At 43.2% G+C, this 52,674-nt stretch carries 48 protein-coding genes and 26 tRNA genes; 53 read left to right on the plus strand and 21 right to left on the minus strand.

Translation table 11 applies throughout. The annotated features are described in order from the left end of the window. Positions 1–494: 494 nt before the first annotated feature. Both ABF638_RS04165 and ABF638_RS04170 read left to right on the plus strand, forming a co-directional pair. On the plus strand, positions 495–1,190 hold the full coding sequence (locus tag ABF638_RS04165; protein WP_435020531.1) for an esterase/lipase family protein: 696 nt from the start codon (positions 495–497) through the stop codon (positions 1,188–1,190). 98 nt (positions 1,191–1,288) lie between these two features. Next, complete coding sequence (locus ABF638_RS04170) at positions 1,289–1,900, plus strand: cytochrome b N-terminal domain-containing protein (RefSeq protein ID WP_435020533.1); 612 nt, start codon at positions 1,289–1,291, stop codon at positions 1,898–1,900. Positions 1,901–1,993: 93 nt separating this feature from the next. On the opposite strand, the gene ABF638_RS04175 is transcribed toward ABF638_RS04170, so the two are convergent. Continuing rightward, positions 1,994–3,913, minus strand: coding sequence for a cation:proton antiporter (locus ABF638_RS04175; RefSeq protein ID WP_435020535.1), 1,920 nt, complete (start codon positions 3,911–3,913; stop codon positions 1,994–1,996). Positions 3,914–4,238: 325 nt separating this feature from the next. Between ABF638_RS04175 and ABF638_RS04180 the strand changes: the two genes are divergently transcribed. Then, positions 4,239–4,311 (plus strand) — tRNA-Glu (locus tag ABF638_RS04180). Positions 4,312–4,392: 81 nt separating this feature from the next. Here ABF638_RS04180 and ABF638_RS04185 read toward each other — a convergent pair. The 4 genes from ABF638_RS04185 to ABF638_RS04200 all read right to left on the minus strand — a co-directional run bounded on the left by ABF638_RS04185 (position 4,393) and on the right by ABF638_RS04200 (position 7,889). Then, positions 4,393–5,001: an SRPBCC family protein gene (locus ABF638_RS04185; RefSeq protein ID WP_435020537.1), complete on the minus strand. Its 609-nt coding sequence runs from the start codon at positions 4,999–5,001 to the stop codon at positions 4,393–4,395. A gap of 8 nt (positions 5,002–5,009) precedes the next feature. Beyond that, positions 5,010–7,028, minus strand: a complete 2,019-nt coding sequence (locus ABF638_RS04190) for a GAF domain-containing sensor histidine kinase (protein ID WP_435020539.1) — start codon at positions 7,026–7,028, stop codon at positions 5,010–5,012. Next, positions 7,028–7,153 (minus strand): hypothetical protein, encoded by a 126-nt coding sequence (locus ABF638_RS04195; protein WP_435020541.1) that lies wholly within the window; start codon positions 7,151–7,153, stop codon positions 7,028–7,030. Before ABF638_RS04195 ends, ABF638_RS04190 begins: the two co-directional genes overlap by 1 nt. A gap of 400 nt (positions 7,154–7,553) precedes the next feature. Then, positions 7,554–7,889: a hypothetical protein gene (locus tag ABF638_RS04200; protein WP_069070862.1), complete on the minus strand. Its 336-nt coding sequence runs from the start codon at positions 7,887–7,889 to the stop codon at positions 7,554–7,556. A gap of 71 nt (positions 7,890–7,960) precedes the next feature. Here ABF638_RS04200 and ABF638_RS04205 point away from each other — a divergent pair, with 71 nt between their 5' ends. The 28 genes from ABF638_RS04205 to ABF638_RS04340 all read left to right on the plus strand — a co-directional run bounded on the left by ABF638_RS04205 (position 7,961) and on the right by ABF638_RS04340 (position 12,578). Continuing rightward, positions 7,961–8,212: a hypothetical protein gene (locus ABF638_RS04205; protein ID WP_069070861.1), complete on the plus strand. Its 252-nt coding sequence runs from the start codon at positions 7,961–7,963 to the stop codon at positions 8,210–8,212. Between the two features lie 114 nt (positions 8,213–8,326). Then, the gene (locus ABF638_RS04210; protein ID WP_435020609.1) at positions 8,327–8,833 is read left to right on the plus strand and encodes an HNH endonuclease; all 507 of its coding nucleotides are present in this window, start codon (positions 8,327–8,329) and stop codon (positions 8,831–8,833) included. Positions 8,834–8,849: 16 nt separating this feature from the next. Then, positions 8,850–9,242 (plus strand): alr0857 family protein, encoded by a 393-nt coding sequence (locus tag ABF638_RS04215; protein ID WP_181932141.1) that lies wholly within the window; start codon positions 8,850–8,852, stop codon positions 9,240–9,242. Positions 9,243–9,946: 704 nt separating this feature from the next. Continuing rightward, complete coding sequence (locus tag ABF638_RS04220) at positions 9,947–10,141, plus strand: hypothetical protein (RefSeq protein WP_181932139.1); 195 nt, start codon at positions 9,947–9,949, stop codon at positions 10,139–10,141. Between the two features lie 110 nt (positions 10,142–10,251). After that, positions 10,252–10,325 (plus strand) — tRNA-Asp (locus ABF638_RS04225). Positions 10,326–10,329: 4 nt separating this feature from the next. Next, positions 10,330–10,406, plus strand: a tRNA-Glu gene (locus tag ABF638_RS04230). Between the two features lie 3 nt (positions 10,407–10,409). Further along, positions 10,410–10,482, plus strand: a tRNA-Cys gene (locus ABF638_RS04235). Positions 10,483–10,486: 4 nt separating this feature from the next. Beyond that, positions 10,487–10,562 (plus strand) — tRNA-Met (locus tag ABF638_RS04240). Positions 10,563–10,565: 3 nt separating this feature from the next. After that, positions 10,566–10,637: transfer RNA gene (locus ABF638_RS04245), tRNA-Trp, on the plus strand. 64 nt (positions 10,638–10,701) lie between these two features. Continuing rightward, positions 10,702–10,772, plus strand: a tRNA-Glu gene (locus tag ABF638_RS04250). Between the two features lie 7 nt (positions 10,773–10,779). Then, positions 10,780–10,862 (plus strand) — tRNA-Tyr (locus ABF638_RS04255). Between the two features lie 4 nt (positions 10,863–10,866). After that, positions 10,867–10,956: transfer RNA gene (locus ABF638_RS04260), tRNA-Ser, on the plus strand. A 4-nt stretch (positions 10,957–10,960) separates the two neighbouring features. Then, positions 10,961–11,035: transfer RNA gene (locus ABF638_RS04265), tRNA-Arg, on the plus strand. A 21-nt stretch (positions 11,036–11,056) separates the two neighbouring features. Beyond that, a tRNA-Phe gene (locus tag ABF638_RS04270) sits at positions 11,057–11,131 on the plus strand. A 6-nt stretch (positions 11,132–11,137) separates the two neighbouring features. Beyond that, positions 11,138–11,212: transfer RNA gene (locus tag ABF638_RS04275), tRNA-Asn, on the plus strand. A 5-nt stretch (positions 11,213–11,217) separates the two neighbouring features. Continuing rightward, a tRNA-Gln gene (locus tag ABF638_RS04280) sits at positions 11,218–11,290 on the plus strand. A 3-nt stretch (positions 11,291–11,293) separates the two neighbouring features. After that, positions 11,294–11,369, plus strand: a tRNA-Gln gene (locus tag ABF638_RS04285). 6 nt (positions 11,370–11,375) lie between these two features. Further along, a tRNA-Leu gene (locus ABF638_RS04290) sits at positions 11,376–11,453 on the plus strand. Position 11,454: 1 nt separating this feature from the next. After that, a tRNA-Pro gene (locus ABF638_RS04295) sits at positions 11,455–11,527 on the plus strand. A 3-nt stretch (positions 11,528–11,530) separates the two neighbouring features. After that, positions 11,531–11,604: transfer RNA gene (locus tag ABF638_RS04300), tRNA-Leu, on the plus strand. Positions 11,605–11,608: 4 nt separating this feature from the next. Beyond that, positions 11,609–11,685: transfer RNA gene (locus tag ABF638_RS04305), tRNA-Leu, on the plus strand. A gap of 83 nt (positions 11,686–11,768) precedes the next feature. Further along, positions 11,769–11,841, plus strand: a tRNA-Leu gene (locus ABF638_RS04310). Positions 11,842–11,860: 19 nt separating this feature from the next. Next, positions 11,861–11,929, plus strand: a tRNA-Cys gene (locus tag ABF638_RS04315). Positions 11,930–11,935: 6 nt separating this feature from the next. Beyond that, positions 11,936–12,009 (plus strand) — tRNA-Arg (locus ABF638_RS04320). A gap of 97 nt (positions 12,010–12,106) precedes the next feature. Then, positions 12,107–12,180: transfer RNA gene (locus ABF638_RS04325), tRNA-Ala, on the plus strand. Positions 12,181–12,186: 6 nt separating this feature from the next. Further along, positions 12,187–12,260 (plus strand) — tRNA-His (locus tag ABF638_RS04330). A gap of 7 nt (positions 12,261–12,267) precedes the next feature. Further along, positions 12,268–12,350: transfer RNA gene (locus ABF638_RS04335), tRNA-OTHER, on the plus strand. A 157-nt stretch (positions 12,351–12,507) separates the two neighbouring features. Beyond that, positions 12,508–12,578 (plus strand) — tRNA-Lys (locus ABF638_RS04340). Positions 12,579–12,679: 101 nt separating this feature from the next. On the opposite strand, the gene nagZ is transcribed toward ABF638_RS04340, so the two are convergent. After that, positions 12,680–13,768 (minus strand): beta-N-acetylhexosaminidase, encoded by a 1,089-nt coding sequence (gene nagZ / locus ABF638_RS04345; RefSeq protein ID WP_435020545.1) that lies wholly within the window; start codon positions 13,766–13,768, stop codon positions 12,680–12,682. A gap of 842 nt (positions 13,769–14,610) precedes the next feature. Between nagZ and pds the strand changes: the two genes are divergently transcribed. From pds to ABF638_RS04365, 4 genes are all read left to right on the plus strand, one after another. Continuing rightward, positions 14,611–16,050: a 15-cis-phytoene desaturase gene (gene pds / locus ABF638_RS04350; protein WP_435020547.1), complete on the plus strand. Its 1,440-nt coding sequence runs from the start codon at positions 14,611–14,613 to the stop codon at positions 16,048–16,050. Then, on the plus strand, positions 16,034–16,966 hold the full coding sequence (gene crtB, locus ABF638_RS04355; protein ID WP_069070856.1) for a 15-cis-phytoene synthase CrtB: 933 nt from the start codon (positions 16,034–16,036) through the stop codon (positions 16,964–16,966). Before pds ends, crtB begins: the two co-directional genes overlap by 17 nt. A gap of 126 nt (positions 16,967–17,092) precedes the next feature. Beyond that, positions 17,093–17,184, plus strand: a tRNA-Ser gene (locus tag ABF638_RS04360). Positions 17,185–17,376: 192 nt separating this feature from the next. Then, positions 17,377–18,699 (plus strand): ABC transporter substrate-binding protein, encoded by a 1,323-nt coding sequence (locus ABF638_RS04365; protein ID WP_435020550.1) that lies wholly within the window; start codon positions 17,377–17,379, stop codon positions 18,697–18,699. Positions 18,700–18,776: 77 nt separating this feature from the next. Here the strand turns inward: ABF638_RS04365 and ABF638_RS04370 are convergent, their stop codons facing one another. After that, positions 18,777–19,619: a hypothetical protein gene (locus ABF638_RS04370; protein WP_435020552.1), complete on the minus strand. Its 843-nt coding sequence runs from the start codon at positions 19,617–19,619 to the stop codon at positions 18,777–18,779. 544 nt (positions 19,620–20,163) lie between these two features. Between ABF638_RS04370 and ABF638_RS04375 the strand changes: the two genes are divergently transcribed. The 3 genes from ABF638_RS04375 to ABF638_RS04385 all read left to right on the plus strand — a co-directional run bounded on the left by ABF638_RS04375 (position 20,164) and on the right by ABF638_RS04385 (position 22,691). After that, positions 20,164–20,481, plus strand: a complete 318-nt coding sequence (locus ABF638_RS04375) for a hypothetical protein (protein ID WP_435020554.1) — start codon at positions 20,164–20,166, stop codon at positions 20,479–20,481. A gap of 215 nt (positions 20,482–20,696) precedes the next feature. Continuing rightward, positions 20,697–22,424: a succinate dehydrogenase/fumarate reductase flavoprotein subunit gene (locus tag ABF638_RS04380; RefSeq protein ID WP_435020556.1), complete on the plus strand. Its 1,728-nt coding sequence runs from the start codon at positions 20,697–20,699 to the stop codon at positions 22,422–22,424. An 81-nt stretch (positions 22,425–22,505) separates the two neighbouring features. Then, the gene (locus tag ABF638_RS04385) at positions 22,506–22,691 is read left to right on the plus strand and encodes a transposase (RefSeq protein ID WP_181932133.1); all 186 of its coding nucleotides are present in this window, start codon (positions 22,506–22,508) and stop codon (positions 22,689–22,691) included. A 92-nt stretch (positions 22,692–22,783) separates the two neighbouring features. On the opposite strand, the gene ctpC is transcribed toward ABF638_RS04385, so the two are convergent. Then, positions 22,784–24,067 (minus strand): carboxyl-terminal processing protease CtpC, encoded by a 1,284-nt coding sequence (ctpC, locus tag ABF638_RS04390; protein WP_181932132.1) that lies wholly within the window; start codon positions 24,065–24,067, stop codon positions 22,784–22,786. Positions 24,068–24,790: 723 nt separating this feature from the next. Here ctpC and trxA point away from each other — a divergent pair. Continuing rightward, a complete protein-coding gene (trxA, locus tag ABF638_RS04395) occupies positions 24,791–25,114 on the plus strand; it encodes a thioredoxin (RefSeq protein WP_181932131.1) in 324 nt (107 codons plus the stop codon). A gap of 603 nt (positions 25,115–25,717) precedes the next feature. Further along, entirely contained in the window at positions 25,718–26,530 is an 813-nt protein-coding gene (locus ABF638_RS04400) for a carbon-nitrogen hydrolase family protein (RefSeq protein ID WP_069070845.1), read from the plus strand. Positions 26,531–26,714: 184 nt separating this feature from the next. Here the strand turns inward: ABF638_RS04400 and fba are convergent, their stop codons facing one another. Beyond that, a complete protein-coding gene (fba, locus tag ABF638_RS04405; protein ID WP_094348068.1) occupies positions 26,715–27,794 on the minus strand; it encodes a class II fructose-bisphosphate aldolase in 1,080 nt (359 codons plus the stop codon). Positions 27,795–27,951: 157 nt separating this feature from the next. Between fba and ABF638_RS04410 the strand changes: the two genes are divergently transcribed. Beyond that, positions 27,952–28,188 carry a hypothetical protein gene (locus tag ABF638_RS04410; protein WP_435020560.1) on the plus strand — a complete coding sequence of 79 codons (237 nt, stop codon included), beginning with the start codon at positions 27,952–27,954 and terminating at the stop codon, positions 28,186–28,188. On the opposite strand, the gene ABF638_RS04415 is transcribed toward ABF638_RS04410, so the two are convergent. Beyond that, complete coding sequence (locus tag ABF638_RS04415; protein ID WP_435020562.1) at positions 28,169–29,590, minus strand: NADP-dependent isocitrate dehydrogenase; 1,422 nt, start codon at positions 29,588–29,590, stop codon at positions 28,169–28,171. The two genes, ABF638_RS04410 and ABF638_RS04415, sit on opposite strands and share 20 nt — an antisense overlap. A 379-nt stretch (positions 29,591–29,969) precedes the next feature. Between ABF638_RS04415 and ABF638_RS04420 the strand changes: the two genes are divergently transcribed. Genes ABF638_RS04420 through ABF638_RS04440 form a run of 5 tightly spaced genes read left to right on the plus strand, consistent with a single transcriptional unit; the run spans position 29,970 to position 32,648 of the window. After that, complete coding sequence (locus ABF638_RS04420; RefSeq protein WP_435020564.1) at positions 29,970–30,698, plus strand: GUN4 N-terminal ARM-like repeat domain-containing protein; 729 nt, start codon at positions 29,970–29,972, stop codon at positions 30,696–30,698. A 25-nt stretch (positions 30,699–30,723) separates the two neighbouring features. Further along, on the plus strand, positions 30,724–30,942 hold the full coding sequence (locus ABF638_RS04425) for a type II toxin-antitoxin system HicB family antitoxin (protein ID WP_435020567.1): 219 nt from the start codon (positions 30,724–30,726) through the stop codon (positions 30,940–30,942). A 7-nt stretch (positions 30,943–30,949) separates the two neighbouring features. Continuing rightward, on the plus strand, positions 30,950–31,222 hold the full coding sequence (locus ABF638_RS04430; RefSeq protein ID WP_435020569.1) for a BrnT family toxin: 273 nt from the start codon (positions 30,950–30,952) through the stop codon (positions 31,220–31,222). 7 nt (positions 31,223–31,229) lie between these two features. Beyond that, a complete protein-coding gene (locus tag ABF638_RS04435) occupies positions 31,230–31,475 on the plus strand; it encodes a hypothetical protein (RefSeq protein WP_435020571.1) in 246 nt (81 codons plus the stop codon). Between the two features lie 51 nt (positions 31,476–31,526). Beyond that, positions 31,527–32,648 (plus strand): ABC transporter ATP-binding protein, encoded by a 1,122-nt coding sequence (locus ABF638_RS04440; protein WP_435020573.1) that lies wholly within the window; start codon positions 31,527–31,529, stop codon positions 32,646–32,648. A 126-nt stretch (positions 32,649–32,774) separates the two neighbouring features. Here the strand turns inward: ABF638_RS04440 and ABF638_RS04445 are convergent, their stop codons facing one another. Further along, positions 32,775–32,900, minus strand: coding sequence for a hypothetical protein (locus ABF638_RS04445; protein WP_435020575.1), 126 nt, complete (start codon positions 32,898–32,900; stop codon positions 32,775–32,777). An 82-nt stretch (positions 32,901–32,982) separates the two neighbouring features. On the opposite strand from ABF638_RS04445, the gene ABF638_RS04450 reads away from it, so the two are divergent. Both ABF638_RS04450 and ABF638_RS04455 read left to right on the plus strand, forming a co-directional pair. Continuing rightward, a complete protein-coding gene (locus tag ABF638_RS04450) occupies positions 32,983–33,606 on the plus strand; it encodes a Uma2 family endonuclease (protein ID WP_435020577.1) in 624 nt (207 codons plus the stop codon). Positions 33,607–33,919: 313 nt separating this feature from the next. Beyond that, positions 33,920–34,678, plus strand: a complete 759-nt coding sequence (locus ABF638_RS04455) for a superoxide dismutase (protein WP_435020579.1) — start codon at positions 33,920–33,922, stop codon at positions 34,676–34,678. A 28-nt stretch (positions 34,679–34,706) separates the two neighbouring features. Here ABF638_RS04455 and rsmG read toward each other — a convergent pair whose 3' ends face one another. Together rsmG and ABF638_RS04465 are read right to left on the minus strand one after the other, a co-directional pair. After that, positions 34,707–35,441: a 16S rRNA (guanine(527)-N(7))-methyltransferase RsmG gene (gene rsmG, locus ABF638_RS04460; RefSeq protein WP_435020581.1), complete on the minus strand. Its 735-nt coding sequence runs from the start codon at positions 35,439–35,441 to the stop codon at positions 34,707–34,709. 73 nt (positions 35,442–35,514) lie between these two features. After that, positions 35,515–36,189: an ABC transporter ATP-binding protein gene (locus tag ABF638_RS04465; RefSeq protein WP_069070835.1), complete on the minus strand. Its 675-nt coding sequence runs from the start codon at positions 36,187–36,189 to the stop codon at positions 35,515–35,517. A 430-nt stretch (positions 36,190–36,619) separates the two neighbouring features. On the opposite strand from ABF638_RS04465, the gene ABF638_RS04470 reads away from it, so the two are divergent. The 3 genes from ABF638_RS04470 to ABF638_RS04480 all read left to right on the plus strand — a co-directional run bounded on the left by ABF638_RS04470 (position 36,620) and on the right by ABF638_RS04480 (position 38,610). Continuing rightward, positions 36,620–37,552 carry a Sll0314/Alr1548 family TPR repeat-containing protein gene (locus ABF638_RS04470; RefSeq protein ID WP_435020584.1) on the plus strand — a complete coding sequence of 311 codons (933 nt, stop codon included), beginning with the start codon at positions 36,620–36,622 and terminating at the stop codon, positions 37,550–37,552. 165 nt (positions 37,553–37,717) lie between these two features. Further along, the gene (locus ABF638_RS04475) at positions 37,718–38,170 is read left to right on the plus strand and encodes a DUF3531 family protein (RefSeq protein WP_435020586.1); all 453 of its coding nucleotides are present in this window, start codon (positions 37,718–37,720) and stop codon (positions 38,168–38,170) included. A gap of 8 nt (positions 38,171–38,178) precedes the next feature. After that, positions 38,179–38,610, plus strand: coding sequence for an NUDIX hydrolase (locus ABF638_RS04480; protein ID WP_069070832.1), 432 nt, complete (start codon positions 38,179–38,181; stop codon positions 38,608–38,610). A gap of 219 nt (positions 38,611–38,829) precedes the next feature. On the opposite strand, the gene cobT is transcribed toward ABF638_RS04480, so the two are convergent. From cobT to ABF638_RS04495, 3 genes are all read right to left on the minus strand, one after another. After that, entirely contained in the window at positions 38,830–40,014 is a 1,185-nt protein-coding gene (cobT, locus tag ABF638_RS04485) for a nicotinate mononucleotide-dependent phosphoribosyltransferase CobT (RefSeq protein WP_435020588.1), read from the minus strand. Positions 40,015–40,098: 84 nt separating this feature from the next. Next, positions 40,099–40,839, minus strand: coding sequence for a DUF2232 domain-containing protein (locus ABF638_RS04490; RefSeq protein WP_069070830.1), 741 nt, complete (start codon positions 40,837–40,839; stop codon positions 40,099–40,101). Positions 40,840–41,055: 216 nt separating this feature from the next. Next, complete coding sequence (locus ABF638_RS04495; protein ID WP_012409873.1) at positions 41,056–41,757, minus strand: Crp/Fnr family transcriptional regulator; 702 nt, start codon at positions 41,755–41,757, stop codon at positions 41,056–41,058. Between the two features lie 556 nt (positions 41,758–42,313). On the opposite strand from ABF638_RS04495, the gene ABF638_RS04500 reads away from it, so the two are divergent. Together ABF638_RS04500 and ABF638_RS04505 are read left to right on the plus strand one after the other, a co-directional pair. After that, positions 42,314–46,348, plus strand: a complete 4,035-nt coding sequence (locus ABF638_RS04500; protein WP_435020591.1) for a hypothetical protein — start codon at positions 42,314–42,316, stop codon at positions 46,346–46,348. A gap of 352 nt (positions 46,349–46,700) precedes the next feature. Beyond that, on the plus strand, positions 46,701–47,354 hold the full coding sequence (locus ABF638_RS04505) for a sugar transferase (protein WP_435020593.1): 654 nt from the start codon (positions 46,701–46,703) through the stop codon (positions 47,352–47,354). A gap of 81 nt (positions 47,355–47,435) precedes the next feature. Here ABF638_RS04505 and ABF638_RS04510 read toward each other — a convergent pair whose 3' ends face one another. From ABF638_RS04510 to gmd, 5 genes are all read right to left on the minus strand, one after another. Beyond that, positions 47,436–48,272: a carbohydrate ABC transporter permease gene (locus ABF638_RS04510; protein WP_435020595.1), complete on the minus strand. Its 837-nt coding sequence runs from the start codon at positions 48,270–48,272 to the stop codon at positions 47,436–47,438. Between the two features lie 290 nt (positions 48,273–48,562). Continuing rightward, positions 48,563–49,573, minus strand: a complete 1,011-nt coding sequence (locus ABF638_RS04515) for a catalase family protein (protein WP_435020597.1) — start codon at positions 49,571–49,573, stop codon at positions 48,563–48,565. Positions 49,574–49,611: 38 nt separating this feature from the next. Next, the gene (locus ABF638_RS04520) at positions 49,612–50,187 is read right to left on the minus strand and encodes a 5-formyltetrahydrofolate cyclo-ligase (RefSeq protein ID WP_435020599.1); all 576 of its coding nucleotides are present in this window, start codon (positions 50,185–50,187) and stop codon (positions 49,612–49,614) included. 67 nt (positions 50,188–50,254) lie between these two features. Further along, positions 50,255–51,199, minus strand: coding sequence for a GDP-L-fucose synthase family protein (locus ABF638_RS04525; RefSeq protein WP_435020601.1), 945 nt, complete (start codon positions 51,197–51,199; stop codon positions 50,255–50,257). Positions 51,200–51,222: 23 nt separating this feature from the next. Next, positions 51,223–52,302 carry a GDP-mannose 4,6-dehydratase gene (gmd, locus tag ABF638_RS04530; protein ID WP_435020603.1) on the minus strand — a complete coding sequence of 360 codons (1,080 nt, stop codon included), beginning with the start codon at positions 52,300–52,302 and terminating at the stop codon, positions 51,223–51,225. Between the last annotated feature and the right edge of the window lie 372 nt (positions 52,303–52,674).

The following is a 52,674-nucleotide window of genomic DNA, read 5'->3' on the forward strand; positions in this document are numbered from 1 at the left end:
ATCAAAATCGCTAAAATTGCCATTTATTCAAATTTTTAATTGATCAATGACGGTGTATCATATTTTTCAATTCGATCTTGCTAATAGAGATATTTGAAAAATTACTACCTTTGATTTTTTTTATTGTTATGGCGCACACAATTAAAATTTATTTATATTTGGGATACTTATAAAGTTTAAGTGAACCCACAAGTCTGAGTACATTAAAACATTTGCTGAAGTTGCCTGGTTTTTTTACTCAACTACGCTCTTGTAATAGATGGCACACTTGCTTGTCCGAGACTAGTCCCTATGTGAAAATACTATCACATCAGCAGCCCCTAAAACTGTTGCAAACTCTACAATTTTATTGATATTCTCGCCCTAAACCCCACTAAAGCAATTTGGGTTTTTATCAAAGGAGTTAGTCAGACATCGCAATTCTAGCTTCTGAATCATGACGACTTCTTCATCAAAGAAGTTCAGACCCTCAATATTGCAATCCAAGATTTAAAATGCCGTTACCGACAGTTATTTTGCCTGGATATCTGGAAAGCGCGATCGCTTATCGTCAACTAGAACAATCTCTACAGCAGTTAGATTTTCCCACAACTACAGTTCCACTGCGACGGCGTGACTGGCTACCCACTATTGGAGGAAGACCTGTAACGCCAATTTTGCAACAACTAGATCGCACGATCAACAATACATTGCAGCAATATAATGCTACTCAAGTTAATTTGATTGGTCACTCAGCCGGAGGTTGGATATCCCGCATCTACATGGGAGGAAAGCCCTATTTAGCACGCGGCGATGTCAAGCCATTTCTTTGGGAAGCGCATCCCCTGGTTGCTACTCTCATCACCTTGGGTACACCCCACATTAGCCAAGAACGCTGGACGCGCTTCAATCTTGATTTTGTCACTCATAATTACCCAGGAGCCTTTCACAAAAACGTTCGTTACGTTTGTGTGGCTGGCAAAACTATCTTTGGAGAAAGACGACGCGGTAGTTGGTTAGCTTATAGTAGTTACCAATTAACCTGTGGTAAGGGTAACACTTGGGGAGATGGAATCACACCTATTGAAGCTGCTCATTTAGAAGGGGCAGAAAATCTGGTGATTGAAGGTGTGAGGCATTCTCCGAGAAGTCCTGGGATTTGGTATGGTTCACCAGAACCCTTAAAAGCTTGGGTGCAATATTTGATTTAAAAAACTCATCTTTTTATGAGAAATGCAACATTTATTAATATTTCTTAGTTAAAATATAATAAGAATAAATACCTAGTTAAGAACAGGAGGGGTGAGCTATGCAAAGCACCCAGTTCGATAGGATTTTGCGACGAGTAGCGACGATAATATCGGTCGTGATTCTGACTCTGTGCCTAATTTATATCTCTACCGGAGTTTTACTGTCTTTTTACTATGAACCGACAGCAGGCGGGGCTTATAACTCATTGAAGATGATTAATACACAACTGCCATACGGCTGGTTGTTTTGGAGAGCGCATGATATTGCTGGTAACGCGGTAATTGCGATCGCTCTCATTCAACTTGTGGTGATGTTTTTAGGTCGGCAATTTCGTAAGAGTTGGCTGGCTGCTTGGATTAGTGGGATTTTGTTGACCTTAAGTGCGATCGGGCTGAATTGGACAGCCATGATCCTAGATTGGACTCAGGAAGGATACTGGCGTTTTAGCATTGAGCTAGGAACCATCGAAGCCATTCCTTTTATTGGTGGCCAACTGCGCGACATCCTAACTGGCGGTGGAGCCATTAACACAATTACCGTCGAACACCTTTACACAATCCACAGTTATCTGATTTCGGTAGCGACGCTAATCCTTGCGATAGTGCATTTGTCTGCTTTACTCTGGCAGGAATCGCAAATGTATCAAGCTGAGTGGGAAGTTAGGAGTTAGGAGTCATTCAATTTTGGATTTTAGATTTTAGATTTTAGATTTTTCCTTCAATCTAAAATCCAAAATTCAAAATCTAAAATTACCCCCGCCATCTTATGCCCCAGGGGTGTCAGTAGTGAAAAGTTGAGATATTTTGGCGAGGGGGACTTCTTCAACTTCTGGTAACTTTTCTAAAGAGAGGCGAGTAGACTGGGTAGCACCAGATAAACGTTTTAAAAGCTTAGGTCTAGGATCATGCAAAAGGTAGATAATGCGATCGCCAACTTCCCAATCGTATTTTACTGGTACTACCTGTAAGCGTTCTTCTCGTTCTACTAATAGCGGTATCAACGCCCCAGTCCTAATCATTTCTTGGATATGCTCATTTTGACTAGAAAATTCTGACTCAGTTAGGGTAGTTGTTCCTAACTTGACTCGTCCATCATTCAAATATTCATTCCAAGTCTTAATTGCTAAGTCTGGGATAAAAGCTTGATTAACTTTATTACTAACAGAAGTACTCGCTTGCGGATTACGTGGGAAAACAGCTAAGACGCGCGGCGGATTGAATTCCTCAGATGCTCGTTGAGCCAAAACAAAATTCACCTCGCCATTACTTGTCATAGCCAAAAAAGTACCCATAGAGGCAAGTCCAGCCTCTTCCAGAACAGCGGCATCAAGCGCACTGCTGGCAATAACTCGAAGATTTTGCGCCTCAGCTTGAACAAGACATTGGGGGTCAGTATCAATCATGACCACATTCTCACCCCGTTCTTGAAAGAATCGGGCAATCAAAAGACTCAAGGGATTACAACCCACAATCACTGCCCCAGTTGCATCTTTGGAGGTGATTTGCAGCCATTTAGCAACCCAGCCAGCTGTTAGACCTTGGCAAACAACAGTCATGATAATTGTCAAGAATACCAGAGCTTTAATGGAATCACCGCCGTTAATGCCTCGCTGTGTCAGCGAAATCGCAAAAAAAGAAGCTACGGAGGCAGCAACAATTCCTCTAGGAGCAACCCAACTTAAAAATACTTTCTGTCGCCAGTTTAGGTCACTGTTCCAGGTACACAACAGAATATTAATCGGGCGAACGACAAACATTAATACCAAAACAGTGAATAAACTACCCCAACCCAAAGCAAAAACACTAGCAATGGATAAATCAGCAGCTAATAAGATAAATAGCACTGAAACGCTGAGAATTGTCAACTGACCCTTAAAGCTCCGTAACAGCCGTTCTTCCGGGACTGAGGAGTTAGCAAAGACTGCTCCTGCCACGACTGTTGTCATTACTCCCGATTCGCTACGGATCATTTGCGATAAGGTAAACAGGCTCCAAAGTATTGCCAACACCACTAAGTTTTTTAGCTCAAATGACAGAAAACTGGCGCGTTTGAAAATCAAACTCATCAGATAACCGCCAGCACCACCAATTGCCGCACCAACACCCAGGCGCATCAGCAAACCGGCGATCGCATTAATGGGGTCAGCATCGCCGTTCAAAATCGTATCGAGGACAACGAAGGCGAGGATAGCGCCTACAGGGTCAATTAAAACCCCTTCTCCTTCCAAAAGTGTTGCCACTTGCCGATCTACATTTATTTGTTTAAGTAAAGGGCCAACGACGGTTGGGCCTGTCACCACAACGATGGAGGCATAAAGAAAAGCTATATTCCAAGGAAATTCACCCAGCCAGTGAGCAGCCATACTCCCACCAAGCAGTGTGATCAGCGTTCCTAGGGTGACGAGCAATTGCAGGCTAACTGAAACTCTACCTAACTCTCGTAGATCCAAGTTAAGTCCGCCTTCAAACAAAATTATTGCCGTTGCTAGGGCAACAATAACTTCCAGCCCAGTGCCCAACGAATGGGGATGCAATAGCCCTATGCCATCTGAGCCAAAGAGGATGCCCAACAGCAATAACAAGACGATGCTGGGTATGCGAAAATATGCAGCCAGCACTTGGGCGCTAATGCCTGCAAAGACAGCGATCGCCATCTGTAGGGTGATATCAAAAGATGCTTCCATGTTGTAGATTTTGAGCGATTTATTTCAAAATCTTTTGTAAAAAACCGTAGATATTAACTTTACAGGGTACAACATCATACCTTTTGTCCATTGCTGAATTTAGCGTTTTTTCGATCTGTGTATCCCCCAAACTTCTGAGCACAGGATGCCTCAGCATCCTGTGGCTTACCGCAGAAGCTTCTACGGAATTTTTTGTGCGTCTCCATGTCTTTGTATCTTTTTGAAGCTTTTACTCCACCCAGTTTACCTGCCACAAACTTTTTTTGGCAAAACCTGTTGACAAAGGCAAGAAAATTGGTTAATTTATAAAAGGTCTGAGTCCGATGCCCCCATCGTCTAGAGGCCTAGGACACCTCCCTTTCACGGAGGTAACGGGGATTCGAATTCCCCTGGGGGTACTAATAAAAGTAGAAGTGTGTATTTCTACGAAGCTATAAACAAAAACGATCATCCAGAGTTACTCCTGAATGATCGTTTAGTTATACATACGGTTCTTTACTAGCTAACTCTTCTACACGTTGGTGAATAGCCAGAAGATTTAACCGAAGGTCTTTACTCAGGCGATTTTCAATAATTCCCACTGGCATAGTGAGTTTAGGCCAAACTTGAATTGTGTAGCAAAGATTTGTTCCTACATACTCACCGAGGGAATAAGGCTCTAAGCACCAGCTACCAGAAAAGCCTTTAAAATCTCCCTCTACCATCCGGAAATTAATTTCTTTGGGGAAGCATTCTTCCAAATCTAGAACCACCCGCGCAGAAAAATTGAAATTCAGTAAGCGCTGGGAGCCTACTTGCTCAAGTCTAATTCCACCATTAGGATGCTCGATTAGACGACTCTTGGCGAGGTTAGGGAGAAAGTCAGACAAGGCTTCATAATCTGTCAGAACCTTCCAGATTCGTTCCACTGGTTGGGGAATTTTAACTTTAGCGCTGATTTGCCGCTGTCGTTCTGCTATTTTCTCAATTTGGACTTCTACCTTAGCTGCCAAAGCGATTGTATCAGCAGTCAAATCCCCTTCGAGGTTGATGTCATCACTAGGAGACTGGAAATCAGGGTTCTCTGTTGTGTTCTGTTTTTTAGTCACTTTCAGAATTATGGTTTGCTTTCGTCAGAGAATTGGGGCAGAGTCAGGGTGAAGCAAATTTCGCTCTGTTCAGAATCCGAGATTGGGAGACTTTGAACAGCGATCGCTCCATTCAAATGCTGCACTAAAGACTTGACTAGAGCAAGTCCCAAGCCAGTCCCCGGGGTCCAACGCCCTTTCCCACGACGGAACTTGTCAAAAATATAGGTTGCTTCTTCTTCGGAGATAGCACGTCCTGTATTCGTCACCTTCATGATAACTTGATCAATTTGTTGATCAACTCGGTGAGCAGCTTGCAAATGGACGATAGTATCATGCTCTGAGTATTTACAGGCATTCGTTAACAATTCTTGCAGGATGCGGTCAAAACTCTCCAGTTCAGTTTGCAGTTTTAGCGATTCCTCTGGTAAATCTACAGAAATTTTTAATCCCTTCTCTGCAAGTTTTTTCTCAAAAGATGCTGCTATATCTAGGATTCTAGTATTTAAATCTATAGATTCTAATTGCGGGGCTTCATGAGGCGACTCTAGTTTTTGGAGTGTCAACAAGTCATTAATCAAGTTGATTTCCTTTGTACATTCCTGTTCTAGGATATCCAGGTATCTAACTTGACGCTCTGGTGCTATTCCTGGCAAACGCAAGTTACGAATTGACATCAGCATATTTGTCAGAGGATAGCGCAAGCGATCGCTCATGTTGCTCAAAAATTCATCTTTGAGTTCGTTCAGTTTCCGTAGCTGCTCGACATACTGCCGTGTTCTTTCATGCAATTTCGCTTGCAGTTCCAAACTACTCTGGAGTTTCGCTGTCCGCTCATCTACCAAAGTTTGCACTTGGCGTAATGTCTGTGACTGAATTATGGCGTTACTCACTTGAGCACAAACCATTTCCACTAGATTTAATTCTGCTGGTTGCCAACTCCGAATCACAGATTGCTGTAGCACTAAGAATCCTAAGATTTTACCTTGACTCTCTAACGGCATTAATAGCACCGCAGGAAATTCCTCGACTGCAAATAATGGAGCAGCTGTCGAAATATCGTTTTGATCTGTATAGTCATCGAAGATTACTGCTTTTCCAGAATCTATGAAGGCACGCTGGCATAAACTACAGTCTGAAAGCAAGAAAGACTGAGTTAAAGTATCTAGTTGACTAGTGCGAAGACTTTGTGTTTCCCTAGACCATTCACCGATCACAGTAGCTTTCGCTTTGGGAATTTGTTTTTTAGCTTGAGTCCTAAATAGTGGATCTGTATATTTTAGTGATATGAGCAAACCCCGATCTGCCTGAAGAGATTCGGCAGTAGAGGCGATAACTAACTGGAGCATTTGATTAAGCTCCAAGTTGCTGCGACTCAATATAGTTAATTGCTTGATCAAGCTTTGATACTGATTGCTCTTTTGCAGGTGCTGTTCTTGATAAGCAATTAGTTGAGCTTGTGCCACTCTAGAAAAAGCGATCGCGCAAGCCGACCCCACTTCTGTGAGTAATTGTTTTTCTGATTCACTCCATTCATAGGGTTGGAATTTAATCAGATTAATCACTCCATTATTATTGCCACCAAATCTGGTGGGAATTGCCAAAACAGTTTTTATTGGTAGTGGCAAATATTGACACCCAATTACCAGACTGTTCTGAATAATGGAAATGTCTTCAATAGTCAATGCTTGGGCAGCACATTGCAGCACTGGCGAGTGCATGAGCAACTGTTCCATCGAAAACATTTCTTCGGGATGTGGCAACCCTAAATACTCATCAGCACACCAATTAGTAGTAGTCGCTTCGGCGGATGTCTCACCCGTCACGGAAACCAAGCAGCAGCAATCTACTTGAAAAGCAACTCCTAGCAATTGGGCAATATCTTGCAGCATTAATGCCGTCGTTGAGCTATTGGCAATGATTTGGTTAATCTTTTGTACCAACTGGCGGGCAGGTTCTTCCTGATGCTGCATCAGCTTGACTTGGTAAGGTTGTAGTCGATCTATGTCATCTACGTAATGTGGCGGCGATGATAAAGGCTTTTTCATTATTGGCACGCCCTTGGATAATAACCCCGTTGTTCTTGCACCCAACTTCTTGGCATATTTTTCACCGTTAGTTGTGTTGCTACACCCTGATAATTGACAAATATTGTATGAATACTTTCTTTCACCTGTTATAGCCCTTTTCTATCTCAGATGGCCAAATTTCCACTGTATCAAGCAAATTGCTACATTGGTACATAAGTAAATAGAATACTTAAGATATCCTATAAATGCTTCAGTTAGCTTATTTTTAACTGCTTTATGTTGAAATAATTCACTAACTTTATCTTCTCTGTAAGTATACACAAACCGTAATTTCTCTGGAATTCTAGCAAAATTGCCCTTTGGCTCACGTAAAATTACTTAATTTAGTTTATAAATTTTTATTACAGTTTGTAAAAAGCTAGTAGGTTTAACAAGTTACTCTTTTATCTCCGTAACTCTCAGTAAAATATTAATGAAGCTAAATTTTGAATGCAGCCCAATTATTAGCAATAATAACTGGGCTGCATTCATTTGAATATAAGACTATCCAGCCAAACTCTCGACACTCAGAGGAACCATATCGCCATTCCTCGTCAGTCCTAACAACATCGGTTGTTGGGGTTGAATTAGTTGACCTGTAAGTACACAGCGTTCTTCCTGCTGAGCTGTGGCAGCGATGCTAGCTCGAATGTCCGCTCGCGAAAATCTCGGCTTCCACTCACCTGATTTTTGCTGGACATAATTCCAAAGGATATCTCGGATCAGAGCTTGATATCCCTGATTCCCAGCAATTTCTTTGAGTTTATCTTTGAGTTCCCGCTCTAGGCGGATGCTGGTAACTTCCATGTCGGTGGTTGGGGTGCGAGCGATCGTATGCATTAGTTTTTCTCCTTAAAGGTATAGACAGGATAGTAATACAAGTGTAGTATGTTTAAAGGAATGTTCAATAGGTGAAATTTTCTGTGAAATCCATTTACCCCATCTCTACTTCAATTTTGTGTGCCACCAATCGCCGAGCCGGTTGGGAATCCGCTGTTATGGAAGTGGAGTATTTATTTATGGGCGATGGTAGCCGAGATTATGGGCAAATCACAGAGGGTAATCATGATTTTAGACATCTCAGCATTAGTGCGCTGATTGCAAAACCAGAACTAGATGAACAAGGCGGGGGGTACAGACATAGAAATACTGTACCGATATGAGACCAGAAAATTTTCCGGTCAATTCTAACCCCCGCTTCACCGAAAACTTGAAGCGGGGGTTTTTTTATAAGGAGTTAAGCTGTGACGATATCTTCCATGCGCGGCGCGAACGCAATGCAAGTGTTAGAGCAATCTGTGGTGGTGTTTTCTCAAAATTACTTGCCACTATGTCGGATCAATATCAAGCGGGCAATTGTGCTGTTAGTAACCAACAAAGCCCAACCCCTTGGTTTTACCACAGAAGGCGGATGGCAAGTTCACTCACCCAGTTTGGTAATTGATGTACCAAAACACATTCGTTTGACAATCACTTCCAATGAGCGGATGTGGAAAGTTCCGCCAGTGAATCGGCGGGAAGTGTTGCGACGAGACCATCACAGTTGCCAATATTGTGGCAGCGGCAAACATCTAACGCTAGATCATGTGATGCCGCGTTCTAAAGGCGGTTCTCACACTTGGGATAACGTAGTCGCAGCTTGTGAAAGATGTAACTCCCGTAAAGGCGATCGCACCTTGTTTGAAGCTGGTATGCAACTGCATACCAAACCAAAAGCACCAATTCACCCCGCGATTTCTTTTGCTGAACAGTTTTGGATAGATATGCAAGCAAACCTGGAATAACAGGAGAGCATAAGGAATGCTGAAATTAACTTACACTGAAAGCAGTTTTGATTTGGAATGTGTCACTCTGTCGCTAGAAGAATGGGTAGCGCAGCGAGTGATTTTAGCCCTGCGAGTTGGGCAAGGTTTATGCATTGAACCCACTACCGCTTCCTTTTTGCTTCCTGTTGATTTGCCAGGAGTAGAAGTACTCAGGGCTGAGGTAAAAAGAGATGACAGAGAAATCATTGCCCTCTGTGCGTGCGATACCGAATACATGGAAGTCACCCTGCGGGGTTCTTGGCTATCAGATAGTTCTAAGGATGCTGTCGGTGTGTTTGTTACCACTCTGAGCGATCGCGCTGAGTTCTTTTTGCACAAACTTTGGCAGGAAGCTCAAGAAAGCAGTGCTTCTGTCATGAGCGAATAAACGAAATAGTAGGGTGAGTATAACTTCTCACCCTTTATTATCGAACAGAATTCAGGAGTCAGGATTCAGAATTCAGTTGGGTATTCTGACCGAAAAAGCGGGCCATCATCAATACAACCCAGCAATAACCTTTTCGTTGTTGCTGGGTTGCATCTGATCAAGCATTTTTCCTTGAAATTTAGCTGGGGCTGTAAAGGTAGGGTTTACTACTGGCGCATTAATTTGCCCTTTTGCTGGACAATCTTGAACTTGTGCAGTATAGATTTTGCTTATTAGCTGGTTCAACTCAATTGTGGGGAAGTGCCTGGAGCAATACTACAAACTGTAATCATAGTGGCGATCGCGACAACACTAATTATCTTTTGTCGGTTGAGGTAGTTATCTGTGACTTCAGGCTTTTAAATAGTCATCCAAGCATAACTGTAGTTTCAATACGGTTCGGTTAAGGCTTTTTGATGAAAATTTTAGATCACAAAGATTCGATAATTTATCACAAAGACGCGATGAATCGCGTCTTTTGCCTTAACCGAACCGTATTGACTGTAGTTTGACTTTTAAGAGGGCTTAATGAAGTTCAAATCTAAGTACAGAAGCTTTTCTAGACAATTTCAAAAAAACTTTCTAAAACCCCTTGACACCTCTTGTAGTATTTTGTAGTATATTTGTAGTGAGGCGAAAGACAAAGCTTCTCAAGAGTCAAAGTTATGTTCTACATACAACTAAAGGACAGGCGTTGGAATAAACCAGAGTCCCCAGTCAACAAAGCTGCTTTTACTTGCAAACCATCGGCAGTAGAGGCAATAAATGAAAAAAGTTCTAAATTTGCACTCATCAAAACCACTGAATACATCCGTAATACACAACAGGCTTGCTACCTAGAGTTTCGGTTGTTTTCCTAACAGTAAAAAGTCAATTATCTGAACCTTGAAAACTAAATAAGAAATGGGCAAGTTCACCAACAAAATCTGTGCCTAAAAACTTAAAAGTTTAGGCACAGATTCCAAAAAATCGGGGTGTAGCTCAACTGGCTAGAGCGTTCCGTTGTCTGCGGAAATGTTGCGGGTTCAAATCCCGTCACCCTGGTTGTAGTCCCGTAGGCGAATAGTTTAAGCCGTCAGCCTCTCAAGCTGAAAATTGCGAGTGCGAATCTCGTCGGGACTCCCAAATGGTCAGGTAGCCAAGTTGGTAAGGCGTTGGTCTGCAAAACCGATTAGCGCGGGTTCAAATCCCGCCTTGACCTCTGTCGCAGCGTAGCTTAACCAGCAAAGCCCCAGGTTCATACCCTGGTATATGCGGGTGCAAATCCCGCCGCTGCTACCAAATGCAGGGATGGTGTAACGGTAACACCTCGTGACTCCAAATCCGATGTTCTAGGTTCAAATCCTAGTCCCTGTGTCAGACAATTTTGGATTTTTAGATTAATAAATTTAATCCAAAATCTAAAATTCGGTAAATTATGCCCTCGTGGACTAATGGTTAAGTCAGTGTTCTTTCAAAGCACAGATGCGAGTTCAATTCTCGTCGAGGGAATGATTACGGGTCGGTGGCCGAGTCTGGCTGAAGGCGACAGTCTGTAAAACTGTTCTTTTTTGCACGCAGGTTCAAATCCTGCTCGACCCACTATGGAGAGGTGGCTGAGTGGCTGAAAGCGTCCTCCTGCTAAGAGGAAGCGGGTAGCTAATACCCGTCGCAGGTTCAAATCCTGTTCTCTCCGTTTTGAGAGTGTGGTGTAACTGGATAACATCTCAGTCTACGAAACTGAAGATTTGAGGGTTCAAGTCCCTCCACTCTCGTTACATGATCTCTTCTCCTATCCCCCGGTAGCTCAGTCGGTAGTTAGCGCCTGTTTGAAAAACAGGAGGTCGTCGGTTCGATTCCGACCTGGGGGGCTTCGTTGCCTCATAGCTCAATGGTAGAGCAAGCGGCTGTTAACCGCGCGGTTGTAGGTTCGAGTCCTACTGAGGCAGCCATTCATTGCCGGGTGGACGAATTGGTAAGTCGCATCGCTCTGAACGATGAGGTTGCAGGTTCAAACCCTGCCCTGGCAATAAAGCCCTGTGGTGTAATTGGCAACATAGCGCCCTTTGAAGGCGAAGATTCCAGGTTCGACTCCTGGTGGGGCTGCCAAACTCTGCTCCTGTAGCCCAATTGGAAGAGGTGGCAGACTTAAAATCTGTTTTGTTGTGGGTTCGACTCCCACCAGGAGTACCAACGGGATGTAATTCAGCGGCGAGAAGCCATGCTTTGGGAGCATGGAGTCGCAGGTTCGAGTCCTGCCATCCCGATATGCCCCTGTGACGGAACTGGCATACGTGCTGGAATCAGAGTCCAGATTTTGCAGGTTCAAATCCTGTCAGGGGTACTAAGCTCTCGTGGCGGAACGGAAGACGCACTAGACCGAGGATCTGGTTTTTTACAGGTTCAAATCCTGTCGGGAGTACCAAAATATCTGAGTGTGGCGATAGGTGGAAGCGCGGGAGTATTGGAAACTCCAGGTCGTAGGTTCATCCCTACCACTCAGACTTTGCCCTTGTAGCCCAACGGAAGAGGCGCTTCGCTTAGAACGAAGAGGTTACTGGTTCAAATCCAGTCAGGGGTATTGGTGAATATGCGGAGATGGAGCAACGGTGGCTCGTGGGGCTGCATAACCTGAACATCGGCAGGTTCAATTCCTGCCAGGACTACCAAATATTGGGAGTGTAGCTCAATGGAATAGAGCTTCGAGCTTCTACCTCGAAAGTTGTAGGTTCAAGTCCTACCACTCCCGCCTAAACAAGTTAAAAGTCAAAAGTCAAAAGTTAAAAGAATGAATTTAATATTTCTCTTTCTTTTTGTTTTTACTTTGCTCTTTTTACTTATTTGATGGGGTCATAGCTCAAATGGCTAGAGCGCCTGCCTTGCAAGCAGGAGGTTATGGGTTCAATTCCCATTGATTCCACTGATGGTGTCTGAAGCCAAAGTGGTCAAGGCGCTGGTTTGTGGAACCAGTCAGAGCGGGTTCAAGTCCCGTCAGACGCCCCTGAATGGAAGATGCCGCTGAATGGACGGCAACTGGTCTTGAAAACCAGGGTATGGGCAACTGTAGGGGTTCGATTCCTCCATCTTCCTCTTTTTCCACCTGAAGCCGAAAAGCGAGGCGCTGTGCTGATAACACAGAAATAGGAGGGGCAGTACCTCCCTGGTGGATTTATATCTAAATGTTGGTGTTAACAACGTTTGCAATGTAAGTATACGATCGCACTTGCTCATTTCTTTTTCTTAACTAGGGTGGTTAGCATACCGGCTGTGCAGCGGGCTTTTAACCCGCAGAAATAGGTTCGACCCCTATACCACCCACTAAACAATTAAAAATTTAAAATTAAGAATTAAAAATTAAGAATTGCAATTTTAGCTAGATTTTTGGCAATTGCTAATATGCAATTTGAATGCACATTGGGTTATGAATAGCAACTAGCGATCGCTAGTTGAGCATGTTGCAATAATATATCTTTATCCAAAGCATGTATGGGATATTGCGGTGTTACTGCCAGTAGTTTTTCAATTCTTTCTCTGGCTGCCTCCACTACTGATTCGTCTAAGCTACCCTTGGTAAGGGAATCGACGAAATCTTCAGCAATCTTATATGTTCTTTCAATAGATGATGAATTGATATTACGCGAAACAATAAACAGGTCGCAGCCTGCATGAAATGACTGCGCCACAGTACCAGCTTTCATAAACATCTCTGAGATAGCTTTCATATCTAAGTCGTCAGATACAACAACTCCCTTAAAGCCAAGTTCTTCTCTGAGTATGGTTTTGAGGATAACTTGGGAAAGGGTTGCTGGCACTTCAGCATCTATCCTGGGAAATAAGATATGAGCAGTCATAATCAAAGGAATTTGTACTTCGATTAAAGCTTTGAAAGGTATAAGTTCTCGAAGTCGCAGGTCTTCTAGAGTTAAATTCAGTATTGGTAGCTCAATGTGAGAGTCTTTGCTGGTGTCTCCATGTCCGGGGAAGTGTTTGGCGCATCCTAAAATTCCTGAATCTCGAAGTCCAAAGTAGTAGTCACGCGCACCTTGAGTAGCTGTTTCGGGAGTGTTACCAAAGGCGCGAGGCCCAATCACGGGGTTGTTGGGATGGGAAAAAATATCTGCTACAGGTGCCCATGATAAATTGATGCCCAGTGATTTTAATTCTATAGCTGTGGCTTTTGCTACTTCGTAAGCGTGCGATCGCAACAACAACCCATGAGGAAAGCGGGTAATTGGCGGTGGTGTACGAATTACACGACCTCCTTCATGATCCAGAGTCATGAACATTGAGTCACGTTCAGTATATTCTCGTATTTGGCTGTTCAAATCCTTGAAGCTTTCCAGCCAAACCTGATATGGAGTGCCATCCAAAAAATTCTTAGCGAAAAAGATCACCCCAATCGGTTTTAATTCATTGAGTGCGCGTTTATCGTCATCGCTTAATGTAGTGCCAGAAATACCTAGAATCAGGTGATGTCCAAAGCGCTTTAGCTCCTGCGATACACTCATAATCTTTTACCTATAAGTTGTGAGGTAAACAACTGGGTTGTTGAACCTAGAGGACTTGACACTCACCGACCTAAAGGTGCGGTAATTCTTGGTTCAGCGAGTCCACTTAAACTAGACCCCTTGCGGTATCTAGCACAGAGGTGGTTCTCTCCCCAAGCGTTAACTTTCGGTATGCCCTACCGTAGTTGCATTACTGCAAAATTTGTTTGCTAGGAGGTATTGAAATACCCGCCTACAATACTGTCCGTCTAGTACCTGTAAATCTTTTACCTACTTCCAGGTGATACTAGAACTACGAAGTAGAACCAGCAAGATTGAGTTGTCAAGGTGCAGTGTCTACTTGTTAAGTAGCCATGAGGTTTTTAATGTGGTTGATTACCTTTCCACAAAAACTACTTTACCAGAAGCCGTGCTAGAAGCACGGGGTTTTAAACCCAATTTTTCGATAAACATTTATCCTACCCTGAGGGGGAGCAGAAAGTTTTCAAAGCAGTCTTTAACCAATACCCAGACATTTCCTCAAATCAAATACACGAATTAGCAAAGAAATCAACTACTTTAAGACAACATTTGGGATTACCTTATTTTCAGTCCAAGGAAATACTTTTGTTTCCCTAAATCTTCTGCATGTTAATCATGTAAATATAGATGAAATGCACGCCGCAAAGCTATTACCAACAATGGTATTGGCAATTTACTTGGGCAGGTGCGAGTAGATAAAATTTCCTTTGCAAAAAGTTTTTTGGGGAAGCGATCGCACAATAACTGCCAAATGTAACGGATTGCAACGTATAATGAGAACGATAAAACGGTTAAGAAATATTGAAGAGCAGTAGGGTTACATGCGAGTAGCGATCGCGGGAGCGGGACTAGCAGGACTTTCCTGCGCGAAATATATTGCGGACGCAGGTCACACACCCATTGTCTTGGAACGTCGCGACGTTCTGGGCGGTAAAGTGGCCGCGTGGAAAGATGCTGATGGAGACTGGTACGAAACAGGACTGCACATCTTTTTTGGGGCATATCCCAATATGTTGCAGTTATTCAAAGAACTGGATATTGAAGATCGATTGCAGTGGAAAGAACACACAATGATCTTCAACCAGCCGGATGCACCAGGTACTTACAGTCGCTTTGATTTTCCAGATTTGCCGGCACCGATTAATGGTATAGTGGCAATTCTGCGAAACAACGACATGCTGACATGGCCAGAAAAAATCCGCTTTGGCATCGGGTTATTGCCGGTCATGATTCAGGGGCAAAAGTACGTTGAAGAAATGGACAAATATTCCTGGACAGATTGGCTGCGTAAACACAACATTCCAGAACGGGTCAATAAAGAAGTTTTTATTGCCATGGCCAAGTCGCTGAATTTCATTGGCCCAGATGAAATTTCGGCAACCATTCTTTTAACTGCCCTCAATCGTTTCCTCCAGGAAAAAAATGGCTCGAAAATGGCCTTTCTGGATGGTTCGCCAACAGAGCGGTTGTGTCAGCCCCTAGTAGATTACATCACCGAACGCGGCGGAGAAGTCCGCTTGAATGCCCCTTTGAAAGAGATTTTGCTAAACGCTGATGGCACTGTGAAGGGATACTTGATTAGGGGGTTGAATGGGGGCGAAGATGAAGTTTTCACGGCGGATTTGTATGTATCTGCCATGCCCGTTGACCCTCTAAAGGTCATCTTGCCAGCACCTTGGAAGCAAATGGAGTTTTTCCAAAAGCTAGAAGGCTTGGAAGGCGTGCCTGTAATTAACGTGCATCTATGGTTTGATCGTAAACTTACGCAAATTGATCACTTGCTATTTTCGCGATCGCCCCTCCTAAGCGTTTATGCTGATATGAGCAATACCTGCCGTGAATACGCCAACCCCGATCGCTCGATGCTGGAATTAGTTCTAGCCCCGGCAAAAGATTGGATTGCCAAATCCGATGAGGAGATTGTGGCTGCAACTATCGCCGAGTTAGAAAAACTCTTCCCCGACCACTTTGGAGGAGACAATCCAGCAACTTTGCTGAAATCTCATGTGGTGAAAACGCCCCGTTCAGTTTACCAAGCGACCCCTGGTCGTCAACAGTACCGTCCCTCGCAAACAACCCCCATTGCTAACTTCTATCTCAGCGGGGATTACACCATGCAACGCTACTTAGCCAGTATGGAAGGTGCCGTACTTTCTGGTAAGCTGACAGCGCAGGCGATTTCAGAGGCCCTCCCGGTAGCAAATTCCTCAAACCTGCAAACGCTCACCCGACCGCCCGCAACGAATGCTGCAACTGCCTGAATCCCCACCGCGCATGAAAACGCTGGTCTCTCTGGACGAGTCCTACGAACTTTGTCGTCACCTCATAGCCAAGTATTCCACGACTTTTTACCTCAGTACTTTGCTCCTGAGCAAAGAAAAACGTCCTGCTATTTGGGCAATTTATGCTTGGTGTCGCCGTTTAGATGAACTGGTGGATGGGCCCGCATCTGCTATCACCACGCCAGAAACCCTAGACCTATGGGAACAGCAGCTCGAATCGATGTTTGCTGGACACCCATTGGACAACTTCGATGTAGCCTTGGTAGATACCATTCAACGTTTCCCGATGGACATTCAACCCTTTAGGGATATGATTGCCGGTCAACGCATGGACTTATATCGCAGTCGTTATGAAACCTTCGAGGAGTTATACCTCTACTGTTACCGTGTTGCTGGCACTGTCGGCTTGATGTCAACAGCAGTAATGGGGTTGGATACTACCAGAAATATAGCTCCCTGGAACCGTGAAAAACAGCTATATATTCCCATCGAAGAAGAAATTGCCTTAGGAATTGCCAAGCAACTCACCAACATCTTGCGCGATGTGGGCGAGGATGCCCGAAGGGGAAGGATCTATATTCCCCTAGAAGATTTGGCAAGATTCAACTACACCGAACAAGACTTGTTCGAGGGTGTAGTGGATGAACGCTGGCGTTCCCTAATGCGCTTTCAAATTGATCGAGCACGACAGTTTTATAAAAAAGCAGAAAAGGGAATTTCCCACTTATCTTCTGATGGTCGTTGGCCTGTGTGGGCGGCTCTGATGCATTACAGTGGAATATTAAGCGTAATTGAACGTAACGATTATAATGCCTTCACTCGACGCGCCTACGTCCCCCAGTGGCAAAAGTTACGCTCTTTGCCCGTAGCTTGGATGCGATCGCAAGTCCTTTAAAAAATTAGTCATTTGTCCCTAGTCTTTAGTCCTTAGTGTTTTGTAAATAACCAATGATCAATGACCAATGACAAATGACTATTGACTCTTCCCAACAAACCTGCTAACATTGATATTCGTGAGTCAGGAGAGGTGGCTGAGTGGTCGAAAGCGGCAGATTGCTAATCTGTTGTACGGCAGGCAACTCCGTACCGAGGGTTCGAATCCCTCCCTCTCCGTTTTCCAGCCTGTGATACACAGTGTATATTCTGTGTACAACAATAAGTAGTAATGTCGGGGTAAATACCTCTACTCCTGAAGATGGATGATATGATTTATCCTTTGGAGTCTTGATTAAGATACAACTAATTTATAAATCTAGTTTGAATCTTATTTTAGACTCCTAAATATCTGAGGAGTTAAAGTTATTTATGAGAAAAATTAGCGCCGCCTTAACCTTCGGTATCGCTACCCTAGCAACTGGGTTCCTAGTTGGGGCTTGTGGCGATAGTAGTACTCCCAATGGCACAGCTAACAGCGGAAGTACCGCAACCCCAGCGGCAAACTCAACTACCACAAGCAGTTCTAAAGGGCTAAAAATTGGTTCCCTGCTACCGACAACAGGCGACTTGGCTTCTGTAGGACAGCAGATGCTAGGTTCTGTCCCTTTGCTCGTTGATACAGTCAACGCTTGCGATGGAGTGAATGGCGAACCAGTTACCTTGGTGCAAGTAGACGACCAAACTGACCCCAAAGCTGGTGCTGCCGGTATGACCAAACTAGCAACCTTAGATAAAGTAGCTGGTGTAGTTGGTTCCTTTGCCAGTAGCGTTTCTAGTGCAGCAGTTTCCATTGCCACGCCGAATAAAGTGATGCTGGTTTCCCCTGGTAGTACCAGTCCTGTCTTTACTGAAAAAGCTCAAAAAGGCGACTTTAAAGGCTTTTGGGCACGTACTGCTCCCCCCGATACCTACCAAGCACTAGCTTTAGCCCAACTTGCCAATAAAAAAGGTTTCAAGCGAATTTCTACAGTCGTGATTAATAACGACTATGGCGTTGGCTTTGAAAAAGCATTTGTGCAAACTTTTGAAAAATTGGGTGGAACTATCGTTAATAAAGATAAGCCTGTCCGCTATGACCCGAAAGCCCAGACATTTGATACAGAAGCGGCGGCTGCGTTTGCTGGTAAGCCAGATGCAGTACTGGCTGTACTCTATGCGGAAACTGGTAGTTTGTTTCTAAAAGCCGCCTATCAGCAAGGTGTGGCGAAGGGAGTACAAATTTTGCTGACAGATGGAGTTAAATCACCTACTTTTCCAGAACAAGTTGGCAAAGGCAGTGATGGTAAATATATTTTAACTGGAGCGATCGGTACAGTACCCGGTTCCGATGGTAAAGCACTAGAAAGTTTTAACAAACTGTGGAAGGATAAAAAGGGTGGTGCGCCAGGAGAATACGCTCCTCAAGCTTGGGATGCGGCGGCCTTATTGACGTTGGCAGCACAAGCTGCTAAGGAAAATACAGGCGTTGGTGTAGCTAGCAAAATCCGTGAAGTGGCTAATGCGCCTGGAACAGAAGTTACCGATGTCTGCGAGGGGCTGAAGTTGCTTAAACAGGGTCAAGATATCAACTATCAAGGAGCCAGCGGCAATGTAGATGTTGATGCTAATGGTGATGTGGTCGGTGTTTACGATGTCTGGACGGTAGGAGACGATGGACAAATCAAAGTGATTGACAAAGTTACCCCTAAGTAGAAAGTTAGGAGTTAGGAGTTATTAGTTATGAATTTAATCTTAATTACTCCTAACTCCTAATTCTTAACTCCTAACTCTTAAAACCCACTGAAGTTGTAACCAACTCCTAACAATAAGCCCACATCAGTTTGGTCGAAAAATCCCGCATTCACAGCGGCCGTTGCTGTGAATTGAGGAGTTAAAGGCACATCAATGCCACCAGATACTAAAAAGGCAAATTGCGAATCATCACCAGTTTTGTAAGCTGCACCCACTCCTACATAAGGTGCAATAGGCAAAGGCTCACTAAAAGCATCTGCTGACTGGAAGTTAAAATCGTAGGTAATAGGAAGTAGAACTGTGGTGTTGTCCCCAATTACGGCTGAGGGTCGCACAGATATAGAATTTGTTAGTCCGATTTTGCTGACTATTGCGAAGTTACCGTCGCCTAAAGATGAGTCCCCACCGTTCAAACCAATGTTAGCAGCGATGCCAACATAGCTGCTGCCGCCACGGGTACGTCTACCTAAATCAATATCCGATTGCGCCACTCTGGTATCAGATGGTTGAGCAGTAGTTTGAGAAGTCGATTCTACAAACTTAGATGTCAGTGTTACAGATGAGGTTGCCACTGTGCCTGGAATGGGTGTAGACGTTACACTGGCGTTTTCCTGTATCGCAGTGTTGGGTAACTGCTGTACCTCAGTTAAATTTGTTACTGTAAATTGTTCAGTTGTTTCTGTAGAGAGATTTTGTTTGGCAGTGTCTAGTTCTGTACTCAACTCGTTGGGAGACGCGACGGTTGCGGAAGGCTCAGTTAATGGCTGAGTGTTCAACGTGTCCACTGTCTGAGCAGTTGCAGATAAGCCGCTACTCAGAAATGCAAGAGCAGCTATACTTGGCAACCAAAAAACACCTTTACGAAGAAAAATAGTATTCACATTCACTCCTAAAACAATATTGCCACGAAAAATAAAGGTTTTTGTTGATTGAAGTCAACAAATTCGGGCAATACTCAAAATTTAACACCAAAAAATCGGTTTTTACATCCTGTACTTTACTTGATTTCTCTAGTTAATATTTACTAGAAAAAATTAAATACTATAACAATCCTGAATCATTCCTGAGAAACAATATCTCCGACAAATTTTACAAGTCGGGGATATGTGGGTTGCAATTTTCACAAAATTAAATAGGATTGCTATATATTATGAATATCCTGAATTTGGCAGATGACAAAATCTCTCTTGGCTTAAAGAAAAGAGAGTATTTGTGGAACAGGTCATTAGGATTGCGACCTTTCCCATGTTCGCGCAGCGTCTTGCAGAGAAGGAGAGAAGTTTTTTTCAGCATAGCTGCCTTGCCGCTTTTAGCCGCTTGATTGTGAAGTGATATTACAAAGCTTGCAAAAATATTTAGAAATTGTCTAGAAGGCAAACATAGTTCTAACGTAGAACCTATTAGGAGAGACTTGAGGCTAATGTGATGAGCGAAAATAATATTCAAAAGTATCGGTTTGTCTGTACTCTGACTTTTGGTGATATCTACGGTCAAATAATTGTTTGGTTAATTACGATTACTCTAAGTTTGGCATCAGCTTTGGCGTTGATGGGTGCCAAGCGACCTGTGTACGCTTTAGCAACGGCGGGTCTTGTCGTTCTGCTATCGCTACCTTTCTTGTTGTTTGCGTTTGTCACTACCTTGTTAAATCATATTGAAGTCACTCCTGTAGGCCCGGGAACCAAAATGGAACCCATGCCAGGTAATGTGTCTCAGCAACAACCTGTACAAGTAACTAGCTAAAGAGTTAGGAGTTATGAGTTATAAGTTATGAGTGATTCTATCTGTCTCATAACTCTTCATTTTTAACTTTTCACTCCTAATTTCAAATATTTGTCACAACGTCCCTGTCTATAGGCAGGGACTTTTTTTTGTAGAGATGCCGCTGTTGCAATGCACTACCTGATTAATCACGTCTCTACAATAGAACAGCAGTGGTTTGCAGTCGGGGGCTAAATATGCTTGAACATGATGTGATTATTGTCGGTGGTGGATTGGCAGGGTGTCGCGCTGCTGTGGAAATTGCCCGCACTGACCCTAGTTTAAATATTGCTGTGGTTGCTAAAACCCATCCAATTCGTTCCCATTCAGTTGCGGCTCAAGGTGGTATGGCTGCGTCACTGAAAAATGTTGATTCAGAAGATAGTTGGGAAGCACACGCTTTTGATACTGTCAAGGGTTCTGATTACTTGGCAGACCAAGATGCTGTAGCAATTCTCACCCAAGAAGCGCCAGGTGTGGTGATTGACTTGGAACACATGGGCGTTTTGTTCTCTCGCTTATCCGATGGGCGCATTGCCCAACGGGCTTTTGGCGGACATTCCCACAATCGCACTTGCTACGCCGCTGACAAAACCGGTCACGCGATTTTGCACGAATTGGTTAATAATTTGCGGCGTTATGGGGTGCAAGTTTATGAAGAGTGGTACGTGATGCGTCTCATTTTGGAAGAAAATGAGGCGAAGGGTGTGGTGATGTTCCATCTTTTGGATGGACATATCGAAGTAGTGCGGGCTAAGGCAGTGATGTTCGCTACAGGGGGCTATGGTCGCGTTTATAACACTACCTCTAATGATTACGCTTCTTCGGGTGATGGTTTGGCGATGACTGCGATCGCAGGTTTGCCCCTGGAAGATATGGAATTTGTCCAGTTTCATCCCACTGGCTTGTATCCAGTGGGGGTGCTGATTTCGGAAGCGGTACGGGGAGAAGGGGCGTATCTAATTAATAGTGAAGGCGATCGCTTTATGGCGAATTATGCGCCTAGTCGCATGGAACTGGCTCCTCGTGATATTACCTCACGAGCGATCGCTTACGAAATTCGCGCCGGACGTGGTATTCATCTTGATGGCAGTGCTGGTGGCCCCTTTGTCTATCTGGATCTGCGCCATCTGGGCAAAGAAAAAATTATGAGTCGCGTTCCCTTCTGTTGGGAAGAAGCACACCGCTTGGTAGGTGTGGATGCAGTAACCCAACCGATGCCAGTCCGTCCGACAATTCACTATTGTATGGGTGGTATCCCAGTTAACACCGATGGGCAAGTCCGCAGCAGTGGCGATGGCTTAGTTGATGCTTTCTTTGCGGCGGGTGAGACATCTTGTGTTTCCGTACATGGTGCCAATCGTCTGGGGAGTAATTCACTGCTGGAGTGTGTGGTTTATGGCAAGAGAACTGGGGCTGCGATCGCAAAATTTGTACAAAAACGTAAGTTGCCGTCTGTAAATGAGCAACGTTATGTAACAGAAGCCCAGCAACAAATTCAAGCTTTGCTAGAACAACCAGGACAATACCGAATTAACCAAGTCCGTCAAGCCTTCCAGGATTGTATGACTGACTACTGTGGTGTTTTCCGCACTGAGGCATTAATGAGTGAAGGGTTGCACAAATTAGAAGAAATACAACACCAATATCCGCAAATTTATTTAGATGACAAAGGTAGTTGCTGGAATACGGAACTCGTGGAAGCTTTGGAATTGCGAAGCTTGATGGTAGTGGGACAGACTATTTTGGCATCTGCTCTAAATCGTCAAGAAAGTCGTGGTGCTCATTTTCGTGAAGACTATTCTCAGCGAGATGATACAAACTTCCTCAAACATACAATGGCTTACTATTCACCAGCGGGAATTGACATTCAATATCGACCGGTGGCAATTACTATGTTTGAGCCAAAAGAGCGGAAGTATTAAACTTTAGCTAAAGGGTGAAATAGAAAATTTCATCCTTCTATAACTTTCTAATTTTTATATGTGGGTGGCTGGATTTAAAGTATGAACGAACCACAAACTTGGTATATTGTCAAGCGCTCTGGTGGAAACTGTGAAATCATCCCCAGCGAACAAGTTGGTGACGATAATCTAGAAATTATAGAAGAGTGGGGGCCTTTTAGTTCACAAGAAGAAGCGATCGCTCGGCGTGTCGGACTTATTCGGGCCGGGAAGTGCCAACCAATTTAAGTTAGGAGTTTTGAGTTAGAAGTTATGAGTTGACAATGACAGTCTTTATTCCTAACTCCTGACTATTCCCTCCTAACTTTATTCCTGCCTCTTCATTTTTCTGCTGTGGTTGTGCTCTTAACAGCAATTTTTTTACCTATCACTTCTACTGCTTTAGCGAATTGAGGATCTGCTAAAGTAGCAAGTTTGTCACGTTCGTTGAGCCACAAATCTTGTCGCTGGGCATCGGTCAAATCCACCTTCACATCTGGATCAATACCATGCTTATTAATATCTCTATCATTGGGCGTGTGGTATTTGGCAATTGTCACCGCTAATCCTGAGCCATCTTCTAGTGGACGTACTGATTGCACTAATCCCTTACCAAAGGTTTGAGTACCCACCAAAGTTGCACGTTTGTTGTCCTGCAACGCTCCTGAAAGGATTTCGCTGGCACTGGCTGAACCTTTATCCACTAATATCACCAACGGTTTATTTGTCAAAGCACGTCCGTTTGCTACTTCTCGCTCTCGTTCACCTTTGCGGTCAATGGTAGAAACAATTGTGCCTTTATTCAGCCACATTCGGGCAATATCTATACTGGAGTAAAGTAAGCCGCCTGGATTACCACGCAGATCAAGGATATATCCAGCTACCCGTTTGCTTTCTAAATCTTTGATGGCGCTTTGCATTTCTTTACTAGCACCAGCGCTGAATTGGTTTAAGCGAATATAACCAAGATTCCCTGCTGGAGTTTTCTTTTGAGAATACTTAACCGGATGGATTTCAATTCGCGCTCGTTTGATGTCAAACTTTCTTGTCTGACCATTGCGCTGAATAGTTAAGCTGACTTGGGTTCCTGCTTCACCTCTAATCAAGGATACTGCTTGATTAGTATCCATTCCCTTGGTGCTTTTGCCGTCGATTTGGAGGATGACATCTTTTGCCAAAACACCAGCTTTAAAAGCTGGCGTATCTTCGATTGGCGCAATTACAACCAATTGCTTTGTTTTTTCATCCTGACTGATCGTGATCCCAATCCCTGTAAGTTCCCCAGAGGTATCCACTTGCATATTCTTGAATTCCTGTGGGTCCATAAACCGGGTATATGGATCTTCTAGCTTTTTCAGCATTTCCCGAATGGACTTATACGCTTCCTGGGGATTACTGTAGGACTTGCTCAAGTACTCCTTACGAACAGCCTGCCAATCTACCTGATTAAAAGTACCGTCTACATATTGGCGCTGAACAATTTGCCAAACTTCATCTACCAATTCTTTGGGACTTGCTTTAAATAAAGCCTGACCTCGCGAATGAATGCCAAGGCTAGTAACAGCGATCGTGGAGAGTGTCACTGCCGTAGCACCCAAAACAAGCCTACTTTTTGTAATCACCATAATGACAGTTGCGTCAGAGGGAAAATTTATAGTCAGTATGCTCAATCTAACACAGGCTACAACTGTACAGACCAAGCATGTATTCCTAATTTAAACAAAATACTTGACAATCCAGCGAACTTGATACTTAAAAGATACAAAATTTTTAAGAATGGTTAATGGCTTTCAAGGGTAAATATTTAAGAAAGGCATAAGATAAGCAGGTAAAATATTTATCTAATGTCTTGAAAGATGGCAAACAGAGTAGTTTTTATGGGCATAAAACCCAGATTATTCAGCCAAAATGTGCCGAAATACATCTGTGTGCTATGGCGATCGCTAGTGGCAAGTTGAGTGTTGGTAGATTCTATTTATGCCTATATTCCCATTAGGCTTCACTCCACAACTGAATGTCTCTCAAATCACCCTCTCTACTGCGTGATGATTAAATACCTACTCTTGAATGCCACTCCCCATTCCCCAATCCTTCAATAAATTTTCCAGCCCCCTAAACAATTGCTGGAAAAATCCGATATGTCGCCTACAATAGAGATAGCGGAGACGCATGTTTCCGTTCACTCCTCACACCACACTCCGCCCGGACTACTGTTCGGGCGGTTCCTTATGTTTGTAAATAAATTCTAGAGCTTCTTTGCAAATGTACATCCTCGCATTCCCAAGCTGAGGTTTTTGCTATGGTAGAATTTTCACCAAGCTCAGATATTATTGGCGAAGGTTTTAGGCATGTCAGCAGCCGCACAAGTTACCGATTCTAGTTTCAAGCAAGAAGTACTCGACAGCGATGTACCCGTTTTAGTTGACTTTTGGGCACCCTGGTGCGGACCATGCCGTATGGTAGCTCCTGTTGTCGATGAAATCTCCGAACAGTACAAAGGTCAAATAAAGGTCGTAAAAGTAAATACTGATGAAAATCCTAATGTTGCTAGTCAGTACGGCATCCGCAGCATTCCTACATTAATGATTTTTAAGGGTGGACAAAAAGTCGATATGGTGGTTGGCGCCGTGCCTAAAACTACATTAGCTTCCACTCTTGAAAAGTATCTTTGAAACTCAATAGGCAATAAAATCCTTTTGAGTTATCCATGTTCTTCTAACTTGAGGTTAATTTTTATAAACAAGTTTGAGAGGCGTAATTTATCGTTTTTCAAACTTGTTTACATTTGTATACAGTTTGATAATATCTTTAGGGATTTTCTATCTCAAAAACAACTCATTAGGGAATGGGGCATGGGGAAGATGTTTGTTACCAATGCCCAATGTCCAAGCGATGGGGCGACTATCCCTCTCCACAAGGGGATGGAGTTTCCCGTCGCTTTCAATAACTAAATTTATACCAATTTGAAAACAAAAGAATTCACACCAGGCCAGATGCGCCAAGGCGATTCCCAATCCAAAATTCAAAATGGTATTAGTTGCGATGTAAATGCAGAAATGTTCATATCAGACAGCTTTTATCAGGGTTTGATCACAACCTAATTGCGATCTTGCTTAGTTTGTTAGAACCCAGAGGAAGATTAAGAGCAACAATAAAACAAGTCTCTTAGAAGAAAATCTTAGCTGCTGTATTTCTAATTAAGTTCCACAAATGTTGAAGTAGCGATATATTTTGATAATCTATCTTCCATAAATCAACTGTTTGTTGTTGAATCTATGAAGTCTTATTTAGCCGCCGCTATTCAATTGACCAGTGTGCCCGATTTACAGAAAAATTTGGCCCAGGCAGAAGAATTAATAGAGCTTGCCGTGCGTCAAGGTGCTGAATTGGTGGGTTTGCCAGAAAACTTTTCCTATATGGGAGAAGAAAAAGATAAACTCGCACAAGGGGATGCGATCGCTCTTGAAAGTGAAAAATTTCTCAAAAAAATGGCTCAACGCTTTCAAATTACGATCTTGGGCGGCAGCTTTCCACTTCCCGTAGACAATACAGGCAAAGTTTATAACACAACTCTACTCATTGACCCAAACGGTCAAGAACTTGCCCGCTACTACAAAGTACACCTATTTGATGTTGATGTCCCCGACGGCAACACTTACCGTGAATCCAGCACGGTTGTGGCTGGTACGCAACTCCCCCCCGTCTATTTCTCAGAAAAACTCGGTAATCTAGGACTTTCTATTTGTTATGATGTCCGCTTCCCCGAACTGTATCGTCACCTGGCAGATAAGGGAGCTGATGTTATCTTTATTCCCGCCGCCTTTACCGCCTTTACTGGCAAAGACCACTGGCAAGTACTACTACAAGCCAGAGCCATCGAAAATACCGCCTACGTCATTGCTCCTGCCCAAACAGGTAACAACTACAGCCGCCGTCTAACCCACGGACATGCCGTTATTATTGACCCTTGGGGTGTAATTTTAGCCGATGCTGGGGAAAAGCCGGGAATTGCGATCGCAGAAATCAAGCCCACTAGGCTTGAACAAGTCCGCCGTCAAATGCCCTCTTTACAGCATCGGGTGTTCTAGGGATTGGGGACTGGGGATTGGGGACTGGGGATTGGGAACACGGAGAGCAATGCCCCATGCTCCATTCCTAATCCTTAATAAGTCAACAAAAAACCGGGTGTTTACCCGGTTTCTGACAACATTAAAATTCTCAGTTTTTTAGGGGCATAGTTTTGCTATGCTCCTATTTATTTAGTTGTCAAAATTAAACTTTAGCCGCAGCTTTGGTAACAACGTTAAGTTCACCCTTAGCATACTTAGCAGCAAAATCTTCCAAAGAAATTTGCTTAATCTTGCTGGCGTTGCCAGCTGTGCCAAATTGCTGATAGCGTTCAGCACAAACCTTCTGCATGTATGTAATAGAAGGCTTGAGGAAGTGACGGGGGTCAAATTCTTCTGGTTTTTTAGCCAAAGCTTCACGTACAGCAGCAGTAATAGCCAAACGGTTGTCGGTATCGATGTTTACTTTACGTACACCACTCTTAATACCTTTTTGGATTTCTTCTACAGGTACACCGTAGGTTTCAGGAATTGCACCACCATACTGGTTAATCAGTGCAAGCAAATCTTCAGGTACAGAAGAAGAACCGTGCATTACCAAGTGGGTGTTGGGCAAACGGCGGTGAATTTCTTCAATGCGGCTGATTGCCAAAATTTCACCAGTCGGCTTGCGGGTAAACTTGTAAGCACCGTGGCTTGTGCCGATGGCAACAGCCAAAGCATCTACTTGGGTTGCTTCTACGAATTCAACAGCTTCATCGGGGTCGGTTAGAAGTTGTGAGTGGTCGAGTGTACCCTCAAACCCGTGACCATCTTCAGCTTCACCAGCACCAGTTTCTAGAGAACCCAAACAACCGAGTTCACCTTCAACGCTGACGCCCAAAGCATGAGCTACATTTACAACTTCGCGGGTAACATTGACGTTGTACTCGAAGCTAGCGGGTGTTTTCGCATCAGCTTCTAAAGAACCATCCATCATCACGCTGGTGAAGTTGTTCTTAATTGCTGAGTAGCAGGTAGCAGGAGCATTGCCATGATCTTGGTGCATGACAATGGGAATGTGAGGATAGGTTTCTACCGCAGCCAAAATCAGGTGGCGGAGAAAGTTTTCTCCTGCATAAGCACGAGCGCCACGAGAAGCTTGCAAAATTACGGGGCTATCTGTCTCGACAGCAGCCTTCAGGATTGCCTGAATCTGCTCCAAATTGTTAACGTTGAAAGCTGGGATGCCGTAACCGTTTTCAGCTGCGTGATCCAACAGCAGCCGCAGTGGTACAAGCGCCATAGATAGTCCTCCTAATGTGGTTGTCAGCTAGTCGGTCTGAGAGAAGCGCAATAATTACGCTAAATCTTAAGAGTTTTTTCAACTTATAGGAAATTATAACTAGTGTCGTGTATCTATGTTGAAAAAGTTTACGCCATAGTTACTATAAATATGTCCTATGCTTACTCATAGTGTTGTACGGTGCGCTACCCCAAGACTAGAGGCTTTGGTAGCTTTGTATCCCAAATACTTTGAAAAAGGCGATCGCACTCCTAACTATTTTGCCAAATCAAGAAGCGATCGCCTCACGCAAAAGGCGCTAATTTATGAACAAATGTTGCGTGTTCGGAAGATTGCCAGCCTGTTTGTAAAACAGTTAACTGGCATCAGTGTACTTAACCAAAATGTTGAATAATTGCGTCGGCAAATTCAGAACATTTTAAGGGTTCAACTGGCGGTTCAAGCAATCGAGCTAAATCGTAGGTGACTTGACTACTCGCGATCGCATCGCTTAAACCTTTCTTAACTAGGTCTGCGGCTTCTTGCCAACCCATAAATTCCAGCATCATCACACCAGACAAAATCACTGAACCAGGGTTAATCCGATCTAAGCCGGCGTGTTTGGGTGCGGTGCCGTGGGTAGCTTCAAATATGGCACTAGAATCACCAATATTTGCTCCTGGCCCCATTCCTAATCCGCCAACAATGGCAGCAGCAGCATCAGACAAGTAATCGCCGTTCAAGTTCATCGTCGCCAAAATCGAATACTCATCCGGTCTGGTTTGGATTTGTTGAAAAATACTGTCAGCAATCCGGTCATTCACCAAAACTTTCTCTTTCCATTTGCCATCGCCGTGGGTTGCCCAAATTGTGTTAAGAACAGTTTCAACTTCCTTGACAACTTGCGCTTTCTTGTCTGGGGTAAGATTATCAAACCCAGGCTCAATCTGGCGGGCGTTTTCTTCCAAGGAAAGATTGGGATTTTTTTCCTTGTTACTCAAAATCCAAGATTCCTGTTCAGTGACAGTTTCTTGGCGAAATTCACTAGTTGCTAGCTCATAACCCCAATCACGGAAAGCGCCTTCGGTGTACTTCATAATGTTGCCCTTATGCACCAAAGTCACCTGTTGCTTATTTTTGGGCAATAGCAAAGCGTGTTTGATGGCACGTCTGACTAGACGCTGAGAACCAGTTTTGCTGATGGGTTTGATGCCAATACCAGAATCAAGAGGAATGCGTTTTTTCCCATGTTCTGGGGTGGCGGGGATTAGTTCTTCATTGAGAATTTTAATTAAGCGATCGCCGATTTCGCTACCTTGTCGCCACTCAATGCCTAAATAAATATCTTCCGTATTCTCTCGGTAAACAATTACATCCAGCTTTTCGGGATTTTTGTGGGGTGAAGGCGTACCCGCATAGTAACGGCAAGGACGCACGCAGGCATACAAGTCAAAAATTTGTCGTAGTGCCACATTTAAAGAACGAATACCGCCACCAATGGGAGTAGTCAAAGGCCCTTTAATAGCTACACCATATTCTTCAATTGCCGTGAGAGTGTCTTGAGGTAAATACTGATAAGTACCGTATAAATCACAAGCTTCATCCCCAGCGTAAACCTTGAACCAACTAATTTGACGCTGACTCTTGTATGCTTTGGCTACCGCTGCATCTAGAACCTTTTGGGTAGCAGGCCAGATGTCTATACCTGTACCATCGCCGCGAATAAAGGGGATAATTGGATTGTCCGGTACGATTGGTTCACCATTTTTGAAGGTAATTTTTGCTCCGGCTGCGGGGGGGGTAATCTTTTCGTACATCGTTCACACACTCCTAATCGATACGCTGCTATTCAAAAAAACCTTATGTGGGAGGCTTGTATTTTGGGAACTGGGGATTGGGTACTGGGGATTGGGAAGAGACACGCAGTGATTTTTTCAATAATTCACCCTTGTCCTCCATGTCCCCTCAGTCGTAGTACCCAGTCCCTAGTCCCCAGTTCCCAGTTTCCAGTCCCTAGTCTCCAGATTTTCCCCCTATTCCCCTTGTACATTATTTGGGGATTTAGTGTGGGATTCAGTGAAGCGATCGCAATTTTGTACGATCAAAAATAGTAAACTACTTTTCGCTATCAGTGCTTCACCTTGGAGAAGCCCAATAGCTTACCGCTCTTTCACTGACCGCTAAAACGAGAATGGCATGACAGACCCAATGATTTTATCAGGCCCTGCAAATGACATCGACTCCCTCCGACGACCGTTAATCGCTGGGTCTGAAAAAGTCCAACAGCAGATAATCCCACAATTAGCTGAGTTGGGTAATGAGGGATTAGACGTGTTGATGGAATTTTTACTGAAACGACGTGAAAACCCAGCGAATTGGATTGATGGCAAAGCTTACCAAGTCCTCTACAACTCTGATGCACCTCAAGCCAAAGAATTTCTGCGCTCCTCTTTTCCTGAGGGAATTGTACCTCTAAAATCAGAGTGCGGGATTAACTACAATTCTTTGCAACAGCTACTTGCGGTTCAAGACTTCCAAGCAGCTGATCGCGTCACCATAGAAAAAATGTGTGAACTATCAGGGCCAACGGCTGTACAACGAAAATGGTTGTATTTTACTGAGGTAGAAAATACCTCGGCTGTTGACTTGCAAACCATTAATAACCTCTGGTTAGTCCACTCCGAAGGTAAATTTGGCTTTTCAGTGCAGCGAGAAATCTGGTTAAGTTTGGGTAAAAACTGGGAAAATTTCTGGCCAAAAATTGGCTGGAAAGCAGGTAATACGTGGACTAGATACCCTAACGAGTTTACCTGGGATTTGAGTGCGCCTAAAGGTCACTTACCTCTTTCTAATCAACTTCGAGGGGTACGAGTTTTTGCTTCTTTACTTTCTCACCCAGCTTGGTTGAAGAATCCAGAAAAATGATTTTGAGCCTACGGACAAATTGATTATGATTAATCCCACGAACCGAGAATTCTACGTCATCATTGAACGGGATGAAGATGGCTACTATGTTGGAGAAGTCCCTCAGCTAAAAGCTTGTTATAGTCAAGGAGAAAGAATTGATGAGTTGATGACTAATATCAAAGAAGTAATTGAACTTTGTTTGGAAACACAAAGTGATGAAGAAATACCAGAATTTATAGGTATTCAAAAGGTAGAGATTTAATAATTTCATGAAGTTTGAGTGGGACGAAAACAAAGCGGCAATAAATCTTTTAAAACATCGGGTTTCCTTTGAAGAAGCCAAAACTGTTTTCGATGATCCGCTCTATGTTGACTTCTATGATCCAGACCACTCTGATGATGAGGAGCGTTACCTTATTATTGGAGAGTCAAATCGGGGACGATTACTAATCATGTCGTATACAGAGAGAGAAAATTCGATTCGTCTCATTAGTGCAAGAGAAGTAACACGATCCGAGCGAGAAGCGTATAAAGAAGGATAAGCCAGAAATGGAAGACGATCTGCGATCAGAGTATGACTTAAAGAATCTAAGGGTCAGAAAGTTCGGCCCTGAACGAAAGAGCTTTGGGAAGACAACAATCCGTTTAGAACCTGATGTTGCAGAGGTTTTTCCTAATGCCGATGCTGTCAATGAAGCTCTAAGATTTCTGATTAGAGTTGTGCACGACAATCAAGTTTCTGCACTTGCAAAGCAGGCTCACAGTTCCTCGGAGGGTGCGGATAAAACCTCTTAGTGCTTAGTTGGAAGTGCCGCAGATCCCAAACTGAAAACATCAAATCAGATCATGGCAAATGTTCGTCTAGAAGATATTAAACGTAGATTTAATAATGTCACCGCGATCGAGGACATTACCTTTGAAATTCCTGATGGTGAATTTTGGGTTTTAGTCGGGCCATCGGGTTGTGGTAAGTCTACAATTTTGCGAACGATCGCTGGTTTAGAAAGTGCCACATCTGGCAAACTCTTTATTGGCGATCGCTTGGTGAACAATATCCCAGCCAGACAACGGGATGTGGCGATGGTGTTCCAAAACTACGCTCTCTATCCTCACATGAGTGTGGCGCAAAACATCGCTTTTGGCTTGCAAATGCGGAAGGTTGACCGAAAAATCATTCAAGAACGAGTGATGAATGTGGCGCGATCGCTTTCTCTGGATCACCTGCTGGATCGCAAGCCCAAACAACTTTCTGGGGGACAGCAACAACGGGTAGCATTAGGGAGAGCGATCGCTCGTGAACCACAAGTGTTTTTACTTGATGAACCTTTATCTAATTTAGATGCCCAATTGCGCGATGATACAAGGGCAGAATTGAAACAGCTACACCAAGAATTAGGCATTACAACTATTTACGTCACCCACGATCAAGTTGAAGCGATGACTTTGGCTGATAAAATCGTCGTGCTAAATCGAGGGCGAATTCAACAAATCGGCGATCCCCAAACTATTTATGCAAGTCCTGCTAATCAGATGGTGGCAAGTTTTTTAGGCAATCCACCAATGAATATTTTGCCTGCAATCTATGAAAATAACGGTTTTGATGTGAGTGGACAATTATTAGAAATTCCAGCAGATGTGAAAGAAAAATTACATTTGCGTCAGGGACACAGTTTTGATTTGGGGATTCGTCCAGAGCATATAAAAATTAACACGAACACAGAGGGGGCTGAACGCCCCGCTACCGCTAACAGGACTCAAAATTCAGGACTGTTATCGGTTGAAGTTAGACTGGTGGAACCTCTGGGAAGGGAAACATTGATTCGTGCTGGTTTACCTGGTTCGGCGGTGGTGTTAAATATTCAGGTAGGTGGGGATGTGCGTCTGCGTCCAGGCGATCGGCTTTCTCTACAACTCGATTTGAATCAATTGTTTGTGTTTGATCCTAAAACTGGAGACAGAATATTATAAGCGTTTCGGAGTGTAAAATATAATTGTTTTGTGTGCGATCGCTGTGACAGGGTGCAGGGGCAATCCCTGTAATTGGTGGCGAGGGATAGGTTAGCGATCGCATCCAGAATCATCACCACACCGCCGTTAATCCAATTTTTGACCGTAACTCTGACCTTGCGGATCGCGGTCATTTGTTAACCCAATAGCGAAAACTTGCTGTATCTGTTGCTGAGTAAGAATCTTGGCGCGTCCATGCCGATTTACTTTCACCTTTGGCCGCTACACCCCGTTAACTCTTAATTTTCAGGTTACAGCAGTGAGAAGTGTTTATATCCATAATCAGGATGAAATAATGATTCAATCATTACAAAAACTATTTACATTTGATGAATATTTAGAGTTTTTAGAAACACAACCGGAAAACATTCGTTATGAATTACACGATGGAGATATTATTCAAATGCCGCCACCGTCAGGGAAACACGAGCAAATAGTAGCATTTTTAACAATGATATTAGGGTATGAGTGTCTTCGTCTTAAACTTAATTACGGTATACCTAAAACCGCCACAGTGAAGCCAGAAAATAAAATGTCAGGGTACTATCCTGATGTTTTATTAATAAATTTTTCTAACTTGGGTAATGAACCATTATGGGAGAAACAATCTATTCTTAGTAAACCAGATTCAATTCCATTAGTAATTGAAGTTGTCAGTACTAACTGGAGAGATGATTATCATAAAAAGTTTGCTGACTATGAAGAAATGGGTATTCAAGAATATTGGATTGTGGATTATTCTGCTTTGGGTAGCAAAGAATTGATAGGCGACCCCAAACAGCCAACAATCACAATTTACTCTTTAAGTGATGAGGGTGAATATCGTGGTAAACAGTTTAGAGGAGACGACCGTATAGAGTCGCCAACATTTCCAGATTTAAATCTAACTGTTGAACAAACTTTTTCAGTGCGTTATTGATGAATTAGACCGTAAACGCCGCAAGTCTTCAATCGCTGGGATTGATCGAGTAGCTAGCTTCCTTTTAGTGTTTGACTTCCTAATAATCAGCCGTAGTCTAACGATACCCTTGGGTGTGTAAATGTCTTCAGTCAGCAGGGTACAGGCTTCGCGGATTCTTGTAGCACCGAACAGGCACACGCCAAATATTGTGCAGTCTAAAAAAGTTTCTTAAACTGCCAGTAATAATCACAAATTTCCAATTTTTTGTAGCCAGAATCTAAGAAAATAAAAACTGCAATAGAGACTTAATGGATTCGCTGCAAAAACTTATATGACTATTAATCGACGCCATTTCTTGTTTTTACTCACAGCAGGTGCGGGTGCTTTTACATTAGATGCTTGTGCATTGGCAGAGAAATCTCCTGACCAAGAAAACACTGCAACTCCCAACACAACACCAAATACAACAGGGGCTATCCAACTACCACCTTTAGCTTACGCCTACGAAGCACTGGAACCACACATTGATGCCAAAACGATGCAGTTTCATCATGATAAACACCATGCAACTTATGTGAAAAACCTGAATGCAGCGTTAGAAAAACACCCAGAACTCAAAGGCAAAAGTGTTGAAGAACTGTTGCAAAAACTTGATAGTGTACCACAAGATATTCGCAGAACAGTACGCAATAATGGCGGTGGTCATGTCAACCACTCAATGTTCTGGGAAATTATGAAGCCCAAAGGCGGGGGAGAACCAACAGGAAATATTGCCTCCGCAATTAATCAAAATTTTGGCAGTTTTGCAGCTTTTAAAAAACAGTTTAACGAAGCTGGTGCTGGCCGTTTTGGTAGTGGTTGGGTTTGGCTAGTGCGTAACAAAGATGGCAAGCTGGAAGTCACAACTACAGCTAATCAAGATAGTCCCTTAAGTGAAGGTAAATATCCCATCCTCGGTAATGATGTATGGGAACATGCATATTATCTCAATTACCAAAATCGCCGCGCTGATTATTTAGACGCTTGGTGGAACGTGATTAATTGGGATGAGATTAACAAGCGGTTTGCAGCAGCGAGTAAATTTGCTTAAACAATAAAAAGTTGATCTTCCGCTTCTGTCAAAGAGGTTTTTGAGTAGGTACACCAATAGCACGGGGAAACTGAACTGGTGTGGTAGCTACCTTACGCAAATACACGCAGTGCCGGATGCTGTGACTCAGGGGTGTTATAAATTGTTCAATTGATTCAATAACGCCACCCAACTGCTTTACAGCATTCTGCAAAGCAGTTGTTTCATCCTCTATCCAATTACCGCGATAAATTATGGCTAAACCCCCCTGTTTGAGCAGTGGTAGGGTATATTCTGCACAGACAGAGGCTGCCCCTACAGCACGGATCAATGCAATATCGTAAGCTAGTCGATGCTGGGGGTGCTGACCGATTTCTTCAGCTCTACCAACAAGAGTTTTGGCATTGGTAAGGGCAAGTTCAGTTAATATATTGTCGATAAAATTAATTTTTTTCCGTGTGGAATCCAGAAGAGTAATGGTGCAATTAGGTACAGTAATTGCCACTGGAATACCCGGAAAACCCGCGCCTGTACCAATATCGATGAGCGCAGGGGAAGCAGGGGAGAAATTTGCTGATAACAGGGGTGCAATTCCTCGTAGAGAATCCCAGAGATGTTTTTCCCAAAACTCTTGGGGGTCAGTGATTCGAGTTAAATTTAGTTGGCGATTACCTTCTAGAATTAACTCATAAAGTTTTTGGAATTGTTTCTGCTGTTGGACAGTTGGCTGCCAATTGAGAGTTTGCTGCCAGATTTCTGCCATCTCAGGCAATAAGTTTGTCATTTGTCATTTGTCATTGGTTATTTGTCATGGGGCATGGTTATTTTCCTTCTCCCCCTGCTCCCCCTGCTTTTTCTTATACGGATGGTAGAGGTTCTTTAACTTTGGATTCTAGTGTCTTTGGGTCTACTGATTGTAGTTCGCCGTGGTTTAGTGTCCAACAACGATCTGCGATCGCTAACAAATCCCCAGGATCGTGTGTCACTATCAACAGTGTCCAATCTTGTTTTAGTTTCGCTAATAAATTTACCAGTTGCCGACGCATTGACCAATCTAATCCTGCTGTGGGTTCATCCAATAACAGTAAATTTGGCTGGCGAATCAATTGCACAGCCAAAGCTAAACGTCGTTGCTGACCACCACTCAAAGCATGGGGAGCGGCGGAAAGCGATAAATGCTCTAATCCCACCTCACTTAGTGCCTGTCTGACTCGTTCTGACCCTAGCTCAGGATGACCTAAACGCAATTCTTCTAAAATTGAACCACCGCAAAAGTGCCGCTCTGGAAACTGAAATACCAACCCAGCCAATTGTTGTAGCTGTTCGGGCATAAGTTCTTGTTCTCGCCAGAACAGTCCGCCAGTAGTGGGTTCAGCTAGTCCCGACAAAATCTCTAGTAAGGTACTTTTACCGGAACCACTCGGGCCAATAATCAGACCTAGCTGCTGGGGTGCTAATTCCAAGTTGATCGATTTGAGAATCGCTGTTGGGCACGCTGTAGGGTGATAAATTAGATTTCGGAGATAGAGCATTTGTTAAGATTACCAAAAAGTCAGCAAGTTACTAATTAGCTACACTGAGAGCGTCTGGAAAATTCTGGAAAAACATCTAGCGCATGACTTGGATTCACACCTTAATTTAGCAGCAAGAATTATCCACTTTTTCTCCATTGTGGCAGACTCACTCTTAAACAATGGCTGGAGCAACCCTGGAAACACGGAAAAATGACTAAAGTCAACCTTATATAAGAATCCGCTTTGATTTTTGAACTTACTTGCTTGGGTAGGCAATAGGCAATAGTCAAGAAGGCTTTTTGAGTTGCACGGTTTTTTTTTCAAAAATCAAATAGGAGTCCCATATATAAAAAATTTTGTTTTAAGCAGGGCAAGTTAAGATTAACCATTTTTTGCATTCTAAGTAACACATACAACTATTTCAACCGCAATTATTCTGAGGGTTAAAATGACTAAAAGGTTTTCTTTGCCTCGATTAGTAGTGTCTGCTAAATTCACTACTCTCGCCCAGACTGCTTTTGCTGCTGCGTTCGCACTTAATTTGTGGGTAAATCCCTCTCTGGCTGGCGATCCGTTTCGCGATCGCGAACCTCATCAAATTGGTGACCAAACAGAAGCAGCTTTTAAAGCAATTTTCCAACAAGGCAACTATCCAGCCGCAGAGCGTTATCTGGAACAAGCAGTATCCAAAGAGCCAAATGAACCTCTAGCTTATGCCATGAAGGCATCTTTAGCATACGGAAATAAAGATTGGGCTAAACTAGGTACTTACAGTCAGAAAACTCTAGAAAACGGACAAAAACTGATTTCTAGCGATCCATTGCGTGGTAATTTATACACCGCTGTTGGTCATTTTTTAGAGGGTGCAGTAGTTCTCACCCGTGAAGGTACAGTTAATGGTGTGCCGCAAGCTTTTAGTCGGTTGCGACAAGTTTATGAATATTTAGACAAAGCCGAAGCAATTTCTGCCAACGATCCAGAACTGAATTTAATCAAGGGTTATATGGATTTATTATTGGCGGTTAATTTGCCTTTTGCTAGCCCAGATCAGGCAATTAGACGTTTAGAACAAAATGCTGCTCCTCAGTATCTAGTGGATCGGGGTGTTGCCCTTGCTTACCGGGATTTAAAACGGTATCCACAGGCACTAGAGTATGTTAACCGAGCGATTAAAACCACATCCGATAATCCAGAAATTTATTATCTCAAAGCCCAAATCCTTAAACAATTGGGGCGAAAAGAAAAAAGCCAACAGATGATCCAGGAAGCGATCGCTAATTTTGACAAAGCATTGACTAAAAAATCTCAACTCCCAGGTGATTTAGTCAAACAAATTGAGCGTGAACGCAGCAGTGCTGCTAGCCTCAATAATCCTGGATAATCGGGCATAGGAACTTATACTGAGCAGTTCGACAGGCTCACTGTGAAACTTTGTTGAAGTATTGGGCATTGGCGATTAACTTTTTCCCAATGCCCTATGCCCCATTCCCCATGCCCTACTTTGATATGCTTATTTCCAGAAGAGTAATTGAGAGATTAGACCAAAATGGAGATTCAGTTTCGCGAAATTAATCCTTTTGATATGTGGATTTGGCTAAAATTCAGCACAAATCCTTCTGCGCGTGAAAAGCAATATGTAGAAGAAGTTTTCAATTCCTGGTTTTATCTAGGTAAATTGGGTGCATTTAATGCCGAGAATCTTCAGGTGCAGGACACTGGACTCGATATCAGCTACATGAATTATGATGAACAAGGTTATGACAAAAGTCTGCTAGCACTGATGCATAATATCGGTGAGTTTGAATATGAGGGTCACTGGGGGCGTTGTTGGTTTGACTTAGGAACGAGTGATGCGATCGCTCTAGATATTTTAATCAATGCCCTCACTCAGCTAAGTCAGGAATATGTCACCATTGAAGAATTGTACATCGGCGGCGAAAATCCAGATTGGCCGATTGAGGATAGCGAAAGTCGTCCTCAGTCTATTTACGATAATTAGTTGCAAAAATGAATAAAGCAGGCGAAATTCGGGTAATAGCCTTGGGGCTAATTCGGGATGACGAACGCATATTTCTTTCTGAAGGCTACGATCCCGTCAAACAAGAAACATTTTATCGTGCTTTGGGCGGTGGGGTTGAATTTGGTGAAACCAGCCACGACGCTTTAAAACGGGAGTTTCAAGAGGAAATTCAGGCAGATTTAACGAATATTAAATATCTAGGTTGTATAGAGAACTTGTTTACATTTAATGGTAGGCAAGGTCATGAAATTATTCAGCTTTATCAATGTGACTTTGCTGATTCAAAATTTTATCAACTGGAAAGTTTAATTTTTTCAGAATCACAAAATCATAAGCATAGAGCTTTATGGATAGATATCTCTCGCTTTCAATCTGGAGAATTAAGATTAGTACCTGAAGTATTTTTTGAATATTTATAAATAATCAAATTATCTCTGGTTGCACTCTCGTCTGATTGAGTGCATTGCAATACTATTCGGGTTTTGCATTTTAAACTTAGAATTTGGTTTGGGAAAAGGTTAAAGGTTTTTTCCTTCCCCTTTTTCCCTTAACGGACAAGTATTGGGGTGCATTGGGGTTGTTAGGGTGCGATCGCTCTCAATAGCAGAAATAATTGAGTATTTTTGTATTTGGAAGTCCTAATCAAATACTGTACTTAGCCGTTCAAGTTGGGCTTCAATGGCGGCCAAAAGTTGGTGTTGCTGCCAATCTTGGGTAAGATGGGCGGCTATACAAGCTGCTCCAGCACCCATACCTTCTTTCACAAAGCCCTGCTCATAAGCTCTCAGTTGGGGATAACGAGAATTAGCAAAACTCAGATGAGTTCCCAATAGAGGAGGGGTTCTTCCACTTTGAGTTAAGCTGCTTTTTCCTAAGTTGAGAGCTAAGTCAACTGTAGCGCCAGTGGGGTCTTCTGCCACCCAGCGGGTTGTGCCCACAACTACTGCTTCTGGTTGCCATGATAAGGCGTAAGCTTGAGCGATCGCACTGATGAGCGCATAAACCGCCAGCATTTGCGTCCCCCCAGCAAGCATTACACCACAACTACGACTAGCTGCGATCGCCATCCCAGCTACCACCACTTGCATGGGATCACCTACAGCAGCAACAAGTTGCAAGGGGTTAACAGGGGAAGATAAGGACAAAGTAAAATTTTCTCCCCCTGCTCCCTGTTCCCTGCTCCCCTGCATCTTCTCCAACCCAGCTTGCACTAATGCAAATTTTTGTGCGTGGTTACAAACAGGGTGGCTACTATTAACTTTTCCGGCAGCATCTATACCTAAACCAGTTAAGATGGCCAGGGCAGTTGTAGTGCCTCCAACGACACACTCACCGACAATCAGATACCCCTGTTGGATATTGGCAGCAAGGCGTTCTCCCCAAAGTAGCCCTTGTTCAAACAAATGGTGTACCGTTGTGATTTCCATTGCAGCACCTCCACTTAAACACTTAGCAGGAGCGCCACCCAAATCAATTACTGGCACACCAGGAGGCTGAGGTAAACCAGCATTAAATAAATGAACTGGTATCTTTAGTGATTCAAAGACAGCGCGAGAAATCAGCACAGGTGAAGCCCCAGCCGCTAATGGAGGTAAGGGATATTGGGCTTTATGTTCCGGGCCATAATACAAAAATTCGGCATCTGCACAAGCAGTATATTTCCGATCCTCTGGAGTGCGACCAGCCGCCGAAATTCCTGGAATTAAACCAGTTTCAGTAAATCCTAAAACACAAGCAAATACGGGTAGACAGCCACGATACTGTCGTAGCCATTCTTCACCCTGTTCTTTTTGGGTATAAATACCAATTTGGGAATTGGGCATTGGGCATTGGGAATTGCTGATTAGTTAAGACTGATCATTTAACCAAAAACTAATGACAAATGACAAATGACAAATGACAAATGACTATACCTCATAATCCATGAGGACTTGTACCCAGCGTGGTGGGCGGGGAATGGGGTTACCCAGACGGTCAAAAAGGAACCATGCTGCTAGGTGTACCACAAAAAGGTAGATAAAGTTGTTGAGTAGAATTAAAGCGATCGCTCCCACTTGAATCAAAAACACGCTGGGACTCACCAACAAACTCAGCTTCAAAAATACCCACTCAATGAACTCAGTTACTTGAGTAATCACATAAATCCACAGGTCTTCACCCGACAAGATAGACAGCAACCACAGCCGAAAAAAAACTCCCAAAGTACCCAAAAGCGTACCCAAGGTGATAGAAACAATCCAGGGAACACGACGACGATACCATGTCGCTCCCAAAAGCACGCCCATGAAACCATAGGGCATGACAAACAGCAAACTGCGGGCTGGCCCCATCAATACTGTCAGCAGTAACCCAGAAGTGAGTGCTGCCATCCAGGCTGCACGTTTGCCCCAACGCAGATAAACTAGAGCGATCGGCACCGGAAAAAATATCCGCAAAACTGGGCCCAAGGGAAAGTAGAAATTAATAAACCAAATTAGGCTAGCGGTACTGGCTAAAAACGCCGTTTCCACCATCCTCAAGGGCGCAACAGCCTTGATTTGAGGAGGCATTAACTGCTGTTCTTTGTCTAACCAATGATTCTGAGGAGTTGGAGATTCAGGCGATGGATCTTTCTCCGGCTCATCTGGCAGAGAATCTAAAATACTCATATCTGACAAGTTCTTAAACTGGGGATTGGGGATTGGGGACTGGTTCTACTGGGGATTGGGAAGATTTATATGGGGATTCATAGCCCAACCAAATCTTACTCATAATTTCTCCCCAGTACCCAGTACCCAGTCCCAGAGCGCCCATTCATCGCCAACTTTTCTTAGCTGTTCGCGTAGCATCTCGTAGAGAAGTTGAGGAATCTTGGGCGCGATCGGTTAAACTATCATTCTTTCTAAGGCTGACAAATCGGGAATACAAATAGTATCTTGATCCCGTTTAATCAAGCCTTTTTTTTCTAGCCTCGTCAACACTCGTGTTACTGTTTCCCGCGCCAGTCCGCTCAAACTACTCAATTCCCGATGAGGTAAATTGGGTATTTCGGTTCCTGTCTGCCCTTTTTTTCCCTGTCCTTCTGCCAAAAACAGCAATGTATCTGCTACCCGTGACTGGCTATCAGATTCGCGCAACCGCAATCGGCGATTTACTTGCCGCAATCGTCGTGCCATGAGTTGCGCCAATCGTACTCCCGCCAAGGGTTCTATTTGAAGTAATTTGACAAAATCCTGAGCAGGCATACTGCCAATTACCGTCGGGGCTAAGGTAATCACATCTGTGGAACGAGGTACTTCATCTAGCGCCGCCATTTCACCAAATAATTCCCCTTTGCCAAGAATATTCAGTGTTACCTCTTTTCCTTCCAGATTGTAGGTGCGGATTTTTACCCAACCGTCCATAATAAAATACACAGACCCCCCCCAGTCATTTTCCAGCAGAATTACCTGATTGGCTGGGTGAGTACGGGTGACAAGATGGATGAGGGCTGATTCCACAGCAGGTTCTGGCAACCCTTGAAAAAAGGGAGCGGAGGTGATCATCCAGGGATTAGCCTGTGCTTGCAAGCTATATCGGTCTTCCATTATCACATTTTTATTGAAGCTGCTATATACACACAACAAACAAGAGCGCCATTTTTAGCCTAAGCCATCATTGCACAGCTCCCTTTCAAAGAGAAAACTAAACTATGCTACATAAGAAAGCGACAAGAACGTTTTTCTAAATAATCTTTACCTAATAAGTTTAAACAGGGTAAAAGTTTTGCAAAAAGTAGTTTATAGCCGGCGGTTATATTGCTTAAGGGCTAGCTGCACTGCAAACTTGATTAGTTAAGAATATAGGCAAACAACATCAATGATACTAAAGGGAGTAAATTATTGCTCAGGTATTTTAGCGATTTCCAAAAATAGGCAACCAATGACCTGCAACACTAAGCTTCTCACACAAACGCTGACTGAAGATTGCCACGACTCCCAGTAATCCATAACATAATGACAGTCACAAGTTCAAGTAGCGGCTTTTGCCACTCAAAATTTCTCCTATGGTCGATGCTGTGTATAGCAAGATACCCATAGGGTACGGCGATTGTAAATTAATCGTCACATTAGTTGACATAATTTTCTACGTAAGGTAATAAAAGTGACTTCCAGTGCAGATGAAATTCAAAAGTTGATTGCAGACATTGACAACTTGCTTGCCAGTGGTGGCAAGCGCCTGTCTAGATTTCTGTCTGGTCAGGCGCAAGAGCCTAAAGAAGTTTTAGAAAGAATTCGAGACTTCTTGGTGAAGTTGCAAGAAAAAGAAGCATTAGAGAGCGGCATCCCAAATCAGTCTTCTGAAGAACCGCGTTCGCCTTTGGTAACAAAATTTATTGATCGTGATTATAACCAGTATTCCCTACCGCAGATTGAACCCAGTCAAGAACAGAATACTGTTGGCGCCGGACAATTAAAAAATGAATTTTCGAGATTGATTCAGCCGTTGCGATCGGAATTAGAATCGCTTTTGCAAGAGCGAGCCACTCTTATACAGGAAATTCGACAGTTAGAACAAAAGCGTTTGCAAAACTACTCCCTAGCGCAACAGTTGACAAACCAGGAGCAGATGATTACCGAGTTTTTACAGGTACTCATGAGTCGTCTTGTGCCAACTTTAACGCCACTGGTAGGACAGGGGGGGGAAAATTCCGCCAGTTCTTCAAGAGCACCTAATCATGCAAACTCTGCAACTCAAACTTTTTTAGAATCACCAGATAGTGTGGAGCGGTTAACCCATCTAGCCAGGGAGTTGGATCAACGCCTATTATCCCTAGATGGGACGGTGAATGTAGTCTTTGAGGCACTACAGCGCAACATTAATACTTATTACGAATCCCTGTCGCAAGCATTAGCAAGAATGCATAGCAAGGGGATGCAAGGTGAACAGCTGATGGCCAGCTTTCTCAATAATTTAACCCAGCATTTGCAGCAAGAATCCCCTAGTTCTCAGTTATCTTTTTTGGGGGTAGAATCTGAGACACTATCTTCACCACCATCATTAGTTGAACCAACCGCGATCGCTGCTGAAGTTGCGCCCCAACCCTTGGAGCTTATACAGCCAGAAACTTCATCTCCACTCACTATTATTTCTGAGGAACAGGAGACTACCCTCACAGAAGATTTAGATGCAGTGCTGTTGCAGCTTGGTTTAGAATCTTCTGAATCTTCTGAAACCCCGACCGAATTACCGCAAGATATTTCTGCATTAATTGGTGATGAAGTAGACCAACTTTACGCTAGTTTATTCGGCGTTGGTGATGTTAGTAATCCAAGCCTCGATATTGCCACAAATGACTTATCTACCTCTACAGCCTCTCCATTACCGTTGAATATTGCTGAGGCACCTGTTCCTCCAACTGTGGATTCTGCGGTTGTGACACCAGAGACGAGCCAAGAGACTGAGACTTTAGGAGAAACCACAGATTCATCATCAGAACCACAGGAAGAACTATTTTTTGAAGAGGAGACTAACCTAGACTCGCCTCTTAGCTTCTCTACCCCACAAACAGACAGTTTCCCGGTGCAACTCGACACTCAGCCAGCTAGTGTTGATACAATTAGTACTCTAACTGACCTATTGCCTGATACTGATAGTGAGCAACAACTGCTGGAAGTATCATCTTCTGTGGAAGATGCCATAACTACAGCACCAGTTACTCCAGAAGTAACAGATATTGCGTTGGCCAAGCCTACTGTTAGCTTAGTGTCTGTCTACGACACGCCGCGCGATCGCAGAGAAGATATTGCCACATCGGAAGCATTAATTCGCGATGAGCAGCCAGAACCGTCTTCAGATAAATACATTGCTGCTTCACCACAAGAAAACTTGCTTTCTATTGAGTCAAACCAGGCTCCAGCCGTACCTGATATTTCTTTAGATGAAGAACAGTTGCAGCAATTAGATCGGGATTTGGCTAATTTTGATCAGCAGCTAAATTCTGAGTCGCAGCCAGCTACTAACCTGGATCTTTTCTCGGAACTACTTGATAACATTCAAGACACAATACCCACAACTTCCTCTGAAAAGCTCCAAGTAGTAGAGAATGCCTCAACTGCTGCTTTATCCAGTTTGGCAGTTCCCCTGGTAGAAACTGAAAAAAAAAAGGAAGTCACAACTCCTGTTCAAGAAACTTCTTTACCATCAATTTCCAACTCCATAAATAATCCAGAAGTTTCGCCCAATGTTCTAGAATCAGTCTGGTATTTAGGAATTGATTTAGGTACAACAGGAATTTCCGCTGCATTGTTAAATCGCTCGACTTTTGTTGTACATCCTATCTATTGGTCAGCAGAAAATCCGCCGGGAACAAGTCCCTTCCAGCAATCGTTTCGTTTGCCAACAGAGGTTTATCTGCCTACAGCTTCTATACCTCACGGTGAAAACGAAAGTATAGAAACACATGAGCATACGACACCTGCGGCTGTTGCCCAAGATAAAGTGCCCGATCGCTCGGCTACCACTTCTGCAACACCGAGAGCAACAGCAGATTCGACAACAAATAATCTCTACTCGGCGCAGTTAAAACCCTATTTACAAGTCGCCATTCCCTACAAGAGTGAACGACAGAAATGGGAACCTGTTTTGCAATTAAATGAATTTTCCGCAGGGCCTTTGATTTGGGTGGTGCGATCACTCTCTAAGCTACTATTAACCCTCAAATCCGAAAAAACTTGTACTACCCCTAGTTTAATGGCTGCGGCTGTTGGAATCAGCGAACAAAATTTTCCCCAGATTATCAATAATATTGCTGGTGTAATTTGCACTTGTCCATCTAGCTGCTCGGAACAATACCGCTTTAACGTGCGGGAAGCTTTACTCACTAGCAAACTTATCCAACATCCACAGCAAGTCTTTTTTGTCGAAGAAGCGATCGCTAGTTTACTCCCAGAACTTGATGCTGCTAACGGTGAGCAAATAAAATTAAGCGATACTCAAGGTTCTCATCCAGCCAAAACCAGCGAACATCCCATTGTTGGCAACACCCTTGTGATTAACATTGGAACAACTGCCACAGAAATGTTGCTGGTGAATGTACCAGAAAGCTTGCAGCAATTGACATACAATGATTTCATGCTCCACAGTTTTGCTTATGCTGGCAAGGGAATTGAGCAAGATATTATTTGCCAGCTGCTATTGCCACCGAAATCTCGGCAATCACGCTCAGAAACACCAAGCGATAGCAAAACTACCACGAGTAATCCTTGGCAATGGCAACCCTCAATTCCTGGTTTAGACCAAATGCGTTGGCAGACTTTAGGGTTAGAAGAATTAGAACTACCTAGAGTCGGAGAACCAGATATCACCGCTCGGATTCGCCTCCAGCAGCGTCTAGAAAGTTCTCTTCTAGGACAGGCGGTATTAGATGCGGCACTAGCCTTAAAGCTGATTTTGCAACACCAAGACTCTTTTACTCTGGAATTAGCCGATCAGCGGTGGATTTTGCAGCGACGAGACTTAGAAAGCCAGGTATTTATCCCCTTTGTGCGCCGCCTGAATCGAGAACTCAACAAGTTATTGGTAGCTCGTGGCATTCCTACAGAATCCATTAATCAAGCGATCCTGACTGGTGGGGTGGCTTGTGTCGGGACGGTGAACCGCTGGCTACGGCAAAAACTCCCCAGTGCCAAGATTATGCAAGATTTATATCTCGGCGAAAACGGCGCTCCTAATTGCAGTCGGGTTGCTTATGGTTTGGCGATGCTGCCTCTGCATCCCCAAATATTAGATATACCCAGGCAACAATACACTGATTATTTCTTGTTTACAGAATTGCTACGGTTGCTACCAGAGCGATCCTTATCTTTCGGTGAAGTTATCCAGTTATTTGAGGGTCGTGGGATTAATACTCGCACTTGTCAGCAACGCCTGCTGGCTTTTTTGGAAGGTGAATTGCCTTCCGGTTTGATACCTTCAGTCACAGAATCAACCTGGCTCACCCAGAGTTCGCAAGAAAATCCTGACTATCAGGCGATCGCCATAGCACCACTTTTTGAAAAACAAGGGAGTCTCACTTATCGTCCCAATTCCCAACAACTGTTGTCTTTGCGTCGCTATCTAGATGCAATCAAGGCTAGTAATCAGCAATCACTGGAGGAACCATACACGGTGAATTTTGCCTTAGAGGTTCATCATTGAGACTAGTACATCACGCTAGAAATAATGATACTACTCAAAATTCCAAATGCTTACGTCATAAGCATTTGGAATTTTGCAAAGTGCTATTACTACTTTAGGAAAGTAACTTTTTGGATGTGTACCGTAGTAGGATCTTTTTTATTGATGGAGAAAATACTGTAGATTTACAATCTCTCACTTTAATTGAAAGATTCTGTAAATTTTGGGTTTTTGGTTTTTTTATTGGTTAAAATTTGTGTATATTAACACTCAGTAGTGGCGACAACCAATAGTAGTAAAAATCGCCTAAAAATCATGTCTTATGTCTACACTACTGATGCAAAAATTCCTGTTATAAAATAAGTTAGCCCTTGTGAATAATCTTTATCTTTATTCAGTTAATTGTTCGCAACAGCCTTCACACCCGTCAACTTTAAGTGTGAGAAAACGATTAATTGACATTATTGGAGCCATTGTAGGGCTGATTATTACATTTATGGTAGCAATTCCTGTAGCAATTGCTACCTTTATTCATGAGCCAAGTCCAATATTCTATTCCCAAATTCGGTGTGGTTTAAACGGAAAAACTTTCCGCATTTGGAAATTCCGTTCCATGATCGTCGATGCTGATAAACTCAAGCATTTGGTTGAAAACCAAGCTAAAGGTCACATCTTTAAATCTGTTGACGATCCTCGCATTACTCCTGTGGGTAAATTTTTGCGGCGTACTAGCTTGGACGAATTACCCCAATTTTGGAATGTTTTATTAGGGGATATGAGTTTAGTTGGTACTCGTCCACCTACTCTTGATGAAGTTAGCCATTACGATTTACACCATTGGGATAGATTGCGAGTCAAACCAGGTATTACCGGAGAATGGCAGGCTAATGGACGTTCCAGCATTACAGACTTTGAAACCATTGTCAAGATGGATATAGATTATCAGCGCAAGTGGTCTGTAACTTATGACCTGAGTCTGATTATTAAAACTATCTGGGTGGTATTTAAAAAGACTGGTGCTTATTGAATTCGGGATTGGGGATTGGGGATTGGGGATTAGGGACTGGGGAGTGGGCAATAATCAATAGTTTTTCCTCCCCTGCCCCCTTCAACCCTTGACGCCGCTACCGGTTTCCGTGGGTACAATGTAACGTTGTAAAAACAGAAATAGTAATAAGACTGGGGCGATCGCAATTACTGAGCCAGCAGCTACCAACCGCCAGTCAAGTGAAAATGTCCCTGCTAGCTTCGCGACGCCCAAAGGAAGAGTGTATAAACTTTCGTCTTGGATGACAATTAAAGGCCACAAAAAGTCACTCCAAGCACCAATAAATACGAAAATAGCTAAAGTTACTAGTGCAGGGCGAACTGCTGGTAACATAATATGCCACCACAAACCTAATTCTGAACTGCCGTCCATCCGAGCCGCTTCTTCGATTTCTTTGGGGACACTCATAAAAGCTTGGCGCAACAGAAAAATCCCAAATGCAGAAGCTAAACTTGGAAAAATCATCCCTAAGTAAGTATTTCTCAAACCTAACTGGACTGTCAAAATATAGAGGGGAATCATGACGATTTGGAAGGGAATCATAATCGTAGAGACGATCGCCACAAAAATCCAGTCTCGCCCCACAAACGACAATCTTGCCAACGGATAGGCGGCTAAAGCGCAAAACAGCAGATTTAAACCCACAGTCAGCACTGACACCAAAGTACTGTTATACAGATATTGTCCAAAAGGTAGAGAGTTCCACACACTAAAGAAGTTATCTAGTGTTGGTTGACTAGGCAACAACTGTGGCGGTGACTGAAAAATATTTTCCGTAGGCGATTTTAAGGCTGTACTAATTAGCCATAGTAAAGGAAAGAGCATTACCAGTGCGATCGCTCCCAACAGCGCATACATTAGCAGAATTTGCGATCGTGATTTTTTCAGGTTCAGCATTTGATTAATAACTTTCCTAGTTCTCTAAATATGGTCAAAAATCTAGTTAAATCAAGAGTTTCTGCTCACATCCCATAATTATTAAAGAAGTCGGGGATATAATTCCAGCACAAGTAAGTTACATTCAACTTTTATCTGTAAATGTAGAGACGTAAAATTTTACATCTCTACAAGAGTTTTGGTTGCACAACTAATAACTTTTATACATCAAATCAGCAACGCCAAAAATCGGATCTAATCAAGTAGGCTTATAGCCTATCATCCTACAGTTTTAAGTCAAACTAGAGTGGTTAATCTTCAACCGCTACATAAGGTTGTGGTTCCTGCAAGCGTTTAGTGATTTCTTCTCGTCTATACCTTGCAAGTTCGATGTAAAGCCTCTTGCGAGAGAGATTCACACTTCCAACAGGCTCATGCTCTAGCAGTGTATGCCAAGGGGAAAACAGCGAACCTTCATCTAAGCGTTTGCGTTCTTCAAAGTCAAATTTCTGGCTGGGAATGCGGACAGTTGCAACTTTAATAAATGGTGAATCTGCTTCTTGCCATTCCTGAACGTGGTCTTCAATCGGCGTTTTTTCATCGTCTAAATAAAATTGAATTAGGAAGTCAAAAGACGCCTCTCGACCTTCTTCTGTCAAATATTTTACTAGCGTTTCTCGAAGGTAATTTTCTGATTCTGGAAGTGTTTCTGGTGGTTGTTCAGGCTGTTGAGATTTGACAGTTAATTTTACAATGCGACTACCAAATTTAAAGGGAGCCATACTCCAATATTGAATCAAAAGTGGATTTCCTACTTTTTGACTACCAATTTTTTGCAAGATAGCAAAGGCATAGCCAAGTTCCTCTATTCGTTCTGGGGTAAGTTGTCCACTACCTGCTTGGGAAAGATCAGCATAATCACGAACGTCTTTGGTCAAGAAAATCGGATAATTGTTAAGTATAAAATCTTGAGTTTTTTCTTCATCATCAAGGACTTTTTGCCCGTCCACATTCATTACCTTGATGGCGATACCACGAACATCAGGCTGGCTATCGGAGTGGAATTTCCCACGCTTTTGAGGTGAACCACCACTAGAGAACCGAATCCACGCAGGATAGGTTTGGGGCGTTTTGAACAAACCTACTCTCAGGTCTTCAGGAAGATTGGGTTCAATAATAAACTCTCCCCAAAGGAGTCCATGACTTTTACTATGAATTTGGCGGAGGTCTGGGCCCGTTTTTTGTTGAGCTTGGAGACTACTTGCGATAATCTCGTCAATTATTGCTTCTTGCTCAGTGGTAGATGACGTTGGGTTATTCATAAAACATTTGATGAGATGTCTTCATTATCCTGAATCCTTCAACCTTTTCGAGTCAATCCGGTTTCCGTACAAATAGCTTGTAGTGGTTTATCCCAAGGTTCAATAGGTATTTGGGAGAAATAGGCAAAATCAAAGACAATTCCGATAGTCGGCTTTGTCTGCCACTGCGGTAAACTGAGCAAGCGATCGTAATATCCGCCGCCATAACCCAAACGATATCCTTGATAGTCGCAAGCTACACTGGGTACAAGAATCAAATCTACTTCGGCAGCATCTAAAATTGGAGTGTCGGGGTGTGGTTCAGCAATGCCATAAGCGCCACTTTGGACAGAATCATTTGGTGTCCAAATATGCCAACACAGGGATTTATCAACGCAGCGAGGAAATCCCCAACGGTATGTGGTGTTTACAAATAAGGGACTGAGGTCAGGTTCTTGGCGAAAGCTGAAATAAGCGAGTATTGTTTTTGCTTGGGTAAACAAAGTAGAGTTTTGTAAATGAGAGCATAAGCGATCGCTTTTTTCTCTCCATTCTCCAACGGACATTGATTGACGTGTTTTGAGTAGAGTCCGGCGCAGTTCTACTTTATTTAGTTGATGATTAACTTTGTCCATAAAAATAGTCAAAAAAATAAGCTGGGCATCACCCAGCTTGTATCACTCTACATTCACCAAAACATTGTTATGCAGCGTGTTGACGATACCACTCAATGGTATTCTTTAGCCCTTCTTCAAAGCCTACCTGAGCCGTGAAATTAAAGGCAAGCTTTGCTCGTTCAGTATCTAAACAACGGCGGGGTTGACCATTAGGCTTGTCAGTTTGCCACACAATTTCACCCTTAAACTCCATCAAGTCACAGATTAGAGTTACTAAATCAAGGATGGAAATTTCATAACCTGTTCCCAAGTTAACTGGTTCCGATTCGTTATAGAATTGAGTTCCCATAACAATCCCCCGCGCTGCATCTTCTGAATACAGAAACTCACGGGTGGGACTGCCATCACCCCAAACAGGGAGTTGTTTTTCCGCTTTAATTTGGGCTTCGTGAACTTTGCGAACTAATGCTGGGATAACGTGGGAACTTCCTGTGTCAAAGTTATCTTCTGGGCCATATAAATTTACTGGCAGTAGGTAAATCCCATTAAAACCGTACTGCTGGCGGTAAGATTGCAATTGGACTAAAAGTGCTTTTTTTGCAATTCCGTAAGGGGCATTAGTTTCCTCTGGATACCCATTCCAAAGATCATCTTCTTTGAATGGCACTGGAGTGAATTTAGGATAGGCGCAGATTGTGCCAACACAGACAAATTTTTCTACTCCAGCTTGATAGGCAGCATGAATTAGCTGGGTTCCCATGATCAAGTTATCGTAGAACAACTCTGCGGGTTTTTCGCGGTTTAAACCGATACCACCGACATGAGCTGCTAGATGTATGATTATGTCCTGCTGGTCAACCGCACGTTGGCTATTTTCCCAAACACGCAAATCGGAATCGTGCGATCGCGGTATTGTAATTTTCTCACGATCAGCCCCTGCTTTACACAGTTGATCTATCACCTGACGACCTAGAAACCCTGACCCACCAGTGACGAGAATGCGTTTATTTTTTAGTTCTAAGGCTGTCATATTTTTATCCTCTGTGATGCGAATCAGAAGTGCAAAGCGCCCAGTGTTTGACGAATAGTCGCAATATCAGCTGGAAATTGGGAACCATTTCCATTGGGTGAAGTGTGGCCCAATGCTTGTAAGTCTGCTTCTACCATTAGGGAAACTAGTTCTTCAAAGGTTACTGATGGTGTCCAGCCCAACTTTTGCCGTGCTTTGGTAGAATCACCAATCAACAACTCTACCTCAGATGGACGGAGGTAACGCTCATCAAACTCTACATAATCTTGCCAATTGAGATTCACATAACTAAATGCCAGTTCCAAAAACTCCCGCACTGAGTGAGTTTCACCAGTCGAAATTACGTAATCGTCTGGCTGGTCTTTCTGTAACATCAACCACATTGCTTTGACGTAATCCTTGGCATAGCCCCAATCTCGCTTGGCGTCTAGATTACCCATGTAAATCTTTTTTTGCTTACCAGCAACGATACCTGCCACCGCTCTAGTAATTTTGCGGGTTACAAAGGTTTCACCCCGCCGCGGTGACTCGTGGTTAAAAAGTATGCCGTTACAAGCAAACAAATCATAAGACTCACGATAATTTACAGTTTGCCAATGGGCGTAAACTTTCGCACAGGCATAGGGACTGCGGGGATAAAAGGGCGTTGTCTCAGTTTGAGGTATTGCTTGTACTAAACCGTACATTTCTGAAGAACCCGCCTGGTAAAATCGCACTTGAATTCCGGTACGATGTTGGTAGTCTCGAATTGCTTCCAACAGACGCAATGTTCCCATTCCTACAGCATCCACTGTGTATTCTGGTGAATCAAAGCTGACTCTGACATGGGATTGAGCGCCGAGGTTGTAAATTTCTACTGGTTTGACTTCTTCTAAAATGCGCCGTAACGTCGTACCGTCTGTCAAGTCACCGTAGTGAAGAAACAACCGCACTCCCTCTTTGTGGGGGTCTTCGTAAATGTGATCGATGCGGTCTGTGTTGAAGGTAGAAGTCCGGCGAATGATGCCATGAACTTCATAACCTTGTTCCAACAAAAACTCACTTAGATATGAACCATCTTGTCCAGTAATACCAGTAATCAACGCTCGCTTCTGTTGCGTCATGCCTAATTATCCCTTATTGTCTTTGATTAAAAAGTTACAGCCAATCTGATACAACCTAGCAACTAATTGCTGAATTGCCTAATGGGAAACTACGAGTTCTTATTGTTAGAAGACTTTTTCCGTAAATAAATATACTTAATAAAAAATAATTTAACACGTAAGCCAAGTATAAATAGCTCAAGATTTTTGAATTATGTATATTTCTTCTTGTACCAGATAGACCAAGATTATTTTATGTAAGTTGTTTTTTGTCAAAACTTCATATATCTCTAGTTTTGTGAAGAATTAATAAAATAGGCATATTAAATTTAGACTTCTAGGGCGTGTCATCAATTGAGCCAAATGACAGAAGCAGCCAGATAAATTGCACCT

The sequence above is a fragment of the Nostoc sp. CALU 1950 genome (assembly GCF_051172895.1).
In the GTDB taxonomy this organism is placed as follows: Bacteria; Cyanobacteriota; Cyanobacteriia; order Cyanobacteriales; family Nostocaceae; genus Nostoc; species Nostoc edaphicum_A.

Bases quoted from the DNA above. Each gene is read 5' to 3' on its own strand.
- pds (WP_435020547.1), top strand. From the start codon at position 14,611: ATGCGAGTAGCGATCGCGGGAGCGGGACTAGCAGGACTTTCCTGCGCG.
- ABF638_RS04515 (WP_435020597.1), bottom strand. From the start codon at position 49,573: ATGAATAACCCAACGTCATCTACCACTGAGCAAGAAGCAATAATTGAC.
- ABF638_RS04175 (WP_435020535.1), bottom strand. From the start codon at position 3,913: ATGGAAGCATCTTTTGATATCACCCTACAGATGGCGATCGCTGTCTTT.
- ABF638_RS04380 (WP_435020556.1), top strand. From the start codon at position 20,697: ATGCTTGAACATGATGTGATTATTGTCGGTGGTGGATTGGCAGGGTGT.
- ABF638_RS04440 (WP_435020573.1), top strand. From the start codon at position 31,527: ATGGCAAATGTTCGTCTAGAAGATATTAAACGTAGATTTAATAATGTC.
- ABF638_RS04400 (WP_069070845.1), top strand. From the start codon at position 25,718: ATGAAGTCTTATTTAGCCGCCGCTATTCAATTGACCAGTGTGCCCGAT.
- ABF638_RS04520 (WP_435020599.1), bottom strand. From the start codon at position 50,187: ATGGACAAAGTTAATCATCAACTAAATAAAGTAGAACTGCGCCGGACT.
- ABF638_RS04200 (WP_069070862.1), bottom strand. From the start codon at position 7,889: ATGCATACGATCGCTCGCACCCCAACCACCGACATGGAAGTTACCAGC.
- rsmG (WP_435020581.1), bottom strand. From the start codon at position 35,441: ATGACAAACTTATTGCCTGAGATGGCAGAAATCTGGCAGCAAACTCTC.
- ABF638_RS04475 (WP_435020586.1), top strand. From the start codon at position 37,718: ATGGAGATTCAGTTTCGCGAAATTAATCCTTTTGATATGTGGATTTGG.
- ABF638_RS04455 (WP_435020579.1), top strand. From the start codon at position 33,920: ATGACTATTAATCGACGCCATTTCTTGTTTTTACTCACAGCAGGTGCG.
- ABF638_RS04435 (WP_435020571.1), top strand. From the start codon at position 31,230: ATGGAAGACGATCTGCGATCAGAGTATGACTTAAAGAATCTAAGGGTC.
- ABF638_RS04425 (WP_435020567.1), top strand. From the start codon at position 30,724: ATGATTAATCCCACGAACCGAGAATTCTACGTCATCATTGAACGGGAT.
- gmd (WP_435020603.1), bottom strand. From the start codon at position 52,302: ATGACGCAACAGAAGCGAGCGTTGATTACTGGTATTACTGGACAAGAT.
- ABF638_RS04170 (WP_435020533.1), top strand. From the start codon at position 1,289: ATGCAAAGCACCCAGTTCGATAGGATTTTGCGACGAGTAGCGACGATA.
- ABF638_RS04430 (WP_435020569.1), top strand. From the start codon at position 30,950: ATGAAGTTTGAGTGGGACGAAAACAAAGCGGCAATAAATCTTTTAAAA.
- ABF638_RS04495 (WP_012409873.1), bottom strand. From the start codon at position 41,757: ATGGAAGACCGATATAGCTTGCAAGCACAGGCTAATCCCTGGATGATC.
- ABF638_RS04490 (WP_069070830.1), bottom strand. From the start codon at position 40,839: ATGAGTATTTTAGATTCTCTGCCAGATGAGCCGGAGAAAGATCCATCG.
- trxA (WP_181932131.1), top strand. From the start codon at position 24,791: ATGTCAGCAGCCGCACAAGTTACCGATTCTAGTTTCAAGCAAGAAGTA.
- ABF638_RS04375 (WP_435020554.1), top strand. From the start codon at position 20,164: ATGAGCGAAAATAATATTCAAAAGTATCGGTTTGTCTGTACTCTGACT.
- ABF638_RS04450 (WP_435020577.1), top strand. From the start codon at position 32,983: ATGATTCAATCATTACAAAAACTATTTACATTTGATGAATATTTAGAG.
- ABF638_RS04365 (WP_435020550.1), top strand. From the start codon at position 17,377: ATGAGAAAAATTAGCGCCGCCTTAACCTTCGGTATCGCTACCCTAGCA.
- ABF638_RS04210 (WP_435020609.1), top strand. From the start codon at position 8,327: ATGCAAGTGTTAGAGCAATCTGTGGTGGTGTTTTCTCAAAATTACTTG.
- ABF638_RS04220 (WP_181932139.1), top strand. From the start codon at position 9,947: ATGTTCTACATACAACTAAAGGACAGGCGTTGGAATAAACCAGAGTCC.
- ABF638_RS04215 (WP_181932141.1), top strand. From the start codon at position 8,850: ATGCTGAAATTAACTTACACTGAAAGCAGTTTTGATTTGGAATGTGTC.
- ABF638_RS04420 (WP_435020564.1), top strand. From the start codon at position 29,970: ATGACAGACCCAATGATTTTATCAGGCCCTGCAAATGACATCGACTCC.
- ABF638_RS04525 (WP_435020601.1), bottom strand. From the start codon at position 51,199: ATGACAGCCTTAGAACTAAAAAATAAACGCATTCTCGTCACTGGTGGG.
- ABF638_RS04415 (WP_435020562.1), bottom strand. From the start codon at position 29,590: ATGTACGAAAAGATTACCCCCCCCGCAGCCGGAGCAAAAATTACCTTC.
- ABF638_RS04470 (WP_435020584.1), top strand. From the start codon at position 36,620: ATGACTAAAAGGTTTTCTTTGCCTCGATTAGTAGTGTCTGCTAAATTC.
- ABF638_RS04510 (WP_435020595.1), bottom strand. From the start codon at position 48,272: ATGCTGAACCTGAAAAAATCACGATCGCAAATTCTGCTAATGTATGCG.
- ABF638_RS04190 (WP_435020539.1), bottom strand. From the start codon at position 7,028: ATGAAAAAGCCTTTATCATCGCCGCCACATTACGTAGATGACATAGAT.
- fba (WP_094348068.1), bottom strand. From the start codon at position 27,794: ATGGCGCTTGTACCACTGCGGCTGCTGTTGGATCACGCAGCTGAAAAC.
- ABF638_RS04165 (WP_435020531.1), top strand. From the start codon at position 495: ATGCCGTTACCGACAGTTATTTTGCCTGGATATCTGGAAAGCGCGATC.
- ctpC (WP_181932132.1), bottom strand. From the start codon at position 24,067: ATGGTGATTACAAAAAGTAGGCTTGTTTTGGGTGCTACGGCAGTGACA.
- crtB (WP_069070856.1), top strand. From the start codon at position 16,034: ATGCTGCAACTGCCTGAATCCCCACCGCGCATGAAAACGCTGGTCTCT.
- cobT (WP_435020588.1), bottom strand. From the start codon at position 40,014: ATGCCCAATTCCCAAATTGGTATTTATACCCAAAAAGAACAGGGTGAA.
- ABF638_RS04465 (WP_069070835.1), bottom strand. From the start codon at position 36,189: ATGCTCTATCTCCGAAATCTAATTTATCACCCTACAGCGTGCCCAACA.
- ABF638_RS04410 (WP_435020560.1), top strand. From the start codon at position 27,952: ATGCTTACTCATAGTGTTGTACGGTGCGCTACCCCAAGACTAGAGGCT.
- ABF638_RS04385 (WP_181932133.1), top strand. From the start codon at position 22,506: ATGAACGAACCACAAACTTGGTATATTGTCAAGCGCTCTGGTGGAAAC.
- nagZ (WP_435020545.1), bottom strand. From the start codon at position 13,768: ATGAGTGTATCGCAGGAGCTAAAGCGCTTTGGACATCACCTGATTCTA.
- ABF638_RS04480 (WP_069070832.1), top strand. From the start codon at position 38,179: ATGAATAAAGCAGGCGAAATTCGGGTAATAGCCTTGGGGCTAATTCGG.